The sequence below is a fragment of the Vibrio sp. GLN_1 genome (assembly GCF_043106015.1).
GTDB lineage: Bacteria > Pseudomonadota > Gammaproteobacteria > Enterobacterales > Vibrionaceae > Vibrio > Vibrio parahaemolyticus.
This window is the reverse complement of record NZ_JBICMD010000004.1, coordinates 173,015-230,685: the sequence shown is the minus strand read 5'-3', so window position 1 is coordinate 230,685 and position 57,671 is coordinate 173,015. Positions and strand designations below refer to the sequence as shown.

Genomic DNA, 57,671 nt, shown 5'->3' with positions numbered 1-57,671 from the left:
CCAATCAATAATGGGTTCATCGCGCCACGAGCGGCACCGTTGTTTTCATCACCCAGAGCCAAAATGGCAAACATTAATACAGCTGTAATGACGAATTCCACAGCAAATGCGCCAAAGAAAGAAAGAGAAGCGTGTGGGTAAGTTGAGAAAATACCAGCCGTTGCAAGGGCGTCTTGGCTGCTACGTACAAAGTTGTGTGCGATTTCGTAATCGGTGAAAAGGTTGCTGTACAAGCTGTAAACCAAAGCGGCAGAGAAAAATGCACCTAACATCTGAGCGATGATGTACGGAACCACTTTCGCTTTATCGAAACCATGAAACATCGCTAATGCAATGGTCACGGCTGGGTTGATGTGTGCGCCTGAAACGCCGGCAGTACAGTAGATCGCGATGGAGACACCTAAGCCCCATACAATACTGATTTCCCATTGTCCAAAAGATGCGCCTGTTAATACTAAGGCTGCGACGCAGCCAACGCCGAAGAAGATGAGTAGTCCTGTACCGATGAACTCGGCCAAACATTCTCCGAGCAGAGAGGGGTGTTTGTTGGTTGTCATGTTAAGAGTCCTATAGTTATTTTTGCTTATCTAGCACGATAGTATTGTGCACATATAAACGTTTGCGAAAACAAACGAGCATTAAAAATGAGCGTTTGAGCATGAATTTGTTAACCAAACTCTTCGTTTTTGTTAAATGGCGCATCTTTTGACCAGAAAGGAAACTGATAGAAAGCTCTTTATAGGGATGAGTGAGTCATTTTCATCGCTCAAATTACCGATGTGAAAACAAATGCACAACTGGTAAGAGGAGTTTTGTGAAGCTGGTTCGTCAATGGTGGATTATCGTTCAATAGTTTGTGTGAAAAGTAATCCCTAAGAGGTAGTTAAAGCCAGATACAGCAAAGGCTTGGGGGGAGATCCTGAAAGAAAATAACTAGAACGCATGACGATAAAATCGGACTCGCGTAGAACGAGAGTACGATATGGATTTTGCCTTCCAAAAGTGTGTTCATCGCGCTAAGTGTACGAAATGTGCACCTCAGTAGAACTTGGTTGTTTTTGGACTCTTTATTTCGTTTGAAACTAAACACCAAACTTTTCCTTCACTTTTGTTATTACTGATTTTTCCTTAGCTTAATGCGTCATGCAGCACCATTTATCTCGAATTTGTGTTCCTATTCGAGCCTTTATTTTGTTTAGTTTCGAATGTGAGTGATTAAATGTTCTTTTTTGATCAAGAAAAGATATTAACGAATTCTGAGTAAAGTTGAACGGCTGTCTAATTAATGATGGCTAATTTGCTGTATTTACTAATAATTAATTCCTATGCAACATTTATCACAGAAATTAAATCCTAACCTCATACAATGCAGAAACTTTCGAACGAATGTTAATTTTGTTTCGTTCGCTCCTTTTGGGTTCTTTACCATCGCATATACATAATGAGGTTCCTATGTTTGGAATATTCAAACCTAAGGCGCACATTGATCGTCTATCCCCAGATAGCATTGATAGCACCTATTCTCGCCTCCGTTGGCAACTGTTCATCGGTATTTTTGTTGGCTACGCTGGCTACTATTTGGTTCGTAAAAACTTCAGTTTAGCGATGCCGTACCTCATCGAGGAGGGTTACAGCCGTGGTGACCTTGGTGTTGCTTTGGCGGCTGTTTCAATCGCTTATGGCCTTTCAAAATTTTTAATGGGCAGCGTGTCTGACCGTTCTAACCCGCGCTATTTCCTCAGTGGCGGTTTGTTGATGTCTGCTCTGGTTATGTTCTGCTTTGGCTTTATGCCATGGGCAACAGGCAGCATCACGGCAATGTTTATTCTTCTATTTTTGAACGGTTGGTTCCAAGGTATGGGGTGGCCTGCCTGTGGGCGAACCATGGTGCACTGGTGGTCACGTAAAGAGCGTGGTGAGATCGTTTCGGTTTGGAACGTGGCGCACAACGTGGGTGGCGGTTTGATTGGTCCACTATTCATTTTGGGTCTGTGGGCATTTAACGATGATTGGCGCACCGCATTTTATGTACCTGCATTTTTCGCCACTTTGGTTGCAGTGTTCATTTGGATGACGGTTCGAGATACGCCTCAGTCTTGTGGTCTACCGCCGATTGAAGAGTACAAAGATGACTACCCAGATGACTACGACAAGTCGCATGAACAAGAAATGACGGCGAAGGAAATTTTCTTCAAGTACGTATTCAATAATAAACTGTTGTGGTCGATTGCGATTGCAAACGCGTTTGTTTACTTGATCCGTTACGGTGTGTTGGACTGGGCACCCGTTTATCTAAAAGAAGCGAAGGACTTCTCGGTAGATAAATCGTCTTGGGCTTACTTCCTATACGAGTGGGCGGGTATTCCTGGCACGTTATTGTGTGGTTGGATTTCGGACAAACTGTTCAAAGGCCGTCGTGCACCTGCAGGCATCTTGTTCATGGTATTGGTAACGTTGGCGGTATTGGTTTACTGGTTCAACCCAGCGGGCAACCCAACAATCGATATGATGGCTCTTATCGCGATTGGCTTCTTGATTTACGGCCCTGTCATGCTGATTGGTTTGTATGCACTTGAATTGGCACCGAAAAAAGCAGCGGGTACTGCTGCTGGTCTAACTGGCTTGTTTGGTTACTTAGGCGGTGCGGTGGCTGCGAACGCGGTTCTTGGTTACACCGTGGACCATTTCGGTTGGGATGGCGGTTTCATCATTCTAATTGGTTCATGTATTACTTCTATCGTGTGTTTGACGTATGCGCTTCTAGGCGAACGCGCACACCACGAGCAAAAAGAGCGCGAAAAGGAACAAGAAGCGCTAGCGTAATATTTATTTAAAGAGGCAGTGGAATACTGCCTCTTCGCTTTATCAAGGATATAACAATGAAAACCAAGTCAGTATGTCTCACATTTTTAGCGCTTAGCCTATCTGCTGGCGCAATTGCAAAGCCGCTTGTTATCGCTCACCGCGGCGCTTCTGGTTATTTACCGGAGCACACTTTAGAAGCCAAAGCTTTGGCTTATGCAATGAAACCAGATTACATCGAGCAAGATGTCGTGATGACGAAAGACGATCAGTTAGTGGTGTTGCATGATCATTATTTGGATCGCGTCACGGATGTAGCGGAGCGTTTTCCTGATCGCGCACGCGAAGATGGTCGTTATTACGCGATTGACTTTACTCTGGCAGAAATCAAATCTCTGCGAGTCACCGAAGGGTTCAATATCGACGAAAACGGCAAAAAAGTCGCCGGTTATCCAACCCGATTCCCAATGTGGAAATCTGATTTCACCGTACCGACGTTTGCTGAAGAGATTGAACTGATCCAAGGCCTTAACAAGACGTTGGGTTACGACATCGGTATTTACCCAGAAATTAAAGCGCCTTGGTTCCATCGTCACGAAGGCAAGGATATTTCTAAAGCGGTGCTTAAAGTCTTGAAGCAGTACGGTTACGACTCGCAAGACGACAAAGTCTACCTGCAGTGTTTTGATGCGAATGAACTGCAACGCATTAACAGTGAGTTGATGCCAGCAATGGACATGGATTTAAAGCTCGTTCAGCTCATGGCTTACACCGATTGGAACGAAACTATGGTGTACAAAGGCGATACAGCAATGCCATACAGCTATGATTGGATGTTCAAAGCCGACGGCATGAAGAAAGTGGCGAGTTACGCCGAAGGTATTGGACCTTGGAAGCCGATGCTGGTGGATGATAAGTCAACCAAAGACAATATCATCATCAAGCCGTTGATGAAGGCTGCAAAAGACGCCGGCTTACAAGTTCATCCATACACGTTCCGTGCCGATCCAGGACGCATTCCTGCGTACACGGACAGCTTTGAAGGCATGATGGATGTGTACTACAACCAAGTGAAAGTGGATGGTTTGTTTACTGACTTCCCAGATAAAGCAGTCAGTTTTTTAAATCAGTAATCAGCACTCACGCATTTTGCTTTAAGCTAAAAAAATCCCCCAACAGTTTCCTGCTGGGGGATTTTCGTATTCTTATTAGTTGTTTTTATGCAGTTCGCTGTTCAGTTCAACCGCGCTCTTGTTTGCAAGACACTCGATTTGACCTGTCACAGAGTTACGACGGAACAGTAGGTCAGAAACACCAGCAAGGTCGCGTGCTTTCACCACTTCGACTTCTTGACCTGCAGAATCTAGCATGCGCACTTTAGAACCAGCAGTCACGTACAAACCTGACTCGATAGTACAACGGTCACCCATTGGGAAACCAAGACCTGCGTTCGCGCCTAGTAGTGAATTTTCACCAATAGAAACCACAACTTTACCGCCGCCAGATAGCGTACCCATGATCGATGCGCCGCCACCGATGTCTGAACCGTTACCAACAACCACGCCAGCAGAGATACGGCCTTCAACCATGCTCACGCCAGTTGTGCCCGCGTTGAAGTTGATGAAGCCTTCGTGCATAACAGTTGTGCCTTCGCCAACGTGTGCGCCAAGACGAACGCGAGAAGTGTCTGCGATACGAACACCAGTTGGAACCACGTAGTCCACCATTTTAGGGAACTTGTCTACGCAATCTACGCTTAGCGTACGGCCAGCTAGGCGAGCTTCGATTTGACGCTCAGCCAGCTCAGGTAGGTCGATTGGGCCTTCGTTAGTCCATGCGATGTTGTGCAGCAGACCGAAGATGCCATCCAGTACTGTGCCGTGTGGCTTCACTAGACGGTTAGAGATAAGTTGAAGTTTTAGGAAGCCTTCAGCAACAGATTGTGGCTGTTCATCCGTAGCTAGGATAACCAGTACAAGCGGTTGTGCTGATTCTGCTGCTTTGGTTGCGAAAGATGCGTTTGCTGCATCGCCGTTTGCTTCGAATGCTGCCGCAAGTTCTGCACTTTGTGCCGCAGAGATCTCGATAGCTTGGTTGCCTTGCTCGTAACCTGCTACTGCAGCCAGTGCGTTAACAAGTGTGTCGCTTGGGTTAAGAACTGGGTTTGGGAAAAACGCTTCGATGATTTTACCGTCGCGGTTTTTAGTTGCCGTACCAAAGGCTAGAGAAAAGAAAGCCATAGTTGATCTCCATGTGTTGAGTCTTGTGTCTCGTCTGTTCACTGACAAGAAATAATTACGTTGTCAGCCATCATAAAGAGAGTATTGGGGAGTTTAAAGGGGGGAAATGGAGAAAGTCCGTAGATGGATACCTTTTGTCTTTTCGGAGATATGTCTGTCTGATGAGAAATGTGGCTACGAGGTGGTCTATTGGGAGAGTTTTGCTGAAATTAAGAAAAGGCAGTTTGTTGTCTCGGATCTAGAAAGAAAGGGCGTTCTTTCATTATGCTCTATGCTTTCAGGCATAAAAAAACGCCACAAGATGCGGCGTTATTTGAAGGGCAGTCATTGGATTATGCTGCGTCTTCTTGCTGTTCTTCTTCAACAGCTTCAAGCTTTTTTGCTTTCTTTGGTGCAGGTTTGCGTTTTGCACCGATTGCGTAAAGCAACTCTTCTTTGTTTTGCGCAAGGAACATCGCAAGATCTTCTTGCTTGCCTTCGTCTTCTAGAAGTTCACTTTTACCTAGCAGTGTGAATAGTTCATCTGCCATATCCAGCATTTTGTCGTATGCGTCAGCTTCCGCTTTAGAGGTAAAAGTCATTTTCTCTTCTCCATTGCGTTCTACCACGTACTTGACGATTACAGCCATGGTTGGTCCCCTAATTTGGTGTATTGATACTGGCTTTTTATACAGTTTTTGACCAATCAAGTCTAGCGACAAGCCCCAGAATGAGAGACACGTACAACTAACTGACTAGCATTTAAACTATCTTGGTTTCACTTTGCGGATTTATTCCCCAAAGGAAGGTTGGTTGGTCGTTCCCAATCTTGGCAAAATTCGATAAACGTTTTGAGCAATGGGCTTTGATATTTCTCTTTATGAACCAGTAACCAGAAGCGACGTTTCATATCTAAAGGCATGTCGAGCAGTTTTACACGACCGTCACGAATAGCAGGTTCTGCAGACAAGCGTGACAAGCAGCCTAAGCCCAGCCCAGCAGATACTGAGTTGATCAACGCTTCGGTGGTATTGAGCTGAAAAGCTTCATGCCAATGTTCCAAGCGCGGCGCGACAACGCGCATAAAAAATTCGCGTGAACCAGATCCCGCCTCTCGTAATATCCATTCGCTGTTTTCTAGCTCGGTTAAGTTTACTGGCCCTTCGTGCGCGGCTGGGTAATCGGGCGCGCAAATCACGCACATTTCATCTTCGCTAAACTGGGTGGACTGCAATTCAGGGTGAAGTGTTTTGCCTTCAATGAGGGCTATGTCTAACTCGTAATCGGTCAGCATGTCGCAGATTTGTGCGGAGTTAGAAATGAACAGGCTTTGAGAACGATGGTTCGTTTGCTGACGAAATTCGCTAAGCAAATAGGGCGCGACTTGGTTGCCAATGGTGTCGCTGGCACCAATGCGAAGTTGGCCCGATAGCGCTTGGTCACCATCGAAAATGCTCTCGATGTCCTTGGCTCGGTTGAGTAACTCATCCGCCAGTGGCAGTAGCTTTTGGCCTTCTTGGTTCAAAATCAGTCGGTTATTAACACGATCAAACAAGTGATGGCCGATCTGCTTTTCTAATTCTGAGAGTGCCATGCTCACAGCAGCTTTTGATAAAAAGAGACTATCAGAAGCTGCTGTGAGCGTTTTGTGCTGCGTGATCGTCGTAAACACTTTCAGTTGTTTAAGAGAAATGTGACTTGCCATACCCCACCGTTAAGTAATTCTGAACGTTTGTTTTAAATAATTAGATATATCGGAACGAAGTGCAAGCGTATTATACGCTCCATCAAGAGTGAGTCTGGTTGAGGTCATCATGATTCAAAGAACAAAAGCAAAAGTAATGGGAGCACCAACTCCGATGGCGGGTTTGGCTCTTGGTATTGCAAGCTTAGGTTGGAGTTGGGAAAACTTCGCCGAATTACATGGCTACGGACAGTGGATTAGTGCGGGTATCGCGAGCGTATTGTTGGCTATATTGGCAACCAAGTTTTTGCTACATAACCATCTATTGAGACAAGATCTTGCTCATCCGGTTGTGGGCAGCGTGGTTCCGACTTTTGCGATGGGCACTATGGTGGTATCGAACTCTCTCGGCCATTTTTACCCATTGGCTGGTGATGTGCTTTGGCTGATTGCGGTGGTTCTGCACATCGTGTTCTTGGTGAGCTTTGTTTACCATCGCGCCAAAGATTTTGAATTGCACCACATGGTTCCTAGTTGGTTTGTACCGCCTGTGGGTATCATCGTTGCGGATGTGTCTTTCTCTGGCAACCCGATGTTAGCACCAGTAGCACAAGGTGCATTGATGTTTGGTATGGTGGCGTATGCGATCATGTTGCCGATGATGATTTACCGTTTCATGTTTACCCATGAAATTCCGGATGCAGCGAAACCAACAATGGCAATCATGGCAGCGCCAGCAAGTCTATCATTGGCAGGGTACTTAACGGTCACTGCTACACCATCACCAGTGATCATCGCTATGCTATTTGGTATCGCGGTATTGATGACAGCCATCATTTACCTCGCATTCTTTAAATTGCTTAGACTGCCATTTAGCCCAGGCTATGCGGCGTTTACTTTCCCGATGGTGATCGGTGCAACGGCGCTGTTTAAAATGGCGAATTGGATGGAGTTGCAAGGATTGGCTGCGCACTATGTTCAACAAGTGCGAGCCTTAGCTGGTCTTGAGTTGATTGTGGCAACATTTGTTGTCTCTTATGTTGCATTACAATACATCAACAACTTGTTGATTCAGCCACGTTTGATGCACGCTCATCACGCTTAAATAGAAGAGAGGAAAAAGCCTCTTGGTCTTACAACCAAGAGGCTTTTTTATTTCAATCGGCGTCGATGTTGGACGCTAGCCTTTTTTGTAAAATCGCGACATCTCATCCAGAGAATGACGAATGATATCGACAGGAACTTTCTGTTCTTTCTCGACTTTTAACTGGCGATTCAGTTGCTGAGAGTGCCCGCCAGGATTGACCACAAGCATCAGTTCTTTGCCGACCAATGCATAGTTGTAGTAGCTGCCAGCAATATACCAATCGCGAGGGGCAGAGTTATCAAACAAGTTATGACCAACGCTGTATGAACTCGTTGTGCCTTGAACGTCAAACAGCGTATTCATCATGGTTGGCACGACGTCAAAATGGGTCGTGCGGTAATCAATTTGCTCTGGTTGACGATTTGGCATGTACACGTAAAGAGGCACATGCACTTGTACGTCACTGTAGTTACCCGTGTGGCCCCAATAGTTCATCTTATGGTCATTAAACTCTTCACCATGATCAGATGAAATCACCACAATGGTATTGTCTAAGTCGACGTTTTTCAGCACATCACCAATCAAGCTGTCGATGTAGTACAACGAGTTCTTGTATCGATTGTGGTAAAGCGAAGCGTCAAAATCGTTGTTGAGCAAAATGTGGTCAACGCGTTCCCAGTATGGTTTGAATTTCGCAAATTCAGGTTCGGGGAATACTGTGCCGTGGGCGGCATCGTAGAACAGAAAACCAAAGTACGGCTTGTCGCTGTCCTGCTTTTGGAACTCGATGAACTTGTCTGTTATCTGCTGATCGCGCTCGACAGCTGTTTCCCCAGTTTGTTTCAAGGTCAAGTCCGACACTTTTTTGAATACCGTGCGAGAAAGTGGCGGGCTGGTGAGCGGTGCCGAGCCAAAAATGCCCATGCGGTAGCCTTCTGCTTGCAGCGTATCCATAAAAACAGGAGAGCGTTGGCTTGCGTAAAAGCTTTCCCAGTAGGTCGCTGGCAAGCTGTAAAACAGGCTGAAAATACCCGCTTGAGTTGAGTTGCCGCCGCTCATATGTTGTGTGAAATTCACCGTTTTTTCGGCGAACTTGCTGACATTTGGCATGACTTCCGGCGTCGCATCACTGTAGCGCCACGCGTCAACCAAGATAAACAAAACATTGGGCTGCTTCTCTTTGCTTTGCACTTGAATGGGTGCAAGCGGGTAGTTGAGTGAGCTACGTTCAATGTTGGTTAACTCTACGCGGTTCTTCGATGCAATGTTCTCATCCACTAGGTCGTGTTTGTAAATAAATTTACGAGCCGTCAGCGGGTAGTAAAGTGGCCAGTTACTCGAAAACTGACTGACTTCATCGTCGTAAAGCGCGTTTTTGTACGCATGAATCATCTGTGTGCTGAGCAATACAGCAAACCAGACGCTGATCAAAACGAACTTAGCTCGGCTTTGTGCCAGTTTATTACTTACCCAAACGGTACAGGCGAGCCCGATCACCAGAACGGCAACTTCACTGACGAAGATAAGCCAACTCATCCACGAAATATCGAAGACATCACCACCACCTTCGAAAAACATACGGATTAATAGGGCGTTGATGTGAAGTTTGTATTGCTGAAAAACGAGGATATCGACTTTAAACATGATCAATAGACAGATCGCTATAGCGATCACGATGCCTTTGAATGCTCGAGTCGGTAGAAAAGAGAGCAATAAACTCAACAACATAAATGGAAGAGCGATCAAGCCCAGCCAGCCATATTGAGTCGAAACCAAATAGTAACCTTGCAACAAGGTTAGTGGTTCATTCTGATTGTTAGACAACACAAAAGGATAACAAGCGATCGACAGATACACTGCAAAGCAAGCAAAAAAAGCAATCAGCCAAGCGCTGTTGGAAGACAGTTTGCGAAACATACTTTTTATATATTTATAAATTATAGGTAGCAAGAGTATAAAACAGTGTTTTTTATTATGGAATAGTTGCGAGTAGTGTCACATTTTGTATGGCTGTGTAAGATTTTGCTTACGCCTTGAAAAGGTGATGTTTTCTGTCCATTTTGAGCGATATGTAACCTTTTACTTTTTTCAGAACACGAGATCACTGCGGGTTTAAATAGGGCTGTGCTAAGCTAGCTAACAGTTTCAATCGGCGCTCGGTATTCCCAATTTGTTTACTGTTTATCACTCCAACCAAGTTGACGTTCTTAAATCACTCCTTGTCGAACTGATTCGAATCAGTCCGCTGGAAAACCCGTTCGAAAAAGAACAAATTCTGGTTCAAAGTCCGGGCATGTCCCAGTGGCTAAAAATGGAATTGGCCAAAGAGTTTGGTGTTGCTGCGAACATTGATTTTCCGCTCCCTGCTACCTTCATTTGGGAAATGTTTACGCAGGTGTTGCCAGACGTGCCAAAACGCAGTGCGTTTAACAAAGAAGCGATGACGTGGAAGTTGATGCATCTGCTTCCGGGGCTTTTCAACCAAGAGGTGTTTTCGCCGTTAGCGCAGTACCTCAAAGATGACAGTGACCACTCTAAGCTGTATCAGCTGGCTGAGAAAATTGCCGATATTTTCGATGGTTACTTGGTGTATCGTCCGGAATGGATCGCAAGTTGGGAAGCTGGGCAGAGTGTGCCAGAGCTGGAAGATGAGCATCCGTGGCAGCCGATCTTATGGCAAGCGTTGTACGATCACACAGTGTCATTAGGGCAGTCTCCATACCACCGTGCCAACCTTTATGAGAACTTTATCGACACGTTAGCGAGTTTTAACGGCAATTTTGACCATTTACCCAAGCGTTTGTTTGTTTTTGGCATTTCTTCGTTGCCGCCTCGCTATATGGATGCGCTAAAAGCAATTGGTGAACACATCGACGTGCATCTGATGTTCACCAACCCGTGTCGTTATTACTGGGGTGAAGTTCGAGATCGCAAATATCTGGCTCGTTTGGCGGCGAAACATCGTCAGCACGTTGTGTGGCAGGACGATCACTCGGAAGTGCAAGGTGAAACTGAGCAACTGAAAGGTTCATTGGAAGATAATGTGATCGATGAGCTGCACACCGATGTGGTCGGCAACAGTCTGTTGGCGTCCATGGGTAAACTCGGGCGTGACAATATGTATCTGTTGTCTCAGCTGGAATCTCATGAAATCGAAGCGTTTGTTGATGTTGAGCGCGACAGTCTGCTCCATCAATTGCAAGCGGATATTCTCAATCTTGAAGAACATCAAGATGACCAACAGATTGAAAACAGTCATCACAAACAAGTGGTTAGCTTGGGTGATAAATCACTGAGCCTACACGCTTGTCACAGCCCGATGCGTGAAGTGGAAGTGCTGCATGATCAACTATTGGCGATGTTCGATGCTGACCCAACGTTAAAACCGCGCGATATTATCGTGATGGTCGCGGACATCAACGCTTACAGCCCTGCGATTCAGGCGGTCTTTGGTAACGCTCCGGGTGAGCGTTTTATTCCCTATTCGATTTCTGACCGAACCGCCGATCAAGAGAGCCCAATTCTGGCCGCATTTATGCAGTTGGTGAACTTACCCAATACGCGCTGTTTGGCATCAGAATTACTCGAACTTCTGGAAACTCCGGCGATATTAAAGCGTTTTGAACTCAGCGAAGATGATTTCTTACAAGCCAAACAATGGGTTGAGGAATCGGGAATTCGCTGGGGATTGGATGCCAATACCGGAAGCGAATTTGAACTGCCGGAAACCCGTCAAAACACGTGGCAATTTGGTATTCAACGCATGTTGCTTGGCTACGCGATGCCAGAATCCGCAGGTTTGTTTGAAACCGAGCAAGGTAGTTTATCTCCGTACAACGAAGTGCAAGGCATGGGCGCAGAGCTTGCGGGCAAGTTGGCACACTTTATCCAACAAATTAGCACTTATCGAAGCAAACTTTCTCATGTTCAGACTATTGATGGTTGGCGAGAGACTTTGGTTTCACTGCTGGATGACTTCTTCTCAGTTGAGTTAGAGGGCGAAATGGCGCTCAAATCCATTCGCGATACGCTCAGCCAACTCAAAGAGCAATTAGCTGATGCCGCATTTGACGATGCGTTGTCGCCGTCGATCATCAGCCAATACCTTCAAAACAAATTATCTGGCACACGAGTCAGCCAGCGCTTCCTGGCTGGTCAAGTGAACTTTTGTACCCTGATGCCGATGCGCTCTATTCCGTTTAGAACCGTTTGTCTACTGGGGATGAATGACGGCGTGTACCCACGCTCCATGCCGCCAGAAGGCTTTGACTTGATGACGGGAAGAACCAAGCCGGGCGACCGTTCGCGCCGAGATGATGACCGTTACCTATTCCTCGAAGCGATGTTGTCTGCACAGCAAACGCTCTACATCAGTTATGTTGGCCGTTCAATCCAAGACAACACCGAGCGAGTGCCTTCGGTTCTGGTTTCTGAGCTGATGGAATACTGCCACCAAAACTATTGTTTAAGTGGTGATGAAGCGTTGCCCGTTGATGAGTCTGGCGACAACTTATTAAATGCGTTGGTGAATACCCACGCCATGGTGCCGTTTAGCCCAAGTGCGTTCCAAGGCACGCACGCCAGCTACGCGAAAGAGTGGATTCCAGCGGCATTGACTCAAAGTAGTCAATTGCAAGGCTATGTTCGTCGTGATTTTAATCGGGCATTAGACGACTATCTGTTAGGAGCGACGTTCCCACTTGAGCTCGACTTAGTCGAGTTGCAACGTTTCTGGCGCTTACCTGTGCAGTATTTTTTCAATCGTCGTTTAAAAGTAATCTTTGAACTGCCACTGCCGGTGATGGAAGACGACGAACCCTTTGTTTTAGGTGGTTTGGAAAGCTATCAAATGCGTGATGAGCTGTTAGAAACCTTGCTTGAAACGACATTGATGCAGCCAGAGAAAAAAACAGAGGTGCTTAAACACTTTATGAGTCAACAGCGCGCGCAAGGCAAACTGCCGGTGGGGGCGTTTGGTGATATCGAATTTGAAACCAACCGAGTTCAGGCGGAAGAGCTGGTGGACAAACTGGCGTTTTTATCTGGTGCGCCTCAAGACGATTTGGAAATCGACCTGACGTTTGACTCCTTATTTGAGCGAAATGAAGGCGAAGAGAAAAACGTTCGCCTGACTGGTTGGCTAACCCAGTGTTACCAATCTGGGTTGATTCGCTACCGAAGCGGTAAGATTCGAGCTCAGGATTACCTTGCAGCGTGGATCGATCACCTTGCCATGTCGGCGTCGGGTCATGCTAAGAAAACCCACATCATTGGTTACGATCGTAAAGAAGGCGCGCTGCATTTGATCTACCCAGAAATTGCCGATGCGCAGTATGCCAAACAGCTACTGACTGAATTAGTTCGCTTGTTCTTCGAAGGCATGACTAAGCCTTTGCCTTATTTCCCGAAAACGGCGTTGGCTTGTGTTGAAGCGGGCTTTAGCCGCGGTCAGTGGGTCGATGACGAAGAGAAATCTTTGAAGAAAATGGCTGACGCATTCAATGATGGCTTCATGAGCCCGGGCGAAGGCAATAATGCGTACATCTCTCGAATTTGGCCTGCTTGGAATGATGAGTTGGCCTCAGAAGTTCGTTTGCTGACAGCATTAGTTTTGCAAGGTGCGCGCTTAGCGGTTCAAGACGCTGATGACGTAAAAGCGTAATAAAGACAGTTGGATAAAGAGAAGGAAGAGTAGGGTGGCCGCCAGAAAATCATTATTTTTTGTAGGGCGTTCGCTGTACGGCCACAAGGTCAGAGGGACCATGATACTTTTGTTTAATTCATTTGAGTTGTGCCGCCAAAAAGGTTTGGCTTATCTCGTGGGGCGCATACTAACGGTACGTCTTATGGATAACCGTGAGAAAGATCTCACAAAGCTCTAAATTATCCAACTTGTTAAACATATTAATAGAATTTTTAACTATAGATCACATTTATTAGGTGATACGTCCTAGTAAATAATCCGGAGAGATTCAGCGTTATGGATCAAATGTCAGGTGCAGAGTGTCCTCTACATACGTTAGACCGCACAGAGCAACCTCAACCAACGCCACTAGAACCGATGACGTTTCCTCTGCATGGTGCGAGGTTAATCGAGGCATCAGCAGGTACAGGTAAAACCTTCACTATTGCAGGTTTATATCTGCGCCTTTTGCTTGGTCACGGCAGCGCGGAAACTCGACATCGCGTACCGCTTACGGTCGACCAAATTCTGGTTGTAACCTTTACCGAAGCGGCAACAGCGGAATTGCGCGATCGTATCAGGGCAAGGATCCATGACGCGCGAATCGCGTTTGCGCGTGGACAGAGTTCCGATCCGGTGATCCAACCTTTGCTTAATGAGTTTGACGATCACAAGCAAGCCGCAGAAATTTTATTGCAGGCAGAGCGTCAGATGGACGAGGCGGCGGTCTACACCATTCACGGTTTTTGCCAACGTATGCTAACGCAAAATGCGTTTGAATCTGGCAGCCGATTTAATAACGAGTTTGTGACCGATGAAAGCCACCTAAAAGCGCAAGTTGTAGCCGATTACTGGCGCCGCAATTTCTACCCATTGCCATTTACTTTGGCGGGAGAAATCCGCCAGCTATGGGGCTCTCCATCTGCGTTGTTGTCTGACATCAGCAATTACTTAACTGGTGCACCGTTAAGCCTTTCCGTTCCTGCAATGAAAGGCAGTTTGGCTGATCTTCATACTGAAAATTTGAAAAAAATTGATGAATTAAAAGCACAGTGGCGAGAAAGCCAAGATGACTTCTTCACGCTGATTTCAGATTCAGATATTAACAAACGCAGCTACACCAAAAAGTCTCTGCCGACGTGGTTGGAGGCGGTAAACGCTTGGGCAGCAACGGAAACCACAGGTTACGATTATCCAGACAAGCTGGAGAAATTCGCGCAAAACGTCTTGTTGGAAAAAACACCGAAAGGCAGTGCGCCGCAGCATGCGGTATTTGAAGCCATTGAAACATTTCTTGCCAATCCAATCAGCTTAAAAGCGCCACTGCTTGCTCATGCGATTGAGCATTGTCGTGCAATGCTGGCCAACGCGAAAAATCAAAAACAGTGGCTCTCTTTCGATGATTTGCTGACGCAACTTTCTGCTTCTATCGATACGGACGAAAGCGAGCTTTTAGCGGCGCGTATTCGTACTTTGTATCCCGTCGCAATGATTGACGAGTTCCAAGACACCGACCCGCTTCAATACAGTATTTTCAGCCGTATTTATCTGAACAACCCGGAATGTGGTTTGTTTATGATCGGTGACCCCAAGCAGGCGATTTATGGCTTTCGTGGCGCAGACATTTTCACTTATATCAAAGCGCGTAACCAAGTAAGTGCCCACTATACGTTAGGAACCAACTGGCGTTCTAGCGCAGATATGGTGCAGGCGGTAAACCAAGTATTTGCTTTGCCAGACAGTCCATTTATCTATGATTCAGATATTCCGTTCTTACCCGTTAAGTACAGTCCCAATGCCGAAAAACGCATTTGGACTATGGGTGGCCAAAAACAACCGGCGCTGACTTATTGGTTGCAAGAAGCGGACGATAAACCGCTACCAAAAGGCGAGTATTTGACTCGAATGGCAGAGGCGACCGCAAGCCAAATCCAAACTATTTTGACGCAGGCTCAACAGGGGCAAGCGTGTCTGGTGAATGGCGAAAAACAGAAAGCGGTTCAAGCGGGCGATATCGCGGTATTGGTTCGAACAGGTAGCGAAGGTCGAATGATCAAACAAGCGTTGGCTGTTCAAGGCATTGCCAGCGTGTACCTGTCTAACCGAGACAGTGTGTTTACCAGTTCAGTGGCGCAGGATTTACAGCGCCTGCTGCAAGCGGTGCTGACGCCAGAAAATGACCGTGCGCTGCGTGCAAGTCTTGCTTCTGAACTGTTTGCCCTCGACGCAGCAAGTTTGGATGCACTTAATAACGATGAAGTTGTGTGGGAAAACGCCGTAAACGAATTCAAAGAATATCGCAAACTTTGGGTTCAAAGTGGTGTGCTGCCGATGTTGCGCGCGGTGATCAGCAAACGCCATATTGCCGAGCGATTACTAGAAGAAGGTGCGAGTTCACAGGGTGAGAATGGTGAGCGAGTACTTACCGATTTAATGCACATCGGTGAACTGCTTCAACAAGCCAGTAATGAACTGGATAGCGACCACGGTCTGCTGCGTTGGCTCGCTCAGTCCATCAGTGATGCGGAAAACGGTTTGGGTGGCAGTGATGACCAAATCCAACGTTTAGAATCGGAACGTAACTTAGTGCAGATCGTAACTATTCACAAATCAAAAGGCTTGGAGTATGACCTCGTATTTCTGCCGTTTGTGTTCAGCTATCGAGAAGCCAGCGAAGCCAAATATTACGATGCAGCCAATGACCGCACGGTACTGGATATCACAGGCAACGATGCGTCCATGAAGCAAGCGGATAAAGAGCGTTTGGCGGAAGACTTACGCTTGATATACGTGGCGTTAACGCGTGCTGTGTATGCGTGTTTTATCGGTGCCTCACCTTTACGCAATGGCCGTTCGACCAAAGAGCCAACCGGCGTACACCGCAGTGCGATTGGCTATTTGATCCAAAATGGTCAAGAAGGTGGCATTAACGATTTGTACCAAGGTTTAGCAAAGCAACAAGACGAGCTTGATTGTGTCGTTGTGGCCGATCCGCCGCAGCAACTCGAAGACAAGTACGTAGCGCCACAAGAAGAAATACACGATCTTAGCGCGAAAGAGCTGCAAAACCCTATCGACAGAAACTGGCGCATCACCAGTTATTCTGGCTTGGTCAAGCAAGGCTCTCATCACGCCGAGCATGATGCCACGATTGAGATTACGGGTTTTGATATCGACTCATCTGAAGAGCAAGACGAAGCGGATTTGGTGGAGCCAGAGCGTTCTATTTTTACCTTCCCTCGCGGTGCGCGTCCGGGTACGTTCCTGCACAGCCTGTTTGAGGAAATTGAATTTACTCAGCCAGCCACGACGGAAGAGAATACACAAATCATCCTTGGTTTGATGGAAAGCGAACAGCTTGATGAAGAGTGGTTACCCATTTTACAGCAATTGATTGATACCGTACTCGCAACGCCGTTGGATGGTAAGTCTTTGCTGCTGAATCAAAAAGCACCGTCGCAACTTTTGGTGGAGATGGAATTTTTGCTGCCGATTGAAGTTTTGTCTGCACCGGCGTTAAACCGAGTCATTCAACGTCACGATCCGTTGTCGGCGAAAGCGGGGGATTTAGGTTTCCAAACCGTGCAAGGCATGCTCAAAGGTTTTATCGACTTGGTGTTTGAACATCAAGGTAAATACTACGTGCTTGACTGGAAATCGAATCATCTTGGCGACGATGTGACGAGCTACCATGGTGAGGCTCTGAAATCGGCGATGGCGGATCACCGCTACGATTTGCAGTATCAGATTTATGCGTTAGCACTGCATCGTTTCCTACGCAGCCGATTGGCGAATTATCAATATGAGCAGCACTTCGGTGGCGTGTATTACTTGTTCTTGCGCGGCATGGATGGGCAGAGTGACCACGGCATTTTTGCCGCGAAACCAACTTTCGAGTTCTTGCAAGAGATGGATCGTTTGATTGATGGTCAAGCACTTGAAACGCGCTCAACTCAAGCCGGGCAGATGGAGCTACTTTAATGACGACAAATCACAATCTTCATTCTGACCAAGATAGCCTATTGGTAGTGTTGGAACGCTTGGCGTACAAAGGTGCTATTCGTCAGCTCGACTACCAATTCGCCTGTTTTATTGATTCTCAAACGCATGATGAACAGTCGGATAGCCAAGCACTGGCGTTTATCGCGGGTGTTGTCAGTAGTGAGCTCGGCAAAGGACATATCTGTCTGCCTCTGTTCGATGCACAAGGGCAATCTACGGATTTAGCCAGTAAGCTAGGGCTGTTTGGTGAGTCGGCATTGGTGCTCAACACACAGTTGCAAGGCATAGACTGGATTCAAGTATTAAAAAATTCCACCGTGGTCGGCGCGCAAGGAGAAGCCTTACCGCTGATGTTCGATGGCGAGCGTCTGTATCTGCACCGCTATTGGCATTATGAAGTGACACTGGCGGAAAAGCTTAATCAGTTGGGTGCTGTAGTGAACTTGCAGCCGCAAGAGTTAGCGCGATTATCCGAGTTGCTCAACCATTTGTTTGCACGCCAATACCATTTTCTGTTTAACGCGTTGGATAAAGCAGTAGAAGCGGGAAGCAGCAACCAAGTGTTGCGTCAACAATTGGTGTGTGACCACCTTGATGTGGTCGCAAGCGAATCGTTGGATTGGTACGCCATTGATTCCGTGCTTAGCAATGCGCGCAAGGTTCAAGATTTGCAAACACTGGATGAGCTGGTGCCACTTTCAGCTTGTGTGAACTGGCAAAAAGTCGCGGCGGCGGTTGCGTTAACTCGTCGATTTGCTGTGATTTCTGGTGGCCCAGGTACGGGTAAAACGACGACAGTAACCAAATTGCTTGCTGCTTTGATTGAACAGGCGACGCACGAGAAAAATCTAACCATCAAGCTGGTGGCCCCGACGGGGAAAGCGGCGGCGCGATTAACCGAGTCCATTGGTAAAGCAGTGCAAGAACTGCCAGTTTCTCCGGAGCTAAAAGCTAAAATTCCGACTGAATCGAGTACCTTACATAGGTTGCTGGGCGCGATTCCTAATAGCGCAGAATTTCGTCACAACAAGCAAAATCCACTGCATTTGGATATTTTGGTTATCGACGAAGCGTCGATGGTCGATTTACCAATGATGTACAAAGTGGTCGATGCCTTACCGAAACATGCGCGGCTGATTTTGTTAGGTGATAAAGACCAACTTGCCTCAGTTGAAGCAGGGGCTGTGTTGGGTGATATCTGTTCGTTCCATGCATTGGGTTATGGCAAAGAGCAGGCGTCAGCCATCGCAAAACTGACGGGGTTCGATACTTTAGCCCATACAGGTAACAGTGCATCTAGCATTGCTGATAGTTTATGTATGCTGCAAAAGAGTTACCGATTTGATGCTCGCTCAGGCATTGGTCAGTTGGCAAAAGCGGTTAACTCCGGTTCTGCTGCGAGCGTAGATAACGTCTGGGCGCGTGACTTTTCCGATATCGAACATTTCGCGCTAAGTAGTCAACATTACAACCAAATGATGCAGACGTTGGTGCAGGAATACGGTCGTTACCTCAAACGCATTGGACAACAGGAAACTAATCCTGAAACCGGAGAGCCAGAGTCGCTAACTCACAAAGCCAAAGCGGTGTTAGATACTTTCAACCAATGCCGATTATTGTGCGCAATTCGTGAAGGTGACTTTGGTGTGGCTGGGCTAAACCAACGCATAGAGAAAGCGCTCGCGGCGCGCAAGTTCATTCAAGTTCAGGATGAAATTTGGTATCACGGCAGACCCGTCATGGTTACGCGTAATGATCATGGTTTAGGTTTGTATAACGGTGATATCGGTATTTGCATGCGAGATGACACTGAAGAAGAACCGCGTTTGAAAGTCTTTTTCGAGTTACCTGACGGCAGTGTGAAATCGGTCTTGCCAAGCCGAGTACCTGAACATGAAACGGCTTACGCCATGACCATCCATAAATCGCAAGGCAGTGAATTTGATTACACCCTGATGATTTTGCCTCCAGACTTTAGCCCGATATTAACCCGTGAGTTGATTTACACAGGCATTACCCGCGCGAAGAAGCGTTTAGCTCTTTATGCCGAACTCAATGTTCTGAAGCGAGGCATTAAGGTGAAAACGACTCGCGCGAGTGGGCTAGTACAGCGGCTTACTAACTAAAACAAGAAGACCGAGCTTATGGCTCGGTCTTCTTTTATGTACGTTGTGCAAAGGCATCGGTAAACGACACGCTGCGTATTTTGTATTGCTGTTGATAAGTAAGGATAAAGTCTCGAATGGCGTCATTCACCGGAAAAACACAGTGAACATCTAGGCCTTCTAAAAACTGATTGTCAGCCATATCCCAGAAACTTTGAAGCGAATTACAAATGATTGTTCTCATAACAGTGCTCGTCTCGGCTTATTGAAAGTCAGATTAACAACTGTCCTTGGTGTGCAATGCGGGCTAACTAGTTATCGACTGCCCAGCATTTTAGGGTGAAGGCTACGTATCATCACCTAGATCCATTTGCATTGGTTAAAAACCAATCACTAGCGCGCAGAGTATAGCCAACAGTGTGTATATTGAAAAGGTAAAAATGGAACTAAAATCAATGTAATGCTTTGCATATCTAAATTAATAGTATTACTGCTTATGATACATGGATTTATTGTTGAGAGAGTCGGAGCATGGCGTTCCAAATCTCGGATTGAGGATTCAGAACGCATCTGTTAATTATGTTGAGTTTGTTTATAAGTCTAACGCTAAGATTTTGGACTTACGCTGAAAGTTGTACAACCCTTGTTTGGCTCCTGGCAAGTAATCGACTCCAACTTCGTAGAATCCTTGCTCTCTAAACCAATGCAGACTGTGGGTGGTAAGGACAAAAATCTGGTTGATGTTTTCTGATTTTGAACGATGCTTCATGTAGTTCAGCAGCAACAAACCTCGGTTGCCATCCCGATAGTCTGGGTGAATAGCAACACAGGCCATTTCAGCTTTTCGTTCTTCAGAATATGGGTATAAAGCCGCGCATCCGATGATTAAGCCATCTTTTTCAATGATGGTGAATTTACCAATCTCTTGCTCTAGCTGTTCTCTCGAACGCCTGACCAAAATGCCTTGTTCTTCTAATGGATGAATCAATTCCAAAATGCCGCCGATGTCATCAATACCAGCTTGACGAACTTGCTCTGCGCTTGCCATGACGACTTGAGTTCCGATACCGTCAAACGAGAACAACTCCTGAATCAAAGCTCCATCTACTTTGTAGCTGATGAGATGGCTACGTGGGACGCCAGCGCGACAAGCGGCGATGGAACCTTTGAGGAAACGCAAAGTGCCCGTGTTGTAATCGGAATCTGAAGCGTGGTTTTCTGAAAGCGTTTTGATGACGTGCTCTGCCTCGATAGGCAGCAACTCTGCGACGGCATTGCCATTGTCGTCAATCACGCCTTGTTCTGAGCAGAAACCAATCAGTTTGTCTGCGCCTAATTTGATCGCCAGTTGCGTCGCGACTTCTTCAGAAAGTAAGTTAAAACATTCGCCAGTCACGGAGCTCGCAATGGGGCCAAGTAGCACAATAGAGCCTTGGTCGAGCGTGCGATTAATCGCGTCGGTGTCAATGCGGCGAATGCGTCCACTGTGGCAGTAATCGACACCGTCATCTACGCCAAGTGGCTGTGCAATGACAAAGTTGCCACTGACTACATTCAGTTGTGTGCCAGCCATTGGGGTGTTGTTTAAGCTCATTGAAAGGCGTGCGGTAATGGCTAGTTGAAGCTGCCCAGCAGCTTGCATAACTACCGATAGTGCTGCTTCGTCGGTAATTCGGATGTTTTTGTGGTATGGCGTAGTAAGGTCTTGTTTTTCAAGTAATTGATTGATTTGCGGACGAGCGCCATAAACGACAACGACTTTGATGCCTAAACTGTGCATCAAAGCAATGTCATTGATTATATTGCCAAAATTATTATGGGCGACCGCTTCACCTCCCAGCATGATCACCATAGTCTTCCCACGGTGAGCGTTGACGTAAGGGGTTGATTGGCGGAATCCTTTTACGAGAGCGGTACTACGAATTTTCACTACTGCCATTCCTTGTGTTTATTTATGCTTAAATAATGTCTTTTTATTCAATTAATGGCAAGGCAATTTTTTGGAATAAAGCACAAACATCTGGAGTACGGTGCTTTGTCCAGTTTGGTTATGGAGGTTACAATACGCGCGTCTATTTCAAATAAGTGAACCTCATGTCTTCAGTTGTAAATAAGAATGCTGCGATCACTGCTCAAAACGAGTCTAATTCATCCACAAAATCGTCACTTCGCAAGTGGGCGGAACGTTCTCTCATGCTAATGGCAGTGCTGGGTACGGTCATTGTTTGTATGCTGTATGGCGATTTGATCACTCGGTACATTAACCCTCCCATCTCTAAATCAATAATTTATGGCCGCTGGGTTGAGCAAGATGTAGCGCCTTACTCGAGGGAAGAGTTTGTGCTTAGTGAAAGGGGCGTGACCGTTAATGGCTCGACCATTGCAACCGATTTTGAATTTGATGGCGATTCGTTCTCATACAAAGTCGGTTCGACCGTGCGCCATTTTGATTTTGTCGGAAAACAACATACAGAAATGAAGTTGGATGCGCGGGCGCACTATCTTCCGGTCTTTCGTCTTGAAGGGCACGCTGGCATCGCCATTCGTTAAATATTGTGTTTTCTATTTGAGCATTCGCCATTGCGCGAGTGCTCAACATTCCTATCTTCTTTATATCCACATCAGTTCAGACATTGTCTGGACAATTTCGTAAATATTCTCCTGTTATCATGTTGTTCGTCCCGAAATGGATGATTTAACAACAAGTAAACGGATTGGCTTAGTGTTGAAACATTTTGTCGTCGCTTTTCAATTGCGTCGTTTGCATTTGTTTGCCATCCTTTTGCTATTCTTTTTTACGGAAAAATCACGTGTTAAAAAAACTCCTTCCTATTATTTCTTTGAGTCTGCTATTTGGTTGTGCTCAACAAAATGATCGCGCTCAGCAATATCTCGATGGTGAGTTCCCTCAGATCCTAAATAAAGTGGATGTAGTTGAGTCCAACAAACCACGCGATTTTACTGAGTTTAATAAGCAAGCTGAGCAAGTGGTGATGAAGTCACCATCCATGGCGAAGATTTACCAACCGCTTTACCAAAGACTGAGTGAGTGGGCGCAGCAAAGCGGAGACACCAGCGCGTTGAGTGCGTTTGGCATTCAAGCTGCGCAATTGGGTGGTGGTGATAAAAAAGGTAATGTGTTGTTTACCGGATACTTTTCTCCCGTGATGGAGCTTCGTCATACACCAAACGACATTTTTAAGTACCCAGTTTACGGTAAGCCGAACTGCACATCAGATTGTCCGACTCGCGCGGAGATCTACAATGGGGCATTAGATGGCCAAGGTTTAGTGCTTGGTTATGCGCCAAATCGTATTGACCCGTTTATGATGGAAGTGCAGGGCAGTGGCTATGTGCATTTTGAAGATGATGATACGTTGGAATACTTTGCGTACGCAGGGAAAAACAACAAAGCTTACGTCAGCATTGGCCGCATTTTGATTGAACGTGGTGAAGTGCCGCGTGAAAAAATGTCCCTCAAAGCGATTAAAGAGTGGGTGATGGACAACGACGATGCGACAGTGCGCGAGCTGTTGGAGCAAAATCCTTCTTACGTTTTCTTTGCACCAAAAGCGGAAGCGCCTGTAACAGGCTCGGCTGGTATTCCGTTGTTGCCAATGGCCGCTGTCGCGGGCGATCGTTCTATCTTACCAATGGGCACGCCAATCTTGGCGGAAGTGCCGTTGTTGAATGCCGATGGTACTTGGAGCGGCGCTCACCAACTGCGCATGCTGATCGTGTTAGACACAGGTGGTGCGGTAAAACAAAACCATTTGGATCTGTATCATGGCATTGGTGCGAGAGCAGGGACAGAAGCTGGGCACTACAAGCATTTTGGTCGAGTGTGGAAACTTGGGTTGGAAAACTCACCAACTCAAGCGCCTTGGGCTTTACCGCCAGAAAAGCTACAATAGCCATCCAAGAAAGAGGAACCCCCTCTTATCTAGACATTTCATCAAAGAGTGCGTATAAATCGCACTCTTTGTTTTTCTATCGATCATCTGGACTTCAATATGCGTGAACTCGATACCCCTGCATCTGACAGCTACAACCAACGCTTTGGCGGCACACGCCGTCTTTACGGCAATAGTGAAGTGGACATTCTTCGCGCTGCACACGTTTGTGTGATTGGTATTGGTGGTGTAGGTTCATGGGCGGTGGAAGCGCTGGCTCGTACGGGGATCGGTGAGCTGACTCTGATTGATATGGATGATGTTTGTGTCACGAACATTAACCGCCAAATTCATGCGATGACGGGTACCGTTGGTCAAAGTAAAATTGAAGTGATGGCCGAGCGCGTCAAGTTGATCAACCCGGAGTGTAAAGTTAATCTGATTGATGATTTCATTACGCCAGACAATCAACATGAGTACTTAAGTAAAGAGTTTGATTACGTGTTGGATGCGATTGACAGCGTAAAAGCGAAGGCGTCTTTGCTGGCGTATTGCCGCAGCAACAAGATCAAAGTGATTACCACGGGTGGCGCTGGTGGTCAGGTCGATCCAACGCAGATCATGGTCGCTGATTTAACGAAAACGATTCAAGATCCTTTAGCGAAGAAAATCAAAGACACTTTGCGTCGTCATCATAACTTCCCTAAGAATCCGGCTCGTAAGTTTGGTATTGATTGCGTGTTTTCAACCGAGCAGCTGAAGTATCCTCAAGCAGACGGTTCAGTGTGCGGTGTGAAGTCGACAGCGGAAGGTCCAAAACGCATGGATTGTGCTAGCGGATTTGGTGCGGCAACTGTCGTAACCGCGACGTTTGGCTTTGTTGCGGTATCGCGAATTGTTGAGAAGCTGATTCAAAAACACAAGAAGTAGTTCAGCCAAAAAGCATCAAACAGAAGGGCATATTATGATCGATTTTCCTGCATCTCCATTTGGAACAGAAATCACCAGCGAAGATATTGTCGCAACGATGCAGCAATTTAAAGGCTGGGAAGATCGTTACCGTCAGGTCATTCAGTGGGGTAAAAAGCTGCCACAAATGCCAGAAGGGCTGAAATCAGAACAAGTTACAGTATCGGGTTGCGAAAGCTTGGTGTGGTTAGTGAGCCAAGCGCAAAATGGCGTGTGGCATTTTTGTGCAGATTCCGATGCGCGCATTGTGCGCGGATTAATTGCGTTGGTGATGGCGGCTTATGACGGTAAAACGGCCGATCAAATTCAAGCGTTTGATATTGATGATTATTTTGAGCAGCTGGGACTCATCGCGCATTTAAGCCCATCACGTGGTAATGGCCTGAAAGCTATTGTTGAGCAGATTAAGCACACTGCCGTGTAATGAGCCATTTCCCCAATTTTTAAAAAACGCCGAATAGCTTAGCTGTTTGGCGTTTTTTGTATCTGAGTTGAGACGTTTTTCGCGTGTGAATAAAAAACATGCAAATAGTCGACTATTTTGACTTTAATTGACCTTTCTATTGATCCAGATTCATTATATTGCCCACTTGGTTTTTATAGACTCAATTGTATTTAAAATTTGTCTATATTAGATAATAGACATATGCCCCATTCGCTTCTATTCCCCAATGTTGAAACACATTTGGAGGCGATTGGGTTACTTAGATACAAACGCTAGGAACCTCCCTGTATGCAATTCACCTTGGAACATGCGCAAGACGTGTTATCCGGAATGCCTGACCCCACTTTTATTTTGAGTGAAGATGGTATCTATATTGATGTTTTTGGAGGAACAGACAAAAAAGCCTATCACGATGGAAGCAATTTGATAGGTAAGACGCTGCACAGCGTACTTGAGAAAGAGCAAGCCGACTGGTTTATCGAACAGATCAATCGGTCACTCAATCAAGACAGTATTGTGACGATCGAGTACAAGATGTGCGCCGACAGCATTCAGGGAATAGATGCGAACAGTGGGCCAAAAGGCGACCTCTATTACGAAGGGAAAATCTGTCCGCTCACTATAAACTATCAAGGTCGTCGCGTTGTTCTCATTCTTACCCGCAACATTTCCAACCGCCACCGAGTCGAAACCCTTCTTCGCCACCAAAGCCAAATTGACGCTCTCACAAACATCTACAATCGACGTGTTTTTTTCGAAAAGCTCACAGAAGAAGTCATTAAATCCCAAACTCCTGACTACCAATCTGCTCTATTATTGTTTGATTTGGATTTTTTTAAAGTTATCAATGATAAACGTGGCCACGATGCGGGAGATTATGTCTTAGAGACATTAGCCGATTTGGTTTCTCACTTGTTGGTTAAAGACGAGATTTTTGCAAGAGTCGGAGGGGAGGAGTTTGCGATTATCCTGCCAGAAACCTCTTTATCGGCGGCGAAAGAAGTGGGAGAGGAAGTACGTTCCCATATTCAAAATTGCCAGTTTGAATTTGAAAAGATTGAAATTCCGGTCACGGTGAGCGTAGGCGTGGTCAAAATAGGCAGAAATGAAACCACCAAACGCTTGTATGCGCATGCAGATAAAGCGCTTTATGCTGCGAAAAAAAATGGCAGAAATTGCGTGGCGACTCTGGATAGGCAGATGGAGTAACCTTGTTGGTTACTCCAAGTCGAAAGGTTGGCGTTATAACATGTCGACGGCTTTCTCTACGGCGGCGATGAGCCTATCCACATCTTCTGCCGTGTTATAAATACCAAAAGAAACGCGTACCGTTCCTTTGACGTTTAGCGCATCCATCAATGGGTGAGCGCAATGGTGTCCTGCTCGTACCGCAATGCCTTGTTGATCGAGCAGCGTCGCCATGTCTTGGTGATGAACGCCGTCCATTACGAACGTCAGTACAGAGGCATTCGGTTGATAGCCTAGAATATGGATGCCATCCAACGCGTTTAGTGCTCGGTAGGCCTTATCCTGAAGCACATGGAGATGATCCTCGACTTCGTGATGGTCAAAGCCTTGGTACCACTCAATGGCTTTCGCTAAAGCAATCGCGCCCGCTACGTTTGGTGTTCCCGCTTCAAATTTGCCAGGAAGTGCTGAAAAGGTCGTTTTCTCGAAAGAAACGCGTTCAACCATTTTGCCGCCGCCGTGCCATGGTGGCATAGCTTCTAACAACTCTAGTTTGCCGTATAGAACACCAATACCTGCTGGCGCATACAGCTTGTGACCTGAGAAAACGTAAAAATCGATATCTGATGCCGATAAATCTAGCTGCTCATGCACGATGCCTTGTGCACCATCAACTACAACTACCGCACCAACGCTGTGCGCTAGCTCGGTGATCTTTTCGATAGGTTGGCGTGTGCCTGTTACGTTGGTTATTTGTGCGCACGCGACGATTTTGCATCGCTCAGAAATCAGCTGCTCAAACGCCTGCAAGGCAAACTGGCACTCGGGGGTCATTGGCACTTTCACTATTTTCGCGCCAGTTTGTTCGGCCACAATTTGCCACGGCACGATGTTGGCGTGGTGTTCCATCTCGCTAATCAAGATCTCATCGCCCGGTTGTAAGGTGCTGCGAGCGTAAGTTTGCGCAATTAAGTTAAGTGCTTCGGTTGCACCTCGCGTCCAAATGATTTCTTTAGAGCTGTTTGCACCAATAAACGTTGCTACGGCTTCGCGAGCGGCTTCAAACTGGCTAGTCGCGTTTGCTGTCAAACTGTGGCTACCACGATGCACGTTAGCATTTTGTGCACTATAGTAACGGCTAATCACATCGATCACGCACTGTGGCTTTTGTGTTGTTGCTGCGCTATCAAGGTAAACTAAAGGCGATTGGTTTACGTCTTGATTTAGGGCCGGGAACTGTTCGCGTACAGCGTTTACGTCAAACATTACTCTTCACCAAATTCGTGATAATGCAGTGTTGGGATAGTGACTAGCGGTTCTGCGACCATCCATCCATGCTCTTTACCGGAAAGTTTGATAATGATTTCCATTGCGAACTCAAGTGCGGTTCCTGGTCCCTGACTTGTCAGTAGGTTGTGATTCACATCCATGGTGACACGTTTAGCTCGCCATTTGTCTTCAGGAATATGAGATTGGAAGCTTGGATGACATGTCATCAACGCATCTGGATACAGGTTGTGGTGTTGCAAAACCAAAGCAGGAGCTGCACAAATTGCCGCCACCAGTTTACCCTCGTACATGTGCTGTTTGAGGATTTCAATCATGACGGTACTGTCGCGGAAAGTTTCTGCTCCGCCAACACCGCCAGATAATACAATGGCATCAAACTCGTCGTCAGCAATATCGACCAATTTGCAATCCGCGGTCAGTGTTACACCGCGAGAGGCTTTCATAGTCAGTGCACCATCAAATGCAGCACTTGCAACTGTAACGTCATAACCCGCGCGAACCATCAAGTCGATAACGGTGACGGCTTCCATTTCTTCGGTGCCCGGAGCGATTGGCACTAAGATTTTCTTACTCATTCTTCTGTCCAGCTTTGTTCTATTTGTTTGATGCGTTGGTAAAGTTCTAAATTCTCAGGCGTGTTGATGCGATGTTTCTCTGCCGCTTTTAGCAAGTACCCAGTGATAAAATCAATTTCGGTCGGGCGCTGATGAAACACATCTTGCCTCATTGAAGAATAGTTCTCAGACGTTGCCCGCACCACTTGCATAATGGTCTCGAAAAGTACGTCGAACTGCGTCGCAATGTCTTCCTTATTCATCACTTCGACAAGTTCTTTCGTGATGATTTTCAAGGTGTCTTGAAAATCACCGTGTGCAAGATCGCCATTTTTACATTGATGCAATGCTGTAAGCGGGTTGATTGCACAGTTTATGGCGAGTTTGGTCCACAATGCGGCATTGATGTTTGGGTTCCAAACAACTTCTGGTAAAGCGTGCTGCATAACATCTTGCAAAAACTGGCATTGAGCGCCAGATGCATTAAAGCCGCCAACTTGAGTGATGCCTTGCCCCGTGTGCATTACGAGTTCTTTATTCGGCTTATAAGCACCATGGGTTGTGGTTGCGATAACGACGGGATTTGCGGATAGCATCTCTTCTACCTGCTCGGCCGTACCCATACCATTGTGCATAAGCATAACAATGGCATCGCGATGAATGTGCTCAATAAGAGGTTTGAGTGCAGTGATCACTTGCCACGCTTTCACCGTGACCAAAATCAAATCCGCTTGTTGTAAAGAGGGAATATGTTGGTTAGGAAACTCCATTGCAGGTGAGTCATCAAGCGTAAGGGAGTGTTGCGGCTCAGACGTTCTGCCCCACACTGATACTTGGTGTCCTGCCAATTGAAATTTTGTTGCCCACAGTGAGCCAATGGCCCCCGGACCTAAAATGAGAATATTCACCAAACGCTCTCGGTAAAAAGGTTTGCTGCAAGGATAATGAGGGGAGAGAGGAAAGCAAATAAAAATGGCGCCAATTGGCGCCATTTTTGAGGAAACTTATCGGTTCAATTAGAACTTGTAAGTTACTGCTACGTAGTGACCTGCACCAGAAGATTCTGGTTTGTGACCCCATGGTAGAGCTTCGCCGTCTTTGAAACCGTACACGTCTTTGTAAAGTTTTAGACCGTAACCAACTGCAAAGCGGTCAGAGTGCCAGTAGATACCGTTGAACATTGCACCGCCGTTAGACGCTGTAGTGTTGAACTTGTTACCTTTGTCGTCATCCATACCGAATTGGTAATCGATGTAACCTTGGTAAGAAATGAATGAACCGTTCTCGAAGAAGAAGAATGGTTTGAACCAGTTAGTAGAAACTTGGAAACCGTTCCAATCTTTCTTGTTGCCATCGTAAGTACCGTATAGGTTTAGGCCGATTTTGCCTAACCAAGGTACCATCACGTCAGAACCTAGACCGATTTTTTGAGAGTTAACGTCAGAGTTACCGCCCCACTCCATTAGAGTAGAAACGTATAGCTCTTGAACAGGACCGAAAGATAGGTCTTTACCAGTTAGCGCGTCTAGAGACATACGTGGTGCGAATTTCATGAAGATTTTCTCGCCGCCAGCTTTGTCGCTGCCTGGGTCAGAAGCTAGGTTGAATACGTCAACGTAACCGTAAAGATCGAAAATACCAGAGCGACCGCCGAATTCCATCTCTAGGTAATCATGAGAAGATTCAGCATAACCTTTCTCGTTGAATGCACCCATTAGGTTAAATTGCATCCACTTGTAATCGTTTTTGTGGATATCGCCGTCAGAGTAATCTGCAGCCAATACTGGAGCTGATGTAGCCGCTAGAAGGCTAAGAGCTAGAAGTGATTTACGCATAAGGGGACTCTCTATGTTTGTAATGATTCAGAACACGCAATCTGTGCTGCGCTTTCCAATTGGCGGGAATAATAGCGATAAAAATCGCAAATGAAAGTGATAAAGGGTGCAAAAATGAACGTTTTTAGTGAGGTGTGTCACGAACTTATCTTTATTTACGGAACTTTTTGTTTGTTGCATTAGCTTGCAATAAATATGTGATTTAGATCGTTTGCGTAAGCGATTTTATGACTTTTTAAGCCAGTCGATTAACCAACACAAATCGTTAGTGATCCGAGTGATAAGGCGTTCGTATGAATCGGAGAACCAAAGAGGACGTTTGAATGAAAGAAGTCATGTTATTCCCGCTCACCTCGGTTGTACTACCCGAAGGCAAGATGAATCTGCGTATTTTTGAACCTAGATATAAGCGTATGGTGAAAGAGTGTAGTCTGCAAAATGTGGGGTTTGGTGTTTGCCTTGTGGGCAGTGATGGTGATCCAAAAGCGGTGGGAAATGTTTCTTCGATCGGCACTTTGGTCAAGATGGTTGATTTCGAAACGCTTAGTGATGGGCTTCTTGGTATCACCGTCGTTGGCGAAAAACGTTTTACAGTGAAACGTGTACGCGCTGACGCTGATGGATTACGACACGCCGAAGTCGATTGGTTAGACAATTGGCAACATCCAGACAACTCACCAGATTTTTTCTATTTAAGCCAGCAGTTATCCCATATTTATGAAGAGTTTCCGCAACTTGGAAACCTTTACCAGCATCGTTTTTACGATGACTCAGCTTGGGTTACCCAGCGCTGGCTTGAATTACTTCCTTTAGACTGCAATCTGTTCGAACAGCTCGTTGGCGCAGAGGACTGTATTCCTGCGTTGCAATTTCTGACAGAAGCCATAGAAGCCCCTTCAAACAAAGAGGCAAGGAAATGAAAGGATTGAGCTGAGTCTGAGCAGAGCCGCTGCAATATTGGCAATGGCTTTAGGTTTAGCCGCTTGTGGTTCATCAGACACTGACACAATCGAACATTCTAGCAGGAGACTATCAAGTTAGATTAATCGTGGGCGACTCCGTTGTTTTTGATTCGGGTGCAGTCGTGCTTTCTGCTAACTCCAATTTGACCATTGCTGCTATTAATACTGGTGATTCAAGTAGCTCTTTACCAGTTAAGCACCTCGTTCTTGATGGTTCCTCCTCTTCTATAATTGAAATCACAGGAAACCAAGCTAAATTCGAGTCGGGCATCTTGTCGATGGCACTACGAGTCATCCGATAATTGATGTTGATGGACTAAGGGTTGATGGCGGGAAAGATGACAGCGTATATGCTGTCGGAGTTGTAAGCCCTTTTATTGCGATAGAGTCTTTAATGGTGAAGACATGAGAAGAGCGGTTGCAACCAGTGCGACGTTAAACGTGACTCATGCGGCAGCTAACCCAGTAGCAGAGATGGTTGATATCTACCTCACAACGTCAGTAGGGATAGAGGGCAGTGATCCAACCATCACAAACTTTGCGTATAAAGAAAGTGCGAAAGGATTGTATGTTGCAGCAGGCACTTACTACGTAACTGTCACCGTCGCAGGCAACCCTGACGCGGTCGCGATCGATTCGCTACCAGTAGACTTAATGAATGGTGTTGTCTACCAAGTGGTTGCTATTGATGACGGAAACAATGGTGGCTTCAATCTTCTCGTTGATGACATCACCGATTAGGAAGAAGGGAGGTGAGAGCCTCCCTATAGTAAAGGCTGATTATGATGAGTGATAGCCCACAAAAATTGGGGCGAAATGAATGGAACGCTTACATGGATAAAGTAAAAGCCAAAGATAGAGAGGCTTTTGCGTTCGTATTCCGTTTTTATGCACCCAAGCTAAAACAGTTTGCCTACAAGCACGTTGGTAATGAGCAAGTTGCTATGGAAATGGTTCAAGAAACCATGGCAACGGTCTGGCAAAAAGCTCATCTTTACGATGGAAAGAAGAGTGCGTTATCGACGTGGATATACACGATTATCCGCAACTTGTGTTTTGACTTACTCAGAAAACAAAAGGGTAAAGAGCTTCACATCCATTCTGATGACATTTGGCCATCGGAATATTATCCGCCAGATTTGGTTGATCATTATTCTCCAGAACAAGACATGTTGAAGGAACAGGTGGTGAAGTTTCTTGATATTTTGCCTAAAAATCAGAGAGACGTATTGCAAGCGGTTTATCTCGAAGAACTGCCACATCAGCAAGTAGCGGAACTTTTTGACATACCACTAGGCACGGTGAAGTCTCGGTTAAGACTCGCAGTAGAAAAGTTAAGGCACTCAATGCATACGGAGCAACTATGAACAAACATCCAGATAACAACTTGTTAGAAGCATACGCTTCGGGCAGCATTGATGCGGTTTCTGGTCTTGTGGTCGCCACACATTTAGAGACGTGCTCAAAGTGCCGAGCGTATGTAAACCAAGTAGAAGCAAGTCAAGCAAATACAGTGAGCGAAAGTCCATCAGAGTATTCACCTGAGTTTGATGACATGTTGAACGACATTATTAACGCAGAACCTGTGAACGACAATGTGGTGATTCAAGATACAGCTTTCGTCAATGTTGCAGGTAAAAGCTTCGAGCTTCCAAAAACGTTAGTGCGCTTTTCTGATTTGGTGGGATCGTGGCGAAGCTACGGTGGGAAGGTTTTTAGTGCACAAATTGATTTGGGTGAAGATGCTCGAGTGAGTCTGATGTACATCGGCGAAAATGTACAAATCCCACAACACACGCACAGAGGGTTGGAATCCACACTGGTTCTGCATGGTGGATTTAGCGATGAAGACGGGCAGTATGAAGAAGGCGACTTGATGATACGAGATGCCTCAGTCAAACACAGCCCCTTTACTCAGGAAGGTGAAGACTGTTTGTGTTTAACGGTACTCACTGAGCCAATGATTTTCACGCAAGGTGTTGCACGAATCTTCAATTTGTTCGGCAAAGGGCTTTACCCGTAAGCTTCGAATGCCGCGTTTTGTATAGAAAAAAACCACCGTATTGTGCGGTGGTTTATTATTCTTACTTTTGAGCAAATTTGCGGTCGTTAGTGCTTATGCCGCGCTTTTTCCAAAAGATCCGTAAAGTAATGACGCAGTGAATACAACATGATCAAGCTTGGGACCACCATTACGGCTGTGAGAATAAAAAACGTGCTCCAGTCATTTAGGTAGTCAACCAATTCACCGCTGAATGACGCTAGCGTGGTTCGTCCAAAGTTTCCTAGCGACGCAAGCAATGCATATTGAGTGGCAGAGAACGCTTGCCCGGTTAAGAGAGTCAGAAACGAGACAAAGGCCACGGTAGAAAATGCCGTCGTAAAGTTATCAACGATGATGGTCGCTAAATACAGATGCTCGCTAGGGCCAACAGACGCTATCCAAGCAAACATCAAGTTACTCGCTGACATAGCAATGCCGCCAATCATCAAACCGCGCACGATACCAAACTTCACATTGAACATACTGCCAACGAGAGTAAAGAAGATGGTGGCTCCCCATCCGATCAACTTCGAGTAGTAGCCAATTTGTTCGTTGCTAAAGCCAATGTCTTTGTAGAAAGCAATCGACATGCGGCCCAGGAATGCTTCGCCAATCTTAAATAAGAAGACAAACAGCAACAGGGTTATCGCGACGCGAACACCATTGCGGTTGAAGAAATCGAGGAAAGGCTCAACAACGGTGACCGTAAACCACGCCACAAGTTTTGAACCGACGACTTCTTTGTGTCTTTGTTCCGCTTCGGATTGGAGCTTTTCACGTTGTGTGACTGGTTCGCCCACTAACAAAGTGAACACCATGAGTACCACAACAACGGCTGCCATACCGTAATACACACCGTTCCAGCCGATAGTATCGGCATTAACAAACGCCAAGTATCCCGGCAATGAGTAGCCTGTCCACCATCCGATGACTGCCATAGCCGAAGCTTGTGGCAACTTAGATTCTTCCGATTTTGGAAAAGTATCAATTCGGAAAGCGTCGATGGCGATGTCTTGTGTTGCCGATGCCGTTGCAATACACAAGGCGAGCAGAGAGGCGAAAATGAGATTTTCCGCAGGATTGACCCCTGCAATGAATAGTGTGGCAACCAGCACAATGCTTTGACAGAAAAAGATCCAACTGCGTCTTTGTCCAAGCAGAGGATACAACAGCGGTAACTTCACTCGGTCGACCAAGGGAGCCCACAGAAAGTTGATCGCATAGACCGCAAAGACACTACCAAAATAGCCGATTGCGGAAAGGGTCAAGCCAGCGTCTTTTAGCCAACCAGACATGTTTGAGCCGATAAGTACCCATGGAAAGCCGCTAGAACAGCCCAACATGAAAACCCACATGAGTCGCTTATCAAGGTAACTTTTTACCGTTTCCAACCAAGTGATGGAAGGTAATGAAGACATAAATCAATCCAATAAAATGAAGCCATGGAACGAGAAAGCCCTTCGAATATTCAAAGGGCTTATGGATTTGGCTATTTGAGTAGCGTTGCTTTAGTAATGACGATTTGCGTCTCAGGTACATCACGCATTCGACCTACTGTAGTGGTCGGCTGCTGTGCCATTTTTTCGATAACGTCGAATCCTTCAGTCACCTCACCAAATACCGCATAACCCGGTGGACGAGCACCATAGTTTAGGAAGTCATTGTCGACGAGGTTGACGAAGAATTGGCGAGTTGCAGAGTCTGGTGCATTAGTGCGTGCCATTGCGATGGTTGCGCGGTCATTGTTCAGACCATTATTTCCTTCGTTTTTGATTGGCGCGTATGTTTTTACCATCTGCATGTCTTGGTTAAAGCCGCCACCTTGTGCCATGAATCCTGGGATAATACGATGGAAAATCGTACCTTCGTAGCTGCCGTCTTCTACATATTTCAGAAAGTTAGCCACTGTGATTGGCGCTTTTTCTTCATTCAGCTCGACGGTAAATGAACCTAACGTTGTTTCAAACGCCACTTTTGGCCCTGCCCAAACACTGCAGCTAAGTAATGCTAAAGAAAGAATCGCTTTGCGTAACATTAGAAACGCTCCTGCATGTACTGACGAAGCTCTGGGTCGTTGGCAATTTCTTTAAGCGTTAACGTCACTACATCATTCAGTGTTTCTTCAATATCAGAATCTGAAGCACTTAAAGTGCCAGAGCGTTTTGCAGTACCTGTATAGGTTTTCACCAATTTGCCTTGTGGTGTTTCTGCTGTGATCTCTAGTATCACTTTGGCATCCATTTGGTTTTCCATCACGGAATGTTTGACGTTCACTAGCGCTTCTTGAACATTCAGTTCAATTGCGTTGTTGCTGTTTAAATCAGAGTGGAAACCTTGAGATGAGAACTGTTTCTCTAAAGCTTCTTCTAATGCAATGCGTAAGTTTTGTTTCGCATGAAGCGGTAGAATGTTTGAACGACCATTATCAACCAAAGCTACGTACTGCGCTGCGCGCACGTCTTTGCTGGTCAAGCTGTATGTTTTGCCTTGTACAATAGGATTGGTGCTCAAGGTGCTTTCAGGCATTAGGTTCAGTTGCGGTTGTTGTGGTGCTGAACATGCAGCAAGCAATGCAACCGAAGCCGCGAGTAACAGTTTTTTCATTTTATTGTTCCTTGTAAACATTTTGCTCGGAGAGCTCTATTGTTTTGCGCTTAATTTAGCAGGATTTTTTGTTGCCTGTAAAATCACGAACTTATTGTTAGAAGCGATGAGTTTCACATTCTTATCGCCAAACAGACGTTTCAACTTGGCATCGTAGCCGAGGTGACGGTTTCCTATGACGAGTAACTTGCCATTTTGGTTCAAAATTTGTTTTGCATCACAGAACATTTGCCATGCTATATGATCGGTAATGGCTTGTTGCTGATGGAACGGTGGGTTACACATGATTAAATCGCAACTGTCAGGTTTGAATCCATCCAAACAGTTATTGGCCACGCACTGAATGTCGCGACCTTCGCCTAAGTTATCCAATAAGTTCTGCTTGGCAGATTCAAGCGCCATGAAGCTTTCATCAACGCAAGTCAGTCTTACATTTGGATTGAGTTGACCTGCTTTTACCGATAAGACGCCGTTACCGCATCCCAAATCGATAATGTGGTTGATTGAGGCGTCTTGAGGAATATGTTGCAGCATAAAGCGCGCACCTAAATCTAAGCTTTCTCCTGAATAGACATTTGGCAGGTTTTTAAGCTGAATGTGTTCACCTTCGACACCCCAAGCCGTGATTGGATCTACTTCAATTCTTGGTTCTGCATTGGCCTGAGAAAAGACCAGTCGATGCTTTTTCCACGCCAGTGACGTTTTAGTCTCTCCAAGGTGTTTTTCGAACAATTTTAATGTAGACGTATGGATTTCTTTGGCTTTGTTTACAGCAATAACAGGGCAAGCGGTTGGAAGCATCTTGCGAAGTTGGCTCAAAATCCAAACAAGATGACGATTACTTTTAGGTAGCTGGACTAACACAAGATCTGTATTCGCAGGAATACTGTCCATTGTGGTCAGAAATGCCACTTTATTACATTGATTGTCTTCAAGATTTTTTTGAGCACCTTTGTGAGAGACGAAAGAATCGCTCATAAAAGTGACATGATGTTTTTCAGAAAACCAGCAAGCGAGGGCACCAAAGTTGTCATTGATAACAACGATGTTTTGATGGTCGGGTAATGCCATTTCTTCGACGTGATTGATCAGGTACTCATCACCCGCATCCCAAGCTTGAAGCGTTTCGTTAGAACGCTTAGGAAAACGATGAAGCGTGAGGCTTCTACCGTGAAGATTCAATTCGGTTTTCATAAGTAAACGTAGGTTGATTCAATAAACTAGTGATTATTGTCGCAAATGATGGCTTACGTAGATACAAAAAGCTGTCAAATTTTCTATTTAACTCGCCGAAATAGCGTAAAGTGGCAAGCTTGTGGCTCGTGCTTTAAACGCATCAGTGCTGAATGGGTTGAACCTTTGCCAGTATTAACGTGAAACAAAGTCGCAAAATGGAAAGAGTATCAAGTCTCCACCTCTTTAGGAGTTGGGTATATACTTATGGCATTTGCATCATTGAGGAAAGAATATGATCCAAGAAATCATAGAGAAAAAGTTACATAGTGAGCTGCAACCAAGCTACTTAAAAGTCATCAACGAAAGTTACATGCACAATGTGCCGCCTGGCTCGGAAAGTCACTTTAAAGTCATTGTTGTGAGTGACTTATTTGCCGGTCAGAGATTGATTGGCCGTCACCGTCAAGTTCATCAAATTCTTGCCGATGAGCTAGACAATCATATTCACGCGCTTGCGATCCATACTTACACAGAGGAAGAGTGGAAACGTGAGCAAAATGGTGCACCAGACAGTCCAATGTGTATGGGAGGAGGGCGTTAACCCCTTTCAACCCAGACGTTTTTAGAAAGATGGCTTAGGCCATCTTTTTTTGTTTTACATTTTGTGTGGGACAAAAATGTGGCACAAATGTTGGTTAAAAAATGTGTTAACAGCGTTTCAACAAATGAATATAAATTAAAGCATATTTCAGGCTGTGAATATTTCATTTCCATAAGATATGTGTGGAATATGTCATTTGTGCGTTCGGTCAAAGTTATGACTAATATTTGACCTTTTAGACCTGATTCTATCGAAATTACCCCTCTATTCTGATGATTGGTCATGGCATCAAGTTCCTAAAAAATGCTAGACTACCGCACCTGATAAATCTCTCATATTTCATGTGACGAGATTTTTAATAGGATGTTGCGATTTTGGTGTTTTAAACAACATCAAAACCGGACACTGATGTCGTGTCTAAAAGTTACGCAATCAAAAGAATCTTTTTCCCGATAAAAGTAGTGCAAGTGCGTATGATTACAATAAAGAAGGGCTTGGATCTTCCTATCGCAGGAACTCCATCCCAGGTGATTAATGATGGTAAGACCATCAAAAAAGTCGCCTTGCTTGGCGAAGAGTACGTTGGCATGCGTCCTACCATGCATGTCCGCGTTGGTGATGAAGTGAAAAAAGCGCAAATTCTTTTTGAAGACAAGAAGAACCCTGGCGTGAAATTTACTGCACCAGCAGCCGGTAAAGTGATCGAAGTTAACCGTGGCGCTAAACGTGTCCTTCAATCTGTAGTGATTGAAGTGGCAGGTGAAGAGCAGGTGACATTCGATAAGTTCGAAGCCGCTCAACTATCTGGTCTAGATCGCGAAGTGATCAAGACTCAACTGGTTGAATCTGGCCTTTGGACCGCTTTACGTACTCGTCCGTTTAGCAAGGTTCCAGCAATCGAGTCTGCTACTAAGGCTATTTTCGTAACTGCAATGGATACTAATCCTCTTGCAGCTAAGCCTGAGTTGATCATTAACGAACAACAAGAAGCATTCATTGCCGGTCTAGACATTCTTTCAGCCCTGACAGAAGGCAAGGTTTACGTATGTAAATCTGGCACTAGCTTGCCACGCTCTTCTCAGTCTAACGTAGAAGAACACGTCTTCGATGGCCCTCACCCAGCAGGTCTTGCTGGCACCCACATGCATTTCCTATACCCAGTAAATGCAGAAAACGTGGCTTGGAGCATCAACTACCAAGACGTTATCGCGTTCGGTAAGCTGTTCCTAACAGGTGAGCTATACACAGACCGTGTTATCTCTCTAGCGGGTCCAGTGGTGAATAACCCACGTCTGGTTCGTACCGTAATGGGTGCTAGCCTTGACGACCTAACAGATAGCGAACTGATGCCTGGCGAAGTTCGTGTGATCTCTGGCTCAGTACTAACTGGTACTCACGCTACAGGTCCACACGCGTACCTTGGCCGTTACCATCAGCAGGTTTCTGTATTACGCGAAGGCCGTGAAAAAGAACTGCTCGGCTGGGCTATGCCTGGTAAGAACAAGTTCTCAGTAACTCGCTCATTCCTTGGTCACCTATTCAAAGGTCAGTTGTTCAACATGACAACATCGACTAATGGTAGTGACCGTTCAATGGTTCCAATCGGCAGCTACGAACGCGTAATGCCATTAGATATGGAACCTACTTTGCTACTTCGCGATCTATGCGCGGGCGATAGTGACAGTGCTCAAGCACTGGGCGCTCTAGAGCTAGACGAAGAAGATTTGGCATTGTGTACCTTTGTTTGTCCTGGTAAGTACGAGTACGGTCAACTACTTCGTGAATGCCTAGATAAGATCGAGAAGGAAGGGTAATTTCCATGGCTCTTAAAAAGTTTCTTGAAGACATCGAGCATCACTTTGAGCCTGGTGGTAAACATGAAAAATGGTTTGCCCTGTACGAAGCTGTCGCTACAGTTTTCTACACGCCAGGTCTAGTAACAAAGAAAAGCTCACATGTTCGTGATAGCGTTGACCTAAAACGTATCATGATCATGGTTTGGTTTGCGGTATTCCCAGCAATGTTTTGGGGTATGTACAACGCAGGTGGCCAAGCTATTGCAGCTCTAAACCACATGTATGCTGGTGATCAACTAGCGACAGTTATCGCAGGTAACTGGCACTACTGGCTGACTGAGATGCTAGGCGGATCGATTTCTGCTGATGCAGGCGTCGGCAGTAAGATGCTACTAGGTGCGACGTACTTCCTACCAATCTACGCAACAGTATTCCTTGTTGGTGGTTTCTGGGAAGTGCTTTTCTGTATGGTGCGTAAGCACGAAGTTAACGAAGGTTTCTTTGTAACTTCTATTCTTTTCGCACTTATCGTTCCACCAACGCTACCTCTATGGCAAGCGGCACTAGGTATTACATTTGGTGTTGTTGTTGCTAAAGAGATCTTCGGTGGTACAGGTCGCAACTTCCTTAACCCTGCACTTGCAGGTCGTGCTTTCCTATTCTTTGCTTACCCAGCGCAAATCTCGGGTGACGTAGTTTGGACTGCAGCTGACGGCTTCTCTGGTGCAACTGCTCTTAGCCAATGGGCTCACGGCGGTAGCGGCGCGTTGATCAACAACATCACTGGCGCTCCTATCACTTGGATGGATGCTTTCATCGGCAACATTCCTGGTTCAATTGGTGAAGTATCGACTCTTGCTCTAATGATCGGTGCAGCGATGATCGTTTACATGCGAATCGCTTCATGGCGCATCATTGCGGGTGTAATGATCGGTATGATTGCAGTATCGACACTGTTTAACGTGGTCGGTTCTGACACCAACCCAATGTTCAACATGCCATGGCACTGGCACCTAGTTTTAGGTGGTTTTGCATTCGGTATGTTCTTCATGGCTACAGACCCAGTATCAGCTTCATTTACTAACAAAGGTAAATGGTGGTACGGCATCCTAATCGGTGCAATGTGTGTGATGATCCGTGTAGTTAACCCGGCGTACCCAGAAGGTATGATGCTGGCGATTCTATTCGCGAACCTATTCGCACCTCTGTTCGACCATGTAGTAATTGAGAAGAACATCAAGCGGAGACTAGCACGCTATGGCAAGTAATAACGACAGCATTAAAAAGACGCTGGGTGTTGTTATCGGGTTGAGCCTTGTTTGTTCAATCATCGTATCAACAGCAGCAGTAGGTCTGCGTGATAAGCAAAAAGCTAACGCTGTCCTAGATAAACAATCAAAGATTGTTGAAGTTGCTGGCATTGAAGCAAATGGTAAGAAAGTACCTGAGCTATATGCTGAATACATCGAGCCTCGCTTGGTTGATTTCGCAACAGGCGAATTCGTGGAAGAAGCGGCTGATGGTTCTAAAGCAGCTAACTACGATCAACGTAAAGCAGCGAAAGACAACGCGACGTCTATTAAGCTTACAGCTGAGCAAGACAAAGCTAAGATCATTCGTCGTGCTAACACGGGTATCGTATACCTAGTGAAAAACGGTGATGACGTTTCTAAAGTTATCATCCCAGTTCACGGTAACGGTCTATGGTCGATGATGTACGCATTCGTTGCAGTTGAAACTGACGGTAACACTGTGTCTGGTATCACTTACTACGAGCAAGGTGAAACTCCTGGACTTGGTGGTGAAGTTGAGAACCCATCATGGCGTGCTCAATGGGTTGGTAAGAAACTGTTCGACGAAAACCACAAACCAGCAATCAAGGTTGTTAAAGGTGGTGCGCCAGCAGGTTCTGAACACGGCGTTGATGGCCTATCTGGTGCGACACTAACTGGTAACGGTGTTCAAGGTACATTCGACTTCTGGTTAGGTGACATGGGCTTTGGTCCTTTCCTAGCAAAAGTTCGTGACGGAGGTCTGAACTAATGTCTAGCGCACAAAACATTAAAAAGAGCATTATGGCGCCGGTGTTGGATAACAACCCGATCGCGCTACAAGTTCTTGGTGTATGTTCTGCTCTTGCAGTAACAACTAAACTAGAAACGGCGTTTGTAATGACACTAGCGGTAACATTCGTAACTGCTCTGTCTAACTTCTCTGTTTCTCTGATCCGTAACCACATTCCTAACAGTGTGCGTATCATCGTTCAAATGGCGATCATCGCATCTCTAGTAATCGTGGTAGACCAGGTGCTAAAAGCTTACCTATACGATATCTCTAAACAGCTATCAGTATTCGTTGGCCTGATCATCACAAACTGTATCGTAATGGGTCGTGCTGAAGCATTCGCAATGAAGTCTGCGCCAGTACCTTCTCTAATCGACGGTATTGGTAACGGTCTAGGTTACGGTTTCGTTCTTATCACTGTTGGTTTCTTCCGAGAGCTATTCGGCTCAGGCAAACTATTTGGTATGGAAGTACTACCTCTAGTGAGCAACGGTGGTTGGTACCAGCCTAACGGTCTAATGCTACTAGCACCATCTGCATTCTTCCTAATCGGCTTCCTGATCTGGGTAATCCGTGTGTTTAAACCAGAACAAGTAGAAGCGAAGGAGTAAGGGCGTCATGGAACATTACATCAGTCTGTTAGTTAAATCGATTTTCATCGAGAACATGGCACTGTCTTTCTTCCTAGGTATGTGTACTTTCCTTGCCGTATCTAAGAAAGTTAAGACCTCTTTCGGTCTAGGTGTTGCAGTTGTGGTAGTTTTGACTATCGCTGTTCCTGTGAACAACCTAGTTTACAACCTAGTTCTGAAAGAAAATGCGTTAGTTGAGGGCGTGGACCTTAGCTTCCTAAACTTCATCACCTTTATCGGTGTAATTGCAGCACTTGTACAGATCCTAGAGATGGTTCTTGACCGTTTCTTCCCACCTTTGTACAACGCGCTAGGCATCTTCCTACCGTTGATCACAGTAAACTGTGCGATCTTCGGTGGTGTATCTTTCATGGTACAACGTGACTACAACTTTGCTGAATCTGTTGTTTACGGTTTCGGTTCTGGTGTGGGTTGGATGCTAGCAATTGTTGCTCTTGCAGGTATCCGTGAGAAGATGAAGTACTCTGACGTACCTCCAGGTCTACGTGGTCTTGGCATCACATTCATCACTGTAGGTCTTATGGCGTTAGGCTTTATGTCTTTCTCTGGTGTTCAACTGTAAGTCGGGTAAACCGCAACAATTAAGGAATAGTCAATGGACATTATTCTTGGTGTAGTGATGTTTACTCTGATCGTACTTGCGCTAGTACTAGTGATTCTTTTCGCTAAGTCTAAGCTTGTACCAACAGGTGACATTACAATTTCTGTGAACGGTGACGCTGATAAAGCGATCGTTACACAACCAGGCGGTAAGCTACTGAGTGCTCTAGCTGGTGCTGGCGTATTCGTATCTTCTGCTTGTGGTGGCGGTGGCTCTTGTGGTCAGTGTCGCGTAAAAGTTAAATCTGGCGGTGGCGACATCCTACCAACTGAGCTTGATCACATCACGAAAGGTGAAGCTCGTGAAGGTGAGCGTCTAGCGTGTCAGGTGGCAGTGAAGACTGACATGGACATCGAACTACCAGAAGAAATCTTCGGCGTTAAGAAGTGGGAATGTACGGTTATCTCTAACGATAACAAAGCGACATTCATCAAAGAGCTTAAGCTACAAATTCCAGATGGCGAATCAGTACCTTTCCGTGCTGGTGGTTACATCCAGATTGAAGCGCCAGCTCACCACGTTAAATACGCGGACTACGATATTCCTCAGGAATACCGTGAGGACTGGGAGAAGTTCAATCTTTTCCGTTACGAGTCTAAAGTTAATGAAGAAACAATTCGTGCATACTCAATGGCTAACTACCCTGAAGAGCACGGTATCATCATGCTTAACGTTCGTATCGCAACTCCGCCGCCGAACAACCCAGACGTACCACCGGGCATCATGTCTTCGTACATCTGGTCTTTGAAAGAAGGCGACAAGTGTACTATCTCTGGCCCATTTGGTGAGTTCTTCGCGAAAGACACTGACGCAGAAATGGTATTCATTGGTGGTGGTGCAGGTATGGCTCCAATGCGTTCTCATATCTTCGACCAGCTAAAACGTCTGCACTCTAAGCGCAAGATGTCATTCTGGTACGGTGCACGTTCTAAACGTGAAATGTTCTACGTTGAAGACTTCGATGGCCTAGCGGCTGAGAACGACAACTTCGTATGGCACTGTGCACTGTCAGATCCACTTCCAGAAGATAACTGGGATGGTTACACAGGCTTCATTCACAACGTTCTTTACGAGAACTACTTACGTGATCACGAAGCTCCAGAAGACTGTGAGTACTACATGTGTGGTCCACCTATGATGAACGCGGCTGTTATCGGCATGCTGAAAGACCTAGGTGTAGAGGATGAGAACATCCTACTAGATGACTTCGGTGGTTAATCCCTCCAAGTGATTGTATTTATGGCTAGCTCTCTAGGGGCTAGCCATTATTTTTTCTGAAATACAAAACCATATTCAACAGTTGCTATAGGAAATTGGATTGACGGACATGGTCCTATTTCCCATATCAATTCAACAACAATGGGAGTAAACAAGTGAAAAAGTGGCTTGTTGCATTCGCTTCTCTATTGATTTTGGCTGGTTGTGAACAGCCTGCTGATCAAATTCATCTAAGCGGTCCTACAATGGGGACTTCTTACAACATTAAATACATTGAGCAAGACGGCATTCCGACGCCGAAGGCTCTGCAAACGGAAATCGATCGACTGCTTGAAGAAGTCAACGATCAAATGTCGACTTACCGTGAAGACTCAGAGCTGAGTCGTTTTAACCAGCATCAAACAAGTGAGCCTTTCGAAGTGTCAGCGCAAACGGCAACCGTAGTAAAAGAAGCGGTTCGTCTCAATGGCCTAACTTTAGGTGCGCTTGATGTAACGGTTGGTCCTCTGGTTAACCTTTGGGGCTTTGGCCCAGAAGCTCGCCCTGACGTAGTGCCTTCTGATGAAGAGTTAGCGGCTCGTAAGGCAAACACTGGGATTCACCACCTGACCGTTGATGGCAATAAACTGTCAAAGGACATTCCTAATTTGTATGTTGATCTGTCAACGATTGCAAAAGGTTGGGGGGTTGATGTGGTTGCTGATTACCTACAATCGGTAGGGATCAAAAACTACATGGTCGAAGTTGGTGGCGAAATGCGTTTGAAAGGTATCAACCGAGAAGGTGTGCCATGGCGAATCGCGATTGAGAAACCAACGGTTGATGAGCGATCTATTCAAGAGATCATCGAACCAGGTGACATGGCAATTGCAACAAGTGGTGACTACCGTAATTACTTTGAGAGTAATGGTGTGCGATACTCTCACATTATCAATCCGCAAACAGGCAAACCAATCCATCATAAAGTTGTGTCTGTGACAGTATTGGATAAATCGTCGATGACTGCTGACGGTCTAGCAACGGGTCTTATGGTGCTAGGCGAAGAAAAAGGCATGGAAATCGCGAACGAAAATAACATTCCTGTTTTCATGATTGTGAAAACGGAAGATGGTTTTAAAGAGCTGGCTTCGGAAGCATACAAGCCATTCATGAACAAATAACATCAGAAGTGAGCATGTTCTTATGAGTACATTTCTAATTACATTTGCAGTGTTTGTTGCGGTGATCGCAGCGATGGCCGTTGGCTACATCTTCCAGAAGAAAGTAGTGAAAGGCAGCTGTGGTGGCCTTGGCGCAGTCGGCATAGAGAAAGTATGTAACTGCCCAGAGCCATGTGACGCGCGCAAGAAGCGTGAAGCTCGCGAAGCTGCTCGTGCTGAAAAGCTAGCTGCGTGGGAAAAAGACCGTATCGCGTAAACGCGCAAGCATAGAGTGCTTATCATTTTTCTATAACCCAGCTTCGGCTGGGTTATTTTTTGCGTGTATCAAAGCGCCGTGCTTTCTACATAGAGAGTGAAATATTAGTACTTTCACGGGCGCATAATTGGGTGAGGTATATACTCAAATAAAGGTTCATTCGAGTCGGAGGACACAATGGAATTACATCAACATGGCATGGCTGATCTTTTCAATCAGCTCGGGTTAGGGAGCTCTTCCAAAGAAATTAAAGATTTCGTCAATACGCATCGACATAAACGTGAATCAGCACCTTTACACGAAGCGAGTTTCTGGACACATTCTCAGGCCGCATTTTTAAAACAAGCTATTGAAGAAGATGCTGATTGGGCTGAGCTTGTGGATCAGCTCGATGTAATGTTGCGTGATTGAACCGCGATAAAAAAAGATAATTCAACCCTTTAGAAACTTGGCAATATGTTCTTTGAGCGGTGGTTTTAATCTTTCATTTTCTTGCTTCGTTAATTGAATTATACTGTATTTTTAACCAGTATTTTGTCGGGTATGTCAGAGCGAATCAGAAAGATTATTCATGTCGATATGGATTGTTTTTATGCTGCCGTCGAGATGCGAGATAACCCAAATTATCGAGATATAGCGCTTGCGGTTGGCGGGCATGAAAAACAGCGCGGCGTCATTAGCACGTGTAACTACGAAGCACGCAAGTTTGGCGTACGTAGTGCCATGCCTACCGCTCGTGCGTTGCAGCTTTGCCCGCATTTGCTCGTTGTTCCCGGTCGAATGCATGTCTACAAACAAGTCTCACTGCAAATTCGAGCTATCTTCGAACGTTATACTTCCTTAATTGAACCTCTTTCTCTTGATGAGGCCTACCTAGATGTTACCGATGCGACAGCGTGCAGGGGCTCAGCAACCCTGATTGCGGAGTCTATCCGTAATGATATTCGAAACGAGTTGGGCCTGACGGCATCAGCTGGAATCGCGCCGATTAAGTTTCTCGCTAAAGTTGCTTCGGATATGAATAAACCCAATGGACAGTTTGTTATTCCTCCTGAGAAAGTTCAAGAAGTGGTCGATAAGCTACCACTAGAAAAAATCCCTGGAGTTGGTAAGGTCAGTCTAGAAAAGTTACATCAAGCGGGCTTTTATCTGTGTGAAGACATTAAAAATAGCGACTATCGAGAACTGTTACGCCAATTCGGTCGCCAAGGCGCATCATTGTGGAAACGCAGTCACGGTATCGATGATCGAGAAGTTGTAGTCGAGCGTGAGAGAAAGTCGGTTGGTGTTGAGCGAACGTTTAGCCAAAACATCTCTACTTATGATGAGTGCTGGCAAGTGATCGAAGAGAAACTATATCCTGAACTGGAAAAGCGACTGGAGCGTGCCAGTCCAGATAAATCGATCATTAAGCAAGGCATTAAGGTAAAGTTCGCGGACTTCCAGCTCACTACCATTGAACACATTCATCCTCAGTTAGAACTTGAGGACTTTAAGTTGTTGCTAAAAGACATTCTAAAGCGTCAAAATGGTCGTGAAATTCGCCTCTTAGGCTTGAGCGTTATGCTCAAGCCAGAAGAGCAAGCTCGCCAACTCAGCTTCTTTTAATCTATTCCCGCACACTTTCAACTAATTGTAGTACCTGTTCGAAGGACACATTAGCCAATGCACCATACCCAGATAGCTTTGAGGCTTTAAGTTGGCTGATCAACGGCGTGCTGATGCCACATAAGAATCGGGCGATGGCTTCGTTACTGATTGCAGAAGGGGAAAGTTGGACAAACTCTGCAATCCAAGCGGAGGCGACTGCTGGTTCAGGTTGATCGTAAATCCGAGGTGGGAACACTGCTCTCTGTCCTCGACACACAGAACAATGACCGCAGTGAGCAGGGGCATTGTGGTCGGCAAAGTAACTGGCTAATTGATGACTTAAACAATCTGACGATTGGAATAACCCCAACATGGCGTGAATTCGGTCGATGTCTTTGCGCTCTTTAGACTGGAATAGCTCGTACAGATGCTGCGTGATGTCTTCGATATTCTGTGTTTCGGGCAAGACGGAATACACATCGGTTAGCTGCTTGCTTTCCAGTTCAACCCAACCATTCTGATGAAAGTAATCCAGAGCAGCGACAACGCGGCTACGTTCCGAGTGATAATGCATCCAAAGAGCATCGAGATCGACTTGGCACCATACTTTCGCTTTGGTCGAACAAGTGAAAATGGCTTCTACAAACTCGCGTCGTTCTCCTTGGAATTGGTTAACGATGAATTGCTGATCTTGTAGGAATTTGAATCGATATTCGGCAAAGTAGCTAAACTTAGCTTCGATCACTTTCGCAAGCTCTAAATACACCAACAGTGTCTTGAGTGGTAACTGGCGGATATTGCTCTCGCGAGACAAACGTAGTGGCACGACTTCCCACTGAGGTTGGTGCTCTTTTATTTGACCCAATACATAACTAATCGAAGAGTGCTCAGGCGTGTCGCCAAACACAAAGTTTTCTAATACAGTTAGCCCAGAAGTATTGCCAAGCAGAATGCATTCAGAGCGTTGTCCGTCGCGTCCTGCTCGACCTATTTCTTGTGCATAGTTTTCAATGGATTTAGGTAGATCAAAGTGAATTACTCGGCGAATATCGGATTTGTCGACACCCATCCCAAAGGCAATCGTGGCCACAATGCAGTCAATTTGGCCCGCCATAAATTGCTGTTGTATTTGCTCACGAACTTCACTTTTCATTCCCGCGTGATACGCATGAACGTTAACGCCAATGTGGATCAATGATTTAGCCACTTGCTCTGCAGTTTGCTGTTGCGTTACGTAAACGATGGTTGGCAGTTTAGGGGCTGCGGCGACAATCGTCTTGAGTTGCGTTTGCTTTTCGGACTCTCCGCAAGGGATGACTGAAATATCGAGGTTCGAACGGTAAAAGCCAGTTACAGTAATGTGGTCACTCGCAATATCGAATTTATTTTTCATGTCCTCAATAACGGCAGGTGTTGCTGTGGCGGTCAGCAACAAGGTTTGGGGAATATTCAGTTCTCGCTGATATTGCGGCAACTTGAGGTAATCCGGACGGAAGTTATGTCCCCACTCAGAGATACAGTGCGCTTCATCGACTACCATCAAAGAGATTGGCACTTGACGAATGAACTCGCGAAAGCGCTCGTTTTTGAGGCGTTCGACAGAAATCATCAAAATTTTGATTTCACCGTTTTTGACTCCAACCATTACGCATTGCGCTTCTTCTCTGCTTTGGCTGCTATCGATAGAAGCGGCGGCGATCCCTTTGCTTTGCAAAAAGCTCAGCTGATCTTTCATTAGTGCCAGTAATGGCGAGATCACTAAAGTGAGGTTTGGCAGCATGGTGGCGGGGAGTTGATAACAAAGAGATTTGCCCGAGCCCGTTGGAAATATTGCTGCTGCAGAGTAACCATTCATGACCGATTCAATAACTGGTTGTTGGCCTTGGCGTAATGAGTCAAAACCAAACACGGATTGAAGCGTTTGTAGTAACTGGGTACTTTGCATGTTAGGGAAACCTTTCTTCGGTGATAGACTAGGGTACATTAACATATCCTGCCTACTGAGCGCGCCTTCAAAAAGTATGAACAAAGCTGAGTTAATCCAAATCATCATTTATCAATTGGAAGAAAAACTTCGAATTGCACACGCTTCCACCCAAAGAGCCATCGATGCCGCAACGGACGAAGAAACAGTGCCCGAGCATAAGTACGACACGCTTGCATTAGAGGCTTCCTATCTTGCTCACGGCCAAGCAATGCGAGTACAAGAGAGTGAGGACGAATTGCGTCAGTATCGCTCAATGGTTATTCGCGACTTTACGGATGCGCCAATAGGTGTAGGCGCGTATGTGGTTCTCGTCGATGAGAACAATATCGAAAAACGCTTTTTCATCGGTCCGTGCTCTGGTGGACTAACGGTGGCTTGGCAAGATCAGGAAGTCTTTGTCTTAACAGCGAAATCACCATTGGGACGAGCGTTACTTGGCAAAGAGGAAGGCGAAGAGTTTGAGATGAAAATTGGCGATAAAACAACTTGTTACGAAGTCGTGACGGTGTTCTGACATCAAATGTATAACTGAGTGTTATGTTTAAGAGAAGTTATTTTGAAGATAAGAGAATGACATGAAGAAACTTTTTACACTTTCATTGCTGATGGTTAGTGCAACAGGCTATGCAGCGCAATGTCGTGTGGACATCCATAATGAAGTTCGTATGGATGGACAGAGTTTGGAAATTCGCCAGACTTCTGGTGATAAAGCCGTCGTGGACGAAGACAACAACTTGTTCATCAAAGGTGAGTTGATTGAACTCGATGCGGAGCAGAAAGCCGCGATTGAAGCATATCGCGAAAAAATGAATGCCTATATCCCTCAAGCTAAGCAGCTAGCGAGTGATGGCTTGGAACTCGCCAATGACATCATTGATGATGTGGCAGCGAGTTTGGATGCGCCGGGCGCGTTTGATAACGTAAAAGTTGCAGTTAAAGACTTCTTTGCTGATGTGCAATCTCGTTATTACAAAGATGGTGATTTTATTTTGCCTGCAGATAGCTTTGAATCGATGACGCAGGGCTGGACGAAAGATTTTGAAAAAGCGCAGGAGATTTTTAATAAAGAGTTTCTGGCTAGCGCGTTCGATGCTTTATCGAAAAAAATGAAAGAAGAGGGTGGTTTAAACCTGACAGCACTCTCTGAAAGCATGGCAGAATTAAGTGCGAAAGTTGAGCAGCGTTTGGCTGAACATTCGAAAGAGGTGGAGCAACAAGCGGAAGACTTATGTGAATCTCTGGACAATATGGCAGGGCAAGAAGACGATTTGTTGAAGAAAATTCCTGAGTTGAAAGACTATCGAGTCTTTACCATTTGATGAATCGCTTCGCGTAGAAACAACATCTAAAAATACAAAGCAAGAGAGCGCCGTTTGGTGCTCTCTTTTCGTTTTAGTGGTTCCATCTTTGGGTCGAGTTGCGAGGGTTTGACCAAACGCACCTAACCGGCTTAAAGGCGCTTATTGCGCGTTCATCTGAGTTAACTTATCACCAACAGGTTTTGAGAAGTTAAAGCCATCATGCTGATCCCAGTTGATAGACCACGTCATTACGCCAGCATAATTCGGGTAGTTGAACGCTGGTTTAACGGTGCCACAGGATGTGCCTTTTGTTAAACAGTCTAGCGCACTAAGAATATTTTGTGTCGGAGCCTGACCTGAGTTTGCCGAGCTTGGGCCTGAAGGTAAACCGATCGCGACTTGATCATCACGCAATGGCGCAAACTGAGTGCCGTCGGCTAGTTCAAAACCTTCGATGAGCATCTTAGATTGAGCTACCATCATATCAACAGAGCCTTCTGGTGCAGAACCTGGTAGGTACGGGTTTGGTAGACCGCCGTTGTTGTATAGCTGAACATGAAGCAAGTCGAGCGTGCTGCGAGTATCGTTGATCACGGGAATGTACGCTCCCCAAATTCCGCTGTAAGCGACGTAACCGCCTTGAACATAAGGGTGTTCAGGAGCCATGGTTAGGTACATATCGCCACCCATGTTTTGCTCAATTTGCAGCAAAGCACGACCAAGACGAGCTTGAATTTGTGAACCGTGTACTAGGTTAGATCCACTCTCTAAATCCACATCGAGACCATCAAAGCCCCATTCAGCGATAAGGCCAGTTAGGCTAGAAACAAAGTTCGATTCGTCTTGGTCAGTGTTTAGAGTGATAGTGCCTTCAGCACCTCCAAGAGATAGAACGAACTTCTTACCTTTCGCCTGCAATGCTGCCATATCTTGTTTGAATTGCGTTGGGTCGAGTGCAGGACAATCACTGTAAATATCGCCAGAATACAGGTTGAAGTGCACTGTGCCATCGCTGTTTCGGTCGTTTTCAGCAAAGGCAATATCAATCACATCCCAAGCATCAGCCATGTCTGCCAGTCTGATTGGGCAACCCGCACCGTTCACGAAGTTGTGCCAGTAACCAATCAGTTTATGACGTTTTTCTGTCTGCTCTACAACTGTCACCGCTGCTGCGTCAGATAATGCGGTGCTTCCAGCAAGATCGACGGCTTGAGCGCTTACAGTAAACTGTCCGATTGCGGCTGGTGTCCAGTTCGCAGAGTAAGGTGCAGTCGTATCTGTGGCGACAACGGCGCCGTTGACCATAAAGTCAACTTGCTTAATGCCTGAAGTTAAAGACGTTGCATCGGCGCTTAATGCGAGATTTTTGCCTAAGCCAACCGTTTGACCTGCGCTAGGCGAAGTAAGAGAAATGACTAAATCTTTATCACTGACATTTACGTTCACAACAGATTCTGACGTATTGTTGTCGTTATCGGTTGCAACGGCTTTAAGCTGGTTAGCGCCAATAAGTGTGGCGTTCCAAGTTACGGAATATGGCGCTTGAGTAACGACACCTAAGCGATCGTTATTCGCGAAAAACTCCACTTGCGTAACCGTGCCATCTGAGTCGCTTGCGTTGGCTGTGATTTCGTTGTTGCTGCCTGCGAGCACGACTTGCCCATCAGTTGGGGCGGTAATGGTAACTTGAGGTGGTGTTGAGCACGCTCCTAGGCCAGTCCAAGCGTCTTTCCAGTACAGGCCTTCACCTGGCTCGTAGGCCCATGTTGCATCGGACGAACACCAACCCGCAACGTCACAACGATATTTTTGGTTAAGGTTAGATACCAGAGCACCTACTTCATAACGTGTGCCAGCAACGTAAGGTAGAGCATCAGCACACCCACCATTGCCTGTTTCTGAATTCGCGACGACCAGCGCCACTTCTTGACTCATGGTAGAGAGATTAGAGTCATCTGTCGCTTGAGCTTTAAATGAGTGCGTGCCAACACTCGCTGTCCATTGGTATTCGTAAGGTGCACTGGTATCAATGGCGACAGATTGGTTGTTAACGAAGAACTCAACTTGAGTAACTACGCCATCAAAGTCATCAGCTTGAGCAGTGACGGTTAGGTTATCCCCCACACTCAGTGTTTCCGTACCTGTTGGACTAGTGAGAGTAATGCTAGGTGGTGGCAGCTCTACTTGAGGCTGAACGACGATAGCAACCGTTGTGGAGGTTACTGCGCCTTCATTGTCTGTCGCAATCGCGGTGAGTTGAGAAACGCCTTGGGCCGCAGTCCAAGATGCCTCAAATGGCGCTTGGGTGACGATAGCAACGGTTTGGTCACCCGCTAAAAACTCCACTTGTGTGACCTGTCCGTCCTCGTCGGACGCATTGGCTAACAGAGTAATGGCGCTGCCTTCAGGAATGTGCGCGTTGTTCGTTGGAGAAGAGAAGGACACCGTTGGTGACAGATTACTGTTTCCGCCATCGCATTGACCTAATGCCTTCCACGCTTCCCATGAACCTGAGTTGGTGACGGGGTCGTTACCTTGTGTCCAATAAGCGGCCTCATAGGCGGCACCTTGAGTTTTCACTTGAGTGCCTGAGGTGTAGATCGCAGTGCTATCCCAATCAGGCAGGCTTTGACAGTTGTAGGCTTGAGCTTGATAGCTAACACTGAGTGCAGCTACCACCGCTCCGTGAAGTAGAGTGACCTTCATTTTCCTCTCCTTGAGTCATGGATATAAATGAGAACAGAGTAATAACTAGCTGATAAATAGACATAAGGGGGAAAAAGCGAAGAACAATATTCTGCTTTTCGACACAACATCACGAGGAACTATTCGCCTCTTACAGTCGAGCTCATTATTTTTCGGCTCACTTCACGATGAATGAATCAGTGGTTTTTGCGTGGTGATACAGTCGATTTGATAGCAAATAACGGTTTGATAACGGCATGATGAATATGAGATGTATGTAAAAATTTACAAACTGAATGCCTGCCATTTGCATCGTTTGTCGAGTATTTGACCTGCTTGCTCTTGTTGATTAGTTAATATTGCTATAGTGTACTAGTTAGCTAGTTCATTGATATTTTGTGTGAGTGGTATGACACAACAAACTTCTTCTCAGCCTCGCGAGCATTTTGGCTCTCGTCTCGGATTCATCTTAGCAGCCGCCGGCGCTGCGGTTGGTCTGGGTAATATTTGGGGCTTCCCAACACAAGCAGCAAGTAATGGTGGTGGAGCCTTCTTGCTGGTTTACTTAGTGATGATTCTGATCGTTGCTTTTCCTATGCTGGTGGTTGAAATGGCGATTGGTCGTCATGGTCAAGCCAACCCAGTAGACAGCATGCGTGCATTAACCAACCACCCGACTGGCAAAAAGCTTGGCGGTATTGTGGGCTGGATTGGTTTGAGTGTACCAAGTGCAGTCTTAGCGTTTTATTCCATTGTTGGCGGTTGGTTGATCTGCTTTTTGCTAGGTGCGGTTACCGACATCATGGGAATGGAAGCGGCGACTCAATGGTTAAAAGGTTTTAGTGTAGAGCGCAACTTGTTCGGTACGATTACATTTTATGTACTTACCATTTTGATCGTGCAAGGTGGCGTTAAACAAGGCATTGAGAAATGGTCAACACGTCTAATGCCTGCGTTGTTCGTGTTATTCGGTTTGCTGTTTGTTTACATCATGACGCAAAACGGCGCGATGGAAGGTCTGAAGCATTACTTGGTGCCTGATTTCGAGAAAGTATGGGACCGTAAACTAATTCTTGCTGCAATGGGGCAGGGCTTCTTCTCACTGACGATTGGTGGTTGTTCAATGCTGATCTACGGCTCTTACTTGAGCAAGAAAGAGAACCTTCCCAAGATGGCAATGAATGTGACCTTGGTCGATACGGCTGTTGCCTTTATTGCAGGGCTAGTGGTGATGCCAGCGATGTTTGTTGCGATGCAAAAAGGTGTCCAAATCTACGCTGAAGACGGTTCTCTATTGAGCTCAGACACCTTGGTATTTACCGTATTGCCACTGATGTTTGATAGCTTAGGTTTACTTGGCCAACTGTTCTCAATCGTGTTTTTCTTATTGCTGACGATTGCGGCGCTGACGTCTTCCATCTCAATGTTAGAGTGTCCTGTGGCGTTAGTGAGTGAACGTTTCAATACTAAGCGCAGTGCGACTAGCTGGGTGCTAGGTGGTCTTATTGCTCTGTTCAGCGTAGTGATTGTGTACAACTTTGGCGCGTTGTTTGGCATGGTTGCGACGGTTGCAACTCAGTATTTACAGCCAACGGCGGCACTACTGTTCTGCTTGTTTGGTGGTTGGGTATGGAATCGTAACTCTAAAATTAAAGAGCTTGAGCAGGGCTGTCCTGAATTCACACAAGGCTGGTTTGGTAAATTGTGGCCTGCGTATGTGAAGTTTGTGTGCCCTGTATTAGTTGCGACGGTGATCTGGGCATCATTCGGTTAACAAGCAAAGATACAGCTTAAACGAAAAGGGCTTGATGTATTCATCAAGCCCTTTTCATTATTGTCGTTGGGGTTGCCGTCGTGATTAACGGAACTGACCTGCTTCGGGTAAGAAATCAAACCCTGCCGTAGCCAATTTTGCTTCAAGTGCCGCGCGGTTTATATCAAAAAAAGCAACCAGCTTATCCAGATCACCGCCGAAGTCGTCACGTAGCTTCATGTTGACGATACTCATCAGCATGACTGGGTCCATCGATTCAAAGTTCGCTAAGTTCATTACTTGTCCTCAAAATCTGAAATCAGTAGGTTTGCAGCCGCAAACGCCGCTTTCTCACGTACTTCTTTTGGCAAAGATTCATCCGCCGCAACATCGTTTAGCGCTTTCACTGCACAAGAAATTGCTTGAGGGATGTAGGCTTGATCGCCGCTACCAATTTGAGCATAAAGCTCACGAACTAATTCACAACAGCCGTATACTTGCATGTTTTCTTTCCACTAAATGATAACTTATCTCAATATACACATAGCGGATTTGAAACTCAAAGCTGAGAGTTGTTTTGGCTCAAGTTGAGGTGCATCTTGGACAAGCTTTAATCACTGCATCTGCGATTCTAATTGATACGTCACTTCCGGAGAAAGCTGAAGCTGCTTAGCCAGCTCTTGTAAGTAAGCTTTTTCCATGAAGTTTTGTTCATCGGCAACAATGAGTGACGCTAAATAGATCTCAGAAGCTTGCTGTGGTGTCGACGCTTGGCTTGCGATTTCTACTGGATCAAGTGGCTTATGCAACTCTTGCTGAACCAACTGACGAACGTGTTCATCTGCCCCCATTTCTGTAAGGGCTTGTTCAATTCGGGCCATTTCCACATCATCGACATGACCATCGGCTTTGGCTGCACCAATCATGGCTTTTAAAATTAATACGCTGTGTTTGCTATCTTGTGGATCGAAGGGGTCATGGACGCCTTGATCACTCTGCTTAGCTTGCCAATCGTTATACACTTTGTAGGCAAGTGCACCGAGTGCTGCCGCTCCACCGACTTTAAGCGCGCCAGAACCCATTTTCTTCGCCATCTTTTTGCTTTTCTTTGAGCCCATAAGCATGCCAATCAATCCACCACCGATGGCTCCTGCGCCGAGAGTTTTGAACTGGCTAGAGCTGGATGATGATTTGATGTTTTGAGTTTGCTTACCCAGGGCGCCAGCACCTTGTTTGAGTAAATCAGAGTTGAGCGCTTGGTTTAGAAGACTTTTTAAATCCATGACTGACCTCCTGTAAATGTTGAGATCAGTGTACAAACAACAAGCTGAACCAAAGATTAACGAAATGAATAGTAAAGAAATTAGGGTCAGTGTCATTTCTGAGGACAATAGAAAAGGGTTGACCGAAGCCAACCCTTTTATTTAATCGAAACCTTTTAGGCGTTTATTTAAGTTGAGATTTAACGTGCTCAACAATATCCGCCATCGCTACTGGAGTTTTCTCGCCAGTACGACGGTTTTTGTATTCGAAGTTACCTTCATCCATGCTGCGATCGCCAATCACGATAGTGTGAGGGATACCGATCAACTCGATGTCAGAGAACATTACACCTGGGCGTTCTTTACGGTCATCAAATAGAACTTCGATTCCCATAGCAGTTAGTTCCGCGTATAGCTTCTCTGCTGCTTCTTTTACGCGCTCAGATTTGTGCATGTTCATTGGCACGATTGCTACTTGGAAAGGTGCAATTGCGTCTGGCCAAATGATGCCGTATTTGTCGTGGTTCTGTTCAATCGCAGAAGCAACAACACGCGATACACCGATGCCGTAACAACCCATCTCTAGGATTACGTTTTTACCGTCAGGGCCAAGAACGCTACAGTTCATTGCTTCTGAGTAAACGTTACCAAGTTGGAAGATATGACCAACTTCGATACCACGTTTCAGCATTAGCGTACCTTTACCACATGGGCTTGGATCGCCTTCCACTACGTTACGCAGATCTTCTACTTGACCCAGTTCAACGTCACGACCCCAGTTAATACCGAAGTAGTGTTTACCGTCGATGTTTGCGCCAGCGCCAAAGTCGCTCATGACTGCTACGCTGCGGTCAACGATGAATGGCAGTTCAAGGCCTACAGGGCCAAGAGAACCAGGGCCAGCACCGATCAGTTCACGAATTTCTTCTTCTGATGCCATCTCTAGTGGAGAAGCCACTTGAGGTAGGTTTTCTGCTTTCACTTCGTTTAGCTCGTGGTCACCACGAACGATCAACGCAATGATTGGTGCATCGATTTCGTCAGACGCCTTAACAAATAGCGTTTTAACGGTTTTCTCGATAGGTAGACCGTGTTGCTCAACCAACTCTGCGATTGTTTTCGCGTTTGGAGTATCAACTAGTGTCATTTCTTGAGTTGGTTCTGCGCGTTCTACCGCAGGCGCTAACGCTTCTGCTTTTTCGATGTTCGCTGCGTAATCAGACTCAGTAGAGAATGCAATTAGGTCTTCGCCGCTGTCTGCAAGTACGTGGAACTCTTGAGAGCCGCTACCACCGATAGCGCCTGAGTCCGCAAGTACTGGACGGTACTCAAGACCCATACGGTCAAATGCTTTACAGTAAGCATCGTGCATTGCTTGGTAAGATTTCTCTAGACCTGCTTTGTCGATGTCGAAGCTGTATGCATCCATCATGCAGAATTCGCGAGCACGCATTACGCCGAAACGTGGACGACGTTCGTCACGGAATTTAGTTTGGATTTGGTACAGGTTTAGCGGAAGCTGTTTGTAAGAGCTCACTTCATTACGCACAAGGCTAGTGATCACTTCTTCAGCTGTTGGGCTAAGTACAAACGGACGAACATGACGGTCAGTAAAGCGAAGTAGCTCAGGACCCATCTTCTCGCTGCGGCCTGTCTCTTCCCATAGTTCAAACGGCTGAACAACGGGCATCAAAGTTTCGACTGCACCTGCATTGTCGATTTCTTGACGAACGATGTTTTCGACTTTACGCAGCACACGTAGACCAGTAGGCAGCCAGGTGTAAAGACCTGAAGCCAGCTTACGGATCATACCTGCACGTAGCATGAGCTGGTGGCTCACTACTTCTGCGTCGTTTGGAGTCTCCTTCAGAGTAGAAAGAAGATAATTACTGGTACGCATTAAATTTATCCGTTTATTAAAGTTAGTTACTCAAGCCAGAATGGACAGGAGTATGAAGGTCCCAAGAAGGGAAAATTGTTAGCCGTCTATAATATCAGCCAATTGGCTTTGTCAAAAGCTTTCAATCGCCGTAACTGTTATTAAGTTGCTATTCACGCTGAACTTAACGTTCAGATCGAACAAATTTACCGCATATTCCTTGGTATCCGGTTTGTTCTTCTTGTATGCAGGACGTGGATCCTGCGCCAGAACTTGTTCGATCACCGATTGTACATATTGAGTATCGGATCGCTTTGCTAGCA

50 protein-coding genes and 1 pseudogene (2 of these 51 running past the window's edge) are annotated in these 57,671 nt (G+C 45.9%); 29 read left to right on the top strand and 22 right to left on the bottom strand.

The window, feature by feature from the left end:
* On the bottom strand, positions 1-557 hold the 5' portion of the coding sequence (locus tag ACF8OV_RS01430; protein ID WP_024702409.1) for an MIP/aquaporin family protein. Its footprint begins 298 nt before the window's first position; the window shows 557 of its 855 coding nt (coding positions 1-557); it begins with the start codon at positions 555-557; the stop codon falls past the left edge of the window.
* Between the two features lie 895 nt (positions 558-1,452).
* On the opposite strand from ACF8OV_RS01430, the gene glpT reads away from it, so the two are divergent.
* Both glpT and glpQ read left to right on the top strand, forming a co-directional pair.
* Positions 1,453-2,823, top strand: a complete 1,371-nt coding sequence (gene glpT, locus ACF8OV_RS01425; protein ID WP_005456512.1) for a glycerol-3-phosphate transporter — start codon at positions 1,453-1,455, stop codon at positions 2,821-2,823.
* Positions 2,824-2,879: 56 nt separating this feature from the next.
* Positions 2,880-3,935: a glycerophosphodiester phosphodiesterase gene (gene glpQ / locus ACF8OV_RS01420; protein ID WP_141180350.1), complete on the top strand. Its 1,056-nt coding sequence runs from the start codon at positions 2,880-2,882 to the stop codon at positions 3,933-3,935.
* A gap of 75 nt (positions 3,936-4,010) precedes the next feature.
* Here glpQ and dapD read toward each other — a convergent pair whose 3' ends face one another.
* The 3 genes from dapD to ACF8OV_RS01405 all read right to left on the bottom strand — a co-directional run bounded on the left by dapD (position 4,011) and on the right by ACF8OV_RS01405 (position 6,726).
* Positions 4,011-5,042, bottom strand: a complete 1,032-nt coding sequence (gene dapD / locus ACF8OV_RS01415) for a 2,3,4,5-tetrahydropyridine-2,6-dicarboxylate N-succinyltransferase (RefSeq protein WP_005456577.1) — start codon at positions 5,040-5,042, stop codon at positions 4,011-4,013.
* 332 nt (positions 5,043-5,374) lie between these two features.
* The gene (locus ACF8OV_RS01410; RefSeq protein WP_005482297.1) at positions 5,375-5,671 is read right to left on the bottom strand and encodes a YebG family protein; all 297 of its coding nucleotides are present in this window, start codon (positions 5,669-5,671) and stop codon (positions 5,375-5,377) included.
* A gap of 128 nt (positions 5,672-5,799) precedes the next feature.
* Complete coding sequence (locus tag ACF8OV_RS01405) at positions 5,800-6,726, bottom strand: LysR substrate-binding domain-containing protein (RefSeq protein WP_005482339.1); 927 nt, start codon at positions 6,724-6,726, stop codon at positions 5,800-5,802.
* A gap of 109 nt (positions 6,727-6,835) precedes the next feature.
* Here ACF8OV_RS01405 and ACF8OV_RS01400 point away from each other — a divergent pair, with 109 nt between their 5' ends.
* Positions 6,836-7,810 (top strand): TDT family transporter, encoded by a 975-nt coding sequence (locus tag ACF8OV_RS01400; protein ID WP_021823460.1) that lies wholly within the window; start codon positions 6,836-6,838, stop codon positions 7,808-7,810.
* 75 nt (positions 7,811-7,885) lie between these two features.
* Here ACF8OV_RS01400 and ACF8OV_RS01395 read toward each other — a convergent pair whose 3' ends face one another.
* Positions 7,886-9,709, bottom strand: a complete 1,824-nt coding sequence (locus ACF8OV_RS01395; protein ID WP_392404319.1) for a DUF3413 domain-containing protein — start codon at positions 9,707-9,709, stop codon at positions 7,886-7,888.
* 253 nt (positions 9,710-9,962) lie between these two features.
* On the opposite strand from ACF8OV_RS01395, the gene recC reads away from it, so the two are divergent.
* The 3 genes from recC (at position 9,963) to recD (ending at position 19,603) form a co-directional block, all read left to right on the top strand.
* Complete coding sequence (gene recC / locus ACF8OV_RS01390; protein ID WP_141180349.1) at positions 9,963-13,454, top strand: exodeoxyribonuclease V subunit gamma; 3,492 nt, start codon at positions 9,963-9,965, stop codon at positions 13,452-13,454.
* Positions 13,455-13,781: 327 nt separating this feature from the next.
* Positions 13,782-17,456 (top strand): exodeoxyribonuclease V subunit beta, encoded by a 3,675-nt coding sequence (recB, locus tag ACF8OV_RS01385; protein ID WP_169566835.1) that lies wholly within the window; start codon positions 13,782-13,784, stop codon positions 17,454-17,456.
* Entirely contained in the window at positions 17,456-19,603 is a 2,148-nt protein-coding gene (gene recD / locus ACF8OV_RS01380) for an exodeoxyribonuclease V subunit alpha (protein WP_141180347.1), read from the top strand. The genes recB and recD overlap by 1 nt, the downstream gene beginning before the upstream one ends.
* Before the next feature lie 34 nt (positions 19,604-19,637).
* Here the strand turns inward: recD and ACF8OV_RS01375 are convergent, their stop codons facing one another.
* Both ACF8OV_RS01375 and argA read right to left on the bottom strand, forming a co-directional pair.
* Positions 19,638-19,826, bottom strand: coding sequence for a hypothetical protein (locus ACF8OV_RS01375; protein ID WP_011106047.1), 189 nt, complete (start codon positions 19,824-19,826; stop codon positions 19,638-19,640).
* 348 nt (positions 19,827-20,174) lie between these two features.
* Positions 20,175-21,512 (bottom strand): amino-acid N-acetyltransferase, encoded by a 1,338-nt coding sequence (argA, locus tag ACF8OV_RS01370; protein WP_005482311.1) that lies wholly within the window; start codon positions 21,510-21,512, stop codon positions 20,175-20,177.
* Positions 21,513-21,676: 164 nt separating this feature from the next.
* Here argA and ACF8OV_RS01365 point away from each other — a divergent pair, with 164 nt between their 5' ends.
* The 5 genes from ACF8OV_RS01365 (at position 21,677) to ACF8OV_RS01345 (ending at position 26,098) form a co-directional block, all read left to right on the top strand.
* On the top strand, positions 21,677-22,132 hold the full coding sequence (locus ACF8OV_RS01365) for a DUF2850 domain-containing protein (protein WP_029806246.1): 456 nt from the start codon (positions 21,677-21,679) through the stop codon (positions 22,130-22,132).
* Positions 22,133-22,392: 260 nt separating this feature from the next.
* Positions 22,393-23,496: a murein transglycosylase A gene (mltA, locus tag ACF8OV_RS01360; RefSeq protein ID WP_005456533.1), complete on the top strand. Its 1,104-nt coding sequence runs from the start codon at positions 22,393-22,395 to the stop codon at positions 23,494-23,496.
* A gap of 99 nt (positions 23,497-23,595) precedes the next feature.
* Positions 23,596-24,405, top strand: coding sequence for a tRNA cyclic N6-threonylcarbamoyladenosine(37) synthase TcdA (tcdA, locus tag ACF8OV_RS01355; RefSeq protein WP_005484934.1), 810 nt, complete (start codon positions 23,596-23,598; stop codon positions 24,403-24,405).
* 34 nt (positions 24,406-24,439) lie between these two features.
* Entirely contained in the window at positions 24,440-24,868 is a 429-nt protein-coding gene (gene csdE, locus ACF8OV_RS01350) for a cysteine desulfurase sulfur acceptor subunit CsdE (protein WP_141180346.1), read from the top strand.
* 309 nt (positions 24,869-25,177) lie between these two features.
* Positions 25,178-26,098 carry a sensor domain-containing diguanylate cyclase gene (locus ACF8OV_RS01345; protein WP_025606080.1) on the top strand — a complete coding sequence of 307 codons (921 nt, stop codon included), beginning with the start codon at positions 25,178-25,180 and terminating at the stop codon, positions 26,096-26,098.
* Positions 26,099-26,131: 33 nt separating this feature from the next.
* On the opposite strand, the gene csdA is transcribed toward ACF8OV_RS01345, so the two are convergent.
* From csdA to ACF8OV_RS01325, 4 genes are all read right to left on the bottom strand, one after another.
* Entirely contained in the window at positions 26,132-27,343 is a 1,212-nt protein-coding gene (gene csdA / locus ACF8OV_RS01340; RefSeq protein ID WP_141180345.1) for a cysteine desulfurase CsdA, read from the bottom strand.
* The gene (locus ACF8OV_RS01335) at positions 27,343-27,942 is read right to left on the bottom strand and encodes a DJ-1 family glyoxalase III (protein ID WP_005456692.1); all 600 of its coding nucleotides are present in this window, start codon (positions 27,940-27,942) and stop codon (positions 27,343-27,345) included. The genes csdA and ACF8OV_RS01335 overlap by 1 nt, the downstream gene beginning before the upstream one ends.
* Complete coding sequence (panE, locus tag ACF8OV_RS01330) at positions 27,939-28,829, bottom strand: 2-dehydropantoate 2-reductase (protein ID WP_169592976.1); 891 nt, start codon at positions 28,827-28,829, stop codon at positions 27,939-27,941. The genes ACF8OV_RS01335 and panE overlap by 4 nt, the downstream gene beginning before the upstream one ends.
* A gap of 108 nt (positions 28,830-28,937) precedes the next feature.
* The gene (locus tag ACF8OV_RS01325) at positions 28,938-29,756 is read right to left on the bottom strand and encodes an outer membrane protein OmpK (RefSeq protein WP_005456639.1); all 819 of its coding nucleotides are present in this window, start codon (positions 29,754-29,756) and stop codon (positions 28,938-28,940) included.
* 323 nt (positions 29,757-30,079) lie between these two features.
* Here ACF8OV_RS01325 and ACF8OV_RS01320 point away from each other — a divergent pair, with 323 nt between their 5' ends.
* The 4 genes and pseudogenes from ACF8OV_RS01320 (at position 30,080) to ACF8OV_RS01305 (ending at position 32,741) form a co-directional block, all read left to right on the top strand.
* Positions 30,080-30,676 (top strand): LON peptidase substrate-binding domain-containing protein, encoded by a 597-nt coding sequence (locus ACF8OV_RS01320; protein WP_141180343.1) that lies wholly within the window; start codon positions 30,080-30,082, stop codon positions 30,674-30,676.
* Positions 30,677-30,768: 92 nt separating this feature from the next.
* Positions 30,769-31,459: pseudogene (locus tag ACF8OV_RS01315) on the top strand (2-dehydropantoate 2-reductase); the annotation flags it as partial.
* Between the two features lie 41 nt (positions 31,460-31,500).
* On the top strand, positions 31,501-32,085 hold the full coding sequence (locus ACF8OV_RS01310) for an RNA polymerase sigma factor (RefSeq protein ID WP_005456530.1): 585 nt from the start codon (positions 31,501-31,503) through the stop codon (positions 32,083-32,085).
* Complete coding sequence (locus ACF8OV_RS01305) at positions 32,082-32,741, top strand: ChrR family anti-sigma-E factor (RefSeq protein ID WP_023584115.1); 660 nt, start codon at positions 32,082-32,084, stop codon at positions 32,739-32,741. Before ACF8OV_RS01310 ends, ACF8OV_RS01305 begins: the two co-directional genes overlap by 4 nt.
* A gap of 86 nt (positions 32,742-32,827) precedes the next feature.
* Here the strand turns inward: ACF8OV_RS01305 and ACF8OV_RS01300 are convergent, their stop codons facing one another.
* From ACF8OV_RS01300 to ACF8OV_RS01285, 4 genes are all read right to left on the bottom strand, one after another.
* Positions 32,828-34,180, bottom strand: a complete 1,353-nt coding sequence (locus tag ACF8OV_RS01300; RefSeq protein WP_029838206.1) for an AmpG family muropeptide MFS transporter — start codon at positions 34,178-34,180, stop codon at positions 32,828-32,830.
* A 71-nt stretch (positions 34,181-34,251) separates the two neighbouring features.
* Positions 34,252-34,797 carry a peptidylprolyl isomerase gene (locus ACF8OV_RS01295; protein ID WP_005456634.1) on the bottom strand — a complete coding sequence of 182 codons (546 nt, stop codon included), beginning with the start codon at positions 34,795-34,797 and terminating at the stop codon, positions 34,252-34,254.
* Complete coding sequence (locus tag ACF8OV_RS01290) at positions 34,797-35,366, bottom strand: YajG family lipoprotein (RefSeq protein ID WP_005456550.1); 570 nt, start codon at positions 35,364-35,366, stop codon at positions 34,797-34,799. The genes ACF8OV_RS01295 and ACF8OV_RS01290 overlap by 1 nt, the downstream gene beginning before the upstream one ends.
* 36 nt (positions 35,367-35,402) lie before the next feature.
* The gene (locus tag ACF8OV_RS01285; RefSeq protein ID WP_029835293.1) at positions 35,403-36,560 is read right to left on the bottom strand and encodes a methyltransferase; all 1,158 of its coding nucleotides are present in this window, start codon (positions 36,558-36,560) and stop codon (positions 35,403-35,405) included.
* A 274-nt stretch (positions 36,561-36,834) separates the two neighbouring features.
* On the opposite strand from ACF8OV_RS01285, the gene bolA reads away from it, so the two are divergent.
* The 11 genes from bolA (at position 36,835) to dinB (ending at position 46,499) form a co-directional block, all read left to right on the top strand.
* A complete protein-coding gene (gene bolA / locus ACF8OV_RS01280) occupies positions 36,835-37,143 on the top strand; it encodes a transcriptional regulator BolA (RefSeq protein ID WP_005456570.1) in 309 nt (102 codons plus the stop codon).
* A 473-nt stretch (positions 37,144-37,616) separates the two neighbouring features.
* Positions 37,617-38,957, top strand: a complete 1,341-nt coding sequence (locus ACF8OV_RS01275) for a Na(+)-translocating NADH-quinone reductase subunit A (protein ID WP_005494215.1) — start codon at positions 37,617-37,619, stop codon at positions 38,955-38,957.
* 5 nt (positions 38,958-38,962) lie between these two features.
* Complete coding sequence (locus ACF8OV_RS01270; protein WP_005456580.1) at positions 38,963-40,207, top strand: NADH:ubiquinone reductase (Na(+)-transporting) subunit B; 1,245 nt, start codon at positions 38,963-38,965, stop codon at positions 40,205-40,207.
* Complete coding sequence (locus ACF8OV_RS01265; RefSeq protein WP_005456526.1) at positions 40,197-40,982, top strand: Na(+)-translocating NADH-quinone reductase subunit C; 786 nt, start codon at positions 40,197-40,199, stop codon at positions 40,980-40,982. Before ACF8OV_RS01270 ends, ACF8OV_RS01265 begins: the two co-directional genes overlap by 11 nt.
* Positions 40,982-41,614: an NADH:ubiquinone reductase (Na(+)-transporting) subunit D gene (locus ACF8OV_RS01260; RefSeq protein ID WP_005456515.1), complete on the top strand. Its 633-nt coding sequence runs from the start codon at positions 40,982-40,984 to the stop codon at positions 41,612-41,614. Before ACF8OV_RS01265 ends, ACF8OV_RS01260 begins: the two co-directional genes overlap by 1 nt.
* A 7-nt stretch (positions 41,615-41,621) precedes the next feature.
* Entirely contained in the window at positions 41,622-42,218 is a 597-nt protein-coding gene (gene nqrE, locus ACF8OV_RS01255; protein ID WP_005436652.1) for an NADH:ubiquinone reductase (Na(+)-transporting) subunit E, read from the top strand.
* 33 nt (positions 42,219-42,251) lie between these two features.
* Positions 42,252-43,475, top strand: coding sequence for an NADH:ubiquinone reductase (Na(+)-transporting) subunit F (nqrF, locus tag ACF8OV_RS01250; RefSeq protein ID WP_005456545.1), 1,224 nt, complete (start codon positions 42,252-42,254; stop codon positions 43,473-43,475).
* A gap of 155 nt (positions 43,476-43,630) precedes the next feature.
* Positions 43,631-44,635, top strand: coding sequence for an FAD:protein FMN transferase (locus ACF8OV_RS01245; RefSeq protein WP_005494217.1), 1,005 nt, complete (start codon positions 43,631-43,633; stop codon positions 44,633-44,635).
* Positions 44,636-44,657: 22 nt separating this feature from the next.
* Positions 44,658-44,891 carry a (Na+)-NQR maturation NqrM gene (gene nqrM, locus ACF8OV_RS01240; RefSeq protein WP_005436655.1) on the top strand — a complete coding sequence of 78 codons (234 nt, stop codon included), beginning with the start codon at positions 44,658-44,660 and terminating at the stop codon, positions 44,889-44,891.
* A 177-nt stretch (positions 44,892-45,068) separates the two neighbouring features.
* A complete protein-coding gene (locus ACF8OV_RS01235; protein ID WP_020841183.1) occupies positions 45,069-45,302 on the top strand; it encodes a DUF2789 domain-containing protein in 234 nt (77 codons plus the stop codon).
* 132 nt (positions 45,303-45,434) lie between these two features.
* On the top strand, positions 45,435-46,499 hold the full coding sequence (gene dinB, locus ACF8OV_RS01230; protein WP_020841182.1) for a DNA polymerase IV: 1,065 nt from the start codon (positions 45,435-45,437) through the stop codon (positions 46,497-46,499).
* 1 nt (position 46,500) lies between these two features.
* Here the strand turns inward: dinB and ACF8OV_RS01225 are convergent, their stop codons facing one another.
* Positions 46,501-48,426 carry an ATP-dependent DNA helicase RecQ gene (locus tag ACF8OV_RS01225; protein WP_169566833.1) on the bottom strand — a complete coding sequence of 642 codons (1,926 nt, stop codon included), beginning with the start codon at positions 48,424-48,426 and terminating at the stop codon, positions 46,501-46,503.
* A gap of 76 nt (positions 48,427-48,502) precedes the next feature.
* On the opposite strand from ACF8OV_RS01225, the gene ACF8OV_RS01220 reads away from it, so the two are divergent.
* Positions 48,503-48,982: a GreA/GreB family elongation factor gene (locus ACF8OV_RS01220; RefSeq protein ID WP_025629963.1), complete on the top strand. Its 480-nt coding sequence runs from the start codon at positions 48,503-48,505 to the stop codon at positions 48,980-48,982.
* A 61-nt stretch (positions 48,983-49,043) separates the two neighbouring features.
* Positions 49,044-49,787, top strand: coding sequence for a YggN family protein (locus tag ACF8OV_RS01215; RefSeq protein WP_021449939.1), 744 nt, complete (start codon positions 49,044-49,046; stop codon positions 49,785-49,787).
* Positions 49,788-49,928: 141 nt separating this feature from the next.
* Here ACF8OV_RS01215 and ACF8OV_RS01210 read toward each other — a convergent pair whose 3' ends face one another.
* Positions 49,929-52,475, bottom strand: coding sequence for an Ig-like domain-containing protein (locus ACF8OV_RS01210; protein ID WP_141180341.1), 2,547 nt, complete (start codon positions 52,473-52,475; stop codon positions 49,929-49,931).
* A 388-nt stretch (positions 52,476-52,863) separates the two neighbouring features.
* On the opposite strand from ACF8OV_RS01210, the gene ACF8OV_RS01205 reads away from it, so the two are divergent.
* On the top strand, positions 52,864-54,228 hold the full coding sequence (locus tag ACF8OV_RS01205) for a sodium-dependent transporter (protein WP_005456537.1): 1,365 nt from the start codon (positions 52,864-52,866) through the stop codon (positions 54,226-54,228).
* A gap of 84 nt (positions 54,229-54,312) precedes the next feature.
* Here the strand turns inward: ACF8OV_RS01205 and ACF8OV_RS01200 are convergent, their stop codons facing one another.
* The 5 genes from ACF8OV_RS01200 to tsaA form a co-directional block, all read right to left on the bottom strand.
* Positions 54,313-54,504 carry a DUF4250 domain-containing protein gene (locus ACF8OV_RS01200; protein WP_005494238.1) on the bottom strand — a complete coding sequence of 64 codons (192 nt, stop codon included), beginning with the start codon at positions 54,502-54,504 and terminating at the stop codon, positions 54,313-54,315.
* The gene (locus ACF8OV_RS01195; protein WP_005391765.1) at positions 54,504-54,710 is read right to left on the bottom strand and encodes a YaeP family protein; all 207 of its coding nucleotides are present in this window, start codon (positions 54,708-54,710) and stop codon (positions 54,504-54,506) included. Before ACF8OV_RS01195 ends, ACF8OV_RS01200 begins: the two co-directional genes overlap by 1 nt.
* Before the next feature lie 111 nt (positions 54,711-54,821).
* Complete coding sequence (locus ACF8OV_RS01190) at positions 54,822-55,490, bottom strand: tellurite resistance TerB family protein (RefSeq protein ID WP_069540714.1); 669 nt, start codon at positions 55,488-55,490, stop codon at positions 54,822-54,824.
* 163 nt (positions 55,491-55,653) lie between these two features.
* Positions 55,654-57,369 carry a proline--tRNA ligase gene (locus tag ACF8OV_RS01185; protein WP_005479053.1) on the bottom strand — a complete coding sequence of 572 codons (1,716 nt, stop codon included), beginning with the start codon at positions 57,367-57,369 and terminating at the stop codon, positions 55,654-55,656.
* Positions 57,370-57,480: 111 nt separating this feature from the next.
* Positions 57,481-57,671: the 3' portion of a tRNA (N6-threonylcarbamoyladenosine(37)-N6)-methyltransferase TrmO gene (gene tsaA / locus ACF8OV_RS01180; protein WP_017447760.1), read on the bottom strand. The gene runs 505 nt beyond the window's last position; only the last 191 of its 696 coding nucleotides appear in the window; its start codon lies beyond the right edge, outside the window — the gene reads right to left on this strand; its stop codon occupies positions 57,481-57,483.

Bases quoted from the DNA above. Each gene is read 5' to 3' on its own strand.
- ACF8OV_RS01220 (WP_025629963.1), top strand. From the start codon at position 48,503: ATGAACAAAGCTGAGTTAATCCAAATCATCATTTATCAATTGGAAGAA.
- ACF8OV_RS01310 (WP_005456530.1), top strand. From the start codon at position 31,501: ATGATGAGTGATAGCCCACAAAAATTGGGGCGAAATGAATGGAACGCT.
- ACF8OV_RS01375 (WP_011106047.1), bottom strand. From the start codon at position 19,826: ATGAGAACAATCATTTGTAATTCGCTTCAAAGTTTCTGGGATATGGCT.
- ACF8OV_RS01395 (WP_392404319.1), bottom strand. From the start codon at position 9,709: ATGTTTCGCAAACTGTCTTCCAACAGCGCTTGGCTGATTGCTTTTTTT.
- ACF8OV_RS01345 (WP_025606080.1), top strand. From the start codon at position 25,178: ATGCAATTCACCTTGGAACATGCGCAAGACGTGTTATCCGGAATGCCT.
- ACF8OV_RS01195 (WP_005391765.1), bottom strand. From the start codon at position 54,710: ATGCAAGTATACGGCTGTTGTGAATTAGTTCGTGAGCTTTATGCTCAA.
- tcdA (WP_005484934.1), top strand. From the start codon at position 23,596: ATGCGTGAACTCGATACCCCTGCATCTGACAGCTACAACCAACGCTTT.
- glpQ (WP_141180350.1), top strand. From the start codon at position 2,880: ATGAAAACCAAGTCAGTATGTCTCACATTTTTAGCGCTTAGCCTATCT.
- ACF8OV_RS01215 (WP_021449939.1), top strand. From the start codon at position 49,044: ATGAAGAAACTTTTTACACTTTCATTGCTGATGGTTAGTGCAACAGGC.
- ACF8OV_RS01275 (WP_005494215.1), top strand. From the start codon at position 37,617: ATGATTACAATAAAGAAGGGCTTGGATCTTCCTATCGCAGGAACTCCA.
- ACF8OV_RS01300 (WP_029838206.1), bottom strand. From the start codon at position 34,180: ATGTCTTCATTACCTTCCATCACTTGGTTGGAAACGGTAAAAAGTTAC.
- nqrE (WP_005436652.1), top strand. From the start codon at position 41,622: ATGGAACATTACATCAGTCTGTTAGTTAAATCGATTTTCATCGAGAAC.
- ACF8OV_RS01290 (WP_005456550.1), bottom strand. From the start codon at position 35,366: ATGAAAAAACTGTTACTCGCGGCTTCGGTTGCATTGCTTGCTGCATGT.
- ACF8OV_RS01265 (WP_005456526.1), top strand. From the start codon at position 40,197: ATGGCAAGTAATAACGACAGCATTAAAAAGACGCTGGGTGTTGTTATC.
- ACF8OV_RS01295 (WP_005456634.1), bottom strand. From the start codon at position 34,797: ATGTTACGCAAAGCGATTCTTTCTTTAGCATTACTTAGCTGCAGTGTT.
- ACF8OV_RS01185 (WP_005479053.1), bottom strand. From the start codon at position 57,369: ATGCGTACCAGTAATTATCTTCTTTCTACTCTGAAGGAGACTCCAAAC.
- ACF8OV_RS01400 (WP_021823460.1), top strand. From the start codon at position 6,836: ATGATTCAAAGAACAAAAGCAAAAGTAATGGGAGCACCAACTCCGATG.
- ACF8OV_RS01190 (WP_069540714.1), bottom strand. From the start codon at position 55,490: ATGGATTTAAAAAGTCTTCTAAACCAAGCGCTCAACTCTGATTTACTC.
- recD (WP_141180347.1), top strand. From the start codon at position 17,456: ATGACGACAAATCACAATCTTCATTCTGACCAAGATAGCCTATTGGTA.
- glpT (WP_005456512.1), top strand. From the start codon at position 1,453: ATGTTTGGAATATTCAAACCTAAGGCGCACATTGATCGTCTATCCCCA.
- ACF8OV_RS01335 (WP_005456692.1), bottom strand. From the start codon at position 27,942: ATGAGTAAGAAAATCTTAGTGCCAATCGCTCCGGGCACCGAAGAAATG.
- ACF8OV_RS01200 (WP_005494238.1), bottom strand. From the start codon at position 54,504: ATGAACTTAGCGAACTTTGAATCGATGGACCCAGTCATGCTGATGAGT.
- ACF8OV_RS01405 (WP_005482339.1), bottom strand. From the start codon at position 6,726: ATGGCAAGTCACATTTCTCTTAAACAACTGAAAGTGTTTACGACGATC.
- ACF8OV_RS01410 (WP_005482297.1), bottom strand. From the start codon at position 5,671: ATGGCTGTAATCGTCAAGTACGTGGTAGAACGCAATGGAGAAGAGAAA.
- nqrM (WP_005436655.1), top strand. From the start codon at position 44,658: ATGAGTACATTTCTAATTACATTTGCAGTGTTTGTTGCGGTGATCGCA.
- ACF8OV_RS01210 (WP_141180341.1), bottom strand. From the start codon at position 52,475: ATGAAGGTCACTCTACTTCACGGAGCGGTGGTAGCTGCACTCAGTGTT.
- dinB (WP_020841182.1), top strand. From the start codon at position 45,435: ATGTCAGAGCGAATCAGAAAGATTATTCATGTCGATATGGATTGTTTT.
- ACF8OV_RS01225 (WP_169566833.1), bottom strand. From the start codon at position 48,426: ATGCAAAGTACCCAGTTACTACAAACGCTTCAATCCGTGTTTGGTTTT.
- ACF8OV_RS01285 (WP_029835293.1), bottom strand. From the start codon at position 36,560: ATGAAAACCGAATTGAATCTTCACGGTAGAAGCCTCACGCTTCATCGT.
- ACF8OV_RS01205 (WP_005456537.1), top strand. From the start codon at position 52,864: ATGACACAACAAACTTCTTCTCAGCCTCGCGAGCATTTTGGCTCTCGT.
- recB (WP_169566835.1), top strand. From the start codon at position 13,782: ATGTCAGGTGCAGAGTGTCCTCTACATACGTTAGACCGCACAGAGCAA.
- csdE (WP_141180346.1), top strand. From the start codon at position 24,440: ATGATCGATTTTCCTGCATCTCCATTTGGAACAGAAATCACCAGCGAA.
- ACF8OV_RS01365 (WP_029806246.1), top strand. From the start codon at position 21,677: ATGTCTTCAGTTGTAAATAAGAATGCTGCGATCACTGCTCAAAACGAG.
- ACF8OV_RS01325 (WP_005456639.1), bottom strand. From the start codon at position 29,756: ATGCGTAAATCACTTCTAGCTCTTAGCCTTCTAGCGGCTACATCAGCT.
- ACF8OV_RS01235 (WP_020841183.1), top strand. From the start codon at position 45,069: ATGGAATTACATCAACATGGCATGGCTGATCTTTTCAATCAGCTCGGG.
- csdA (WP_141180345.1), bottom strand. From the start codon at position 27,343: ATGTTTGACGTAAACGCTGTACGCGAACAGTTCCCGGCCCTAAATCAA.
- ACF8OV_RS01320 (WP_141180343.1), top strand. From the start codon at position 30,080: ATGAAAGAAGTCATGTTATTCCCGCTCACCTCGGTTGTACTACCCGAA.
- nqrF (WP_005456545.1), top strand. From the start codon at position 42,252: ATGGACATTATTCTTGGTGTAGTGATGTTTACTCTGATCGTACTTGCG.
- dapD (WP_005456577.1), bottom strand. From the start codon at position 5,042: ATGGCTTTCTTTTCTCTAGCCTTTGGTACGGCAACTAAAAACCGCGAC.
- ACF8OV_RS01260 (WP_005456515.1), top strand. From the start codon at position 40,982: ATGTCTAGCGCACAAAACATTAAAAAGAGCATTATGGCGCCGGTGTTG.
- ACF8OV_RS01270 (WP_005456580.1), top strand. From the start codon at position 38,963: ATGGCTCTTAAAAAGTTTCTTGAAGACATCGAGCATCACTTTGAGCCT.
- bolA (WP_005456570.1), top strand. From the start codon at position 36,835: ATGATCCAAGAAATCATAGAGAAAAAGTTACATAGTGAGCTGCAACCA.
- ACF8OV_RS01305 (WP_023584115.1), top strand. From the start codon at position 32,082: ATGAACAAACATCCAGATAACAACTTGTTAGAAGCATACGCTTCGGGC.